This window comes from Acinetobacter sp. Tr-809, from assembly GCF_011753255.1.
Lineage (GTDB): Bacteria > Pseudomonadota > Gammaproteobacteria > Pseudomonadales > Moraxellaceae > Acinetobacter.
The window spans coordinates 1-57,671 of the sequence record NZ_VWVZ01000008.1 but is presented as its reverse complement, the minus strand read 5'-3'; the positions used below and the strand labels follow the sequence as shown (position 1 = coordinate 57,671).

Below are 57,671 nucleotides of genomic sequence, written 5' to 3'. Positions count from 1 at the left end.
CCTGGTCCGACCAATGCTTTGCTTGCCAGTGCAACACATCAACACGGTGTACCTAAGACCATGACTTTTATCCCGATTGAATGGTTGGGGTATATGTATGGTATTAGTTTATGGGCGCTTTTCATTCATTTATTTGATCCGATTTGGCCAGCAATTGGGGCGATTCTGCATACGCTCAGTTTACTCTATGTGCTTTGGATGGCATTCCATCTGTGGAAAGGCTCACATTTACAAAAGCTTGATCAACATCATCAGCATATCCGTAAAAGACAGCTATTTTTATCGACTTTAAAGAACCCTAAAACGGTATTGTTGGCATCTGGTATTTTTCCAAGTGAAACCTGGAATTCAATGGAACAGGCTGCTTTAGTGTTTGCTATCTTTAGCTTAATTCTAATTCCTGTCAGTATTTTCTGGATGTTGTTTGGACGTGCTTTATTGGCGGGGAGTCTAGTTGGGCTCAAAGCCGATCATTTGTATAAAGGATCGGCAATGTTATTACTAATTTGTATGCTACCAATGATCTTTCGTCTGTTTTAAACGAAGATTCAATTTATTATGCCTTAACACCTTTCATTTTCTGGCGAATAAAACCAATCACACCTGGTAAGATACTGATAATAATGATACCGAAAATTAAATGGGTAAAATTATCTTTCACGATTGGCATATTTCCGAATAAATAGCCAAGGGTAATGAACGATGCGATCCAGCAGAATGCACCTACCACGTTATAGGTCAAGAAGTACTTATAGTTCATGCTGCCAGCACCTGCTACGAATGGTGCAAAGGTACGTGCAAAAGGAACAAAACGGGCGAAAATAATCGTCTTACCGCCGTGGCGCTGAAAGAACTGTTGGGTTTTAAGCAGGTGCTGTTTATTAATGAATCGTGAATTGGTTTCAAAAACACGTGGACCCACATAACGGCCAATATGATAGTTTAAGGTATCGCCAAGTACTGCTGCGATAAACAATAAAACGCCAAGTACCCATGGATCCATTGCCCCAGTGGACGCGGCTAATGCACCTGCAGCAAATAACAAGCTATCACCTGGTAAAAATGGCATCACCACCAAACCAGTTTCAACAAAAATAATTAAGAATAAAATGGCATAAATCCATACGCCATAATTGGTAATGAATTCTAAAAGGTGTTCGTCAACGTGCAGAATAAAATCAATGAGTTCCATGAAGGTGTTAACACTATGAATGTGGACTAAATCCTAGCAGTGCATCTGTAGAATGTCAGTATAAAAAGCAAATTAATTGGTAACTTTCCAGAATAGGTTTATTGTTGCAAATAAGGAACGATATGTTAACTAAATTGGTGTTTATTGCAAAATTAAAGATACATAAACTGTCTACATGTTAAAAAACAAACACACTGTGGAATCAATTATGTTTAATCCGAATGTTGTTGTAAAAAATATCGTAACTCAGTCTGGTGTATCAAACGTTGTAATTTTAGTTGCACGTTTATTAATGGCTTATATCTTTCTTGTTGCTGGGTGGGGCAAGATCGTTGGTTATGCGGGTACTGCTGGTTATATGGAATCAATGGGTGTTCCGGGTGTTCTATTACCATTGGTGATTCTGGTGGAATTTGGTGGTGGTTTGGCGCTGTTATTTGGTTTCCAAACACGCTTTGCATCTTTGGGTTTAGGGCTTTTTAGTATTATTACAGCCTTTATCTTCCATGCTGGGGCGGAGGATGCCATTAACTTTATGAAAAACTTTGCAATGGCTGGAGGTTTCTTCGCGTTAATGCTCTATGGTGCCGGTCGTTTTAGTCTAGACCATGTAATTGAAAAATAATTCATTGTGGAAAATTACCCCGCTCTAAGTAGCGGGGTTAAGCGTATGTGTCCATTACATTGATTACGCTTGATTACAAACTGAAGCCGACATCAGTACTTATTTCTGTTTAGATCAAAAGACTTGAGAATAAAATAGGACATGAAATGAAAAAAATCATCGCAAGTTGTGGAATTGTGATCTTAACGGGATTATCAACACTGACATGGGCAGGTAAAGATGACCATGTGATTGTACAAGAGGCTGCAAAGAATGTGGTTACGGTCAGTCAAGTTGCCAAACTGAAAGATGAAACGGGCGTGACGCTGACAGGACAAATCACGAAACATTTACAAAGTGATCATTATGAGTTCAAAGATCAAAGTGGCACGATAGGTATTGAAATTGATGATGATATTTGGCGTCAAGCTGGGCTAAAAGTCGGTGATCATGTGCGTTTAGTCGGTGAAGTAGATACGCATCGTTATAAACCGACAGATATTGAAGTGATTAAAATTGAAAAGCATGCGCATAAATAATGCCATTAAAAAAAAAGGAAGCTTAAGCTTCCTTTTTTCATCATTGAAATGATTAGAGCATAAAGTGAATTTGCATTTCCCCAACCAGAAAACCGAGTACAGCACCGACAATAATCAATGACCACTCATCTTCTTTAAAGGCTGGACGCAGCATGCCTTCAAACTCTTCAGGGCTGAGTTTCTGCATGCGCTCAACTAATGTATTACGCACATTCATTGCATCTTCTGCATAAGATTCAACGTAGCGCATGGTATCTGGAAGTTGTTTTAAAATACGTTCTGCAACTTCGGCTTTCAGGTTTTGGTATTTCTCACCGCCAATGGCATAGACCACTAATGGGCGGACAATACCTGCTTGTAAATCAATTTCTTGTTTGACTTGACGGCTGACCAACTCGATGACTTTATCCGAATGTGTGCCTGAAAAAAGTTCTTCCATCATGTTGCGTGAGGTGAGTAACTGTTTCGAGATCAGGGCTGCATAATCAGCCGCAACTTCGTTCTGACGTTTAATGAATAAACCTTGCCATGTGTAGCCCATAATCTTTTTCGGATACAACGGGCGGAACATCATTTGTAAGGCCATCCAGTCACTAAAGAAACCGACAAAGCCGCCAAACATTGGTAGCATCCAAGGATATTTACCTTGAGTGACGATCCAGCATAGCATTTGCACAACACCAATCGCAAAGCCAAAAACAAAGCCGACATTACTAAAAAATTTGAATTCTTGTTTGCCGACTTTCTTAAAAATTTCGTTGAGGAGGCGTTTATCTTTGAGTAGGTTGTTGACGACCATATGTTTGATGTCGAAGTACTTGGTCACATCCTTCTGTACTTCACTCATAATGTGTTCAACAATTTCTGGCGCTTTCGCCTGCACTCGTTTAATCAGTTTTTGTCGTGCAAACTCAGGCATGCCTTCCCATAAACCCGGCTGATATTGCTGTGCAACTTCTCGGGTAATGTCTTCAGCTGCTGCCATCAACGGCTTTTCAATTTCTTGAGCAATACGTTTCGGGTCGAGGCGAGCAAAAATTTCTTCAGGTTTGATGAGTTTAGAGGTCATCAATTCCACCGCAGTGGTGGCCATTTTCTCTGCTTTGCGAGGAACAATCCCTTGCCATCCAAGTGGCAGACCAAATAATCGCAATCCTTTAAATTCAAGTGGTGAAAACATCATTTGAATGGCAATGACTTTGGTCACATAACCAATAAAGCCACTAATAAACGGGATTGAGATGTATAACCAGAAATTCTGTTGAAAATCCGCAATCATTTCTTGAAACATTATTTTATTGGTCCTTCAAGTCCTAATTGTTGCTCGTGGTCGGGCAAGCGCTAGATGATGATAGTGAAATATTTTGGATAGTGGTGATGTGCCAATATCTTTAAATTTTTTAGTTACCCTTTATTTTTCCTTCGAATAAGGTCATCACAATCGTATAAAAAGGCAACGAGATTGTCGAATGAATACCTTTCCATGGTAATACATATTTCGACTCATCATCTTAGCACCAATTTTTGTTTTGTGTTGAGCAGAATAAGCAAGAATTGTTGATTTAACTCTCTTTATTGGCAGCATGGTTGTGAAATTTTAGTTTAAATATCAGTGCTTATTTCCCAGTCCAACTAAAAAATAAGATAGATGATGAATTGCGGTGCGTCAAAGCGTGAAAAATGTTAGAATGTGGCGCTTAATTCATTTGCCTTTAAGATGAACCATGACGACCAATACTCAAATTACTGAAGATCGTATCCTTATTCTGGATTTCGGCTCTCAATATAGCCAGCTCATTGCACGTCGTGTACGTGAAGCGGGTGTCTATTCTGAAATGTATGCATTCGATATGTCTGAAGAAGACATTCGTGCGTTTAATCCGAACGGGATTATTTTGTCAGGTGGACCTGAGAGCGTACATGAAGAAGGAAGCCCACGCGCGCCACAAGTTGTATTTGAATTAGGCGTGCCAGTGTTGGGTATTTGCTATGGTTTACAAACCATGTCTGAACAACTTGGCGGTAAAGTAGAGCCAGGTAAAGTACATGAGTTTGGTTATGCAGAAGTAGACATTCTAGTACGTGATAATTTGATTGGTAACTTGCAAGATCGCGAGAACCAACTGCACGTATGGATGAGTCATGGTGATAAAGTCAGTGCGATTCCAGAAGGTTTCCAAGTGACTGCAAGCACACCAAGCTGCCCATTTGCTGCAGTGAGTGATGAGACGCGTCGTTTCTATGGCGTACAGTTCCATCCAGAAGTGACTCACACAGCTAAAGGTGCTGAATTACTTTCGAATTTTGTACATAAGATTTGCGGTTGTCGCGGTCTTTGGACGCCTGAACACATTATCGACCTACGTGTAGAGCAATTGCGTGCACAAATTGGTGATGAAAAAGTGCTGTTAGGTTTGTCTGGTGGTGTTGATTCATCTGTTGTTGCTGCGTTATTGCATAAAGCAATTGGCGACCAGTTAACGTGCGTATTTGTAGACAATGGTTTACTTCGTTTAAACGAAGGTGATCAAGTGATGCAAATGTTTGCAGAAAACATGGGTATTCGTGTGATCCGTGCGGATGCTGAACAACGTTTCTTGTCTGCATTGGCCGGTGAAGTTGATCCTGAGAAAAAACGTAAAATCATTGGTCGTGAATTTATTGAAGTATTTGCAGAAGAAGCACGTAAACTTGATGGCGTGAAATTCTTGGCACAGGGTACAATTTATCCAGACGTGATTGAATCTGCTGCAAGCAAACAAGGTAAGGCACACGTGATTAAATCACACCACAATGTGGGTGGTTTACCTGATGATTTAGAATTTGAATTGGTTGAGCCGTTACGTGATTTGTTTAAAGACGAAGTGCGTAAATTGGGTACAACGATTGGCTTACCACATAGCATGATTTACCGTCATCCATTCCCAGGTCCAGGTTTGGGCGTGCGTATCTTGGGTGAAGTGAAAAAAGAATATGCTGATATTCTTCGCCTTGCTGACGATATCTTTATGCAAGAACTGCGTGACAGCGGTTGGTACGACAAAACAGCTCAAGCGTTTGCGGTATTCCAACCTGTAAAATCAGTGGGTGTTGTTGGTGATGGCCGCCGTTATGCATGGGTGATTGCCCTGCGTGCCGTGGAAACCGTTGACTTTATGACAGCACGTTTTGCGCACTTACCATATGATTTGGTTGATAAAATTTCAACCCGTATCATGAACGAAATTAAAGATGTTTCACGCGTTGTCTACGATGTGTCATCTAAACCACCAGCAACGATTGAGTGGGAATGATTAAATGAAACAGTTGCAACTTTTAGAACAGCTGCAACAAATTCGTTTCATCGACTTGTTTGCAGGGATAGGTGGTTTTCATCTAGCCCTTGCAAATCAAGGTGCGAAATGTGTTTTTGCATCTGAAATTAATGAAAATGCTGTTAAAACATATTTAGCAAATCATCATATAAAACCAGAAGAAATGTATGGGGATATTACTTTAGTTGATCCAGAAGATATTCCTGATCATGAAATTCTTTGTGCGGGTTTTCCTTGCCAACCTTTTAGTCAGGCAGGTCAAAAAAAAGGATTTGATGATGTTCGAGGAACACTTTTTTTTAATATTCTAAAAATTTTAGAAGTTAAACAGCCGAAAGCGTATTTTCTTGAGAATGTTCGTGGATTATTAAAGCATGACAATGGACGTACTTTTAGTATTATTAAGGAAAAATTAGAAAGTCTGGGCTATACATTTCAGAGTTTTATTGTTAAATCAAGTGATTATGGTTTACCTCAGCATCGACCACGTTTATTTATGATTGGTTTTAAAGATGGGGTAACTCAAATTGAGGAACCAGAGAAAAAAGCTTTAAAATTCACGATGAGTGATGTGCTTGGTGGTAATTGTGAAAAGGATATTGGTTTTACCTTGCGTGTTGGGGGGCGAGGATCTATTTATGGTGATAGGCGAAATTGGGAATTTTACAAGGTAGATGGTGAAATTAAGCGTATAACCTCACAAGAAGGTAAGCTAATGCAAGGATTTCCTCAAGACTTTAAATTTCCTGTATCTGAAGTTGAAGCGATGAAGCAATTAGGAAACTCCGTTTCAGTGGATGCTATAGAGGCGTTTTATAAAAAAATTAAGGAAAAAATTAGTGCAGAACATTACACATTTGATTGAGCAATATAAAGTTGTTGCTAGTGGAAAAGTTTTAGAAGCTTATAAATTTGTTCTGGAAAGAACAGAAAGTCTTGAAGGGCTTTTACCCAGTCAACAAGTATCTAAGCTCTGGAATGTTTATTGTCAACACTATTCACAACGTGAAAATAATTTAAATGGAAAGTTATTTGAAGCAATTTTAGCTACAATAATGTTGAAAAATGGGGTATCTCCTATTTTTGTTCAAGCCAAAGTTGTCTTTGTCCCAAATGTAAACTTTGATTTTATTGTATATAGTAAAGAGTTTGGCCCGATTTCCATATCTGCAAAAACCTCTTTAAGGGAGCGATATAAGCAGGCTGATTTGGAATCAGTTTCTCTAAAATATGTACATCGTAAGGCTAGGTGCTTTTTAGTAACGATGGATAAAGAAGAGGCCACACGCTTAGAAAGAAAACGTATTAATGGTGATTTATTGGGTATCGATGAAATTGTTTTGGGTAATGAAAGTAGTTTTGATGCGATGGTTGAGTTTTTATCACAACTAAATTTAGAAGAGCCTGCCCCAGTACAAATCATATCGGCTCTAAAAATCTTGAGATAATTATAGGATTAAAAGAACTGTAAGAGCGCTTAGGCGCTCTTTTTTATTACTTAACTTTTTCTAAAAATCTATCCAAAAAATAAATAATTCATTCAATATCAGAATTTTAAAATTTAAAGATATATCTTTACTTGCCATAAGATTAATTAAGATATATCTTAATATACATAAAGTAAGCAATATGAGAAAAATAAAGATGAAACACATAACAGATCATCACGAACATGAACGTGATATCCAGCATCGAGAACATCACCGTTCAGGCCGCCGCGGTCGTTTATTTGAATCAGGTCGTATGAAACTACTGGTGTTACATTTGATCCAGCAGAGTCCTAAACATGGTTATGAAATCATTAAAGAAATTAGTGATCTTGTAGGTGATGGTTATACCCCAAGTGCAGGAACAATCTATCCAACACTGACTGCATTGGAAGAAATGAATCTTATCAATTTACTCGATGTGGAACGTAAGCAATATCAGGTGACTGAATATGGCGAAGCTTACTTAAAAGAGCAGCAAGACATGCTGGCAGCATTACTACAAAAGCTGCGATTGAGACGCGAAATTCACAATAACGATCAGTTGATTGATATTCACCGTGCAATGGAAAACTTAAAAACAGCACTGCGTTTAAAACTGAATATCGCGGATTTACAACAAGAGCAAATCCATCAAATTGCTGAAAAAATTGATCAAGCAGCCATTGCGATTGGACGTTTATAGGTTGGAGGTAAAGGTGCTAGAGCTACAACAGAAAATCAAACAGGCAGGGCTACGAGTCACGCATCCGCGTATGGCGGTATTGTCCATATTGGCGCAACAGACAGATGATCTTACGGTAAAGCAGATTTATCAACGACTTAATGTGCAACAACAGCAGCTAAGTCTGGCTACAGTCTATCGAGTGGTTAGTGATCTCGTGGTCGCAGGTCTAATTGCCAGTTATCAATTTCATCGTGCCGAGACAAAATTTAACCTTCCGAATTTGTCTAAGATCCAACTACTACAAATTCGCTGTGCCGATTTAACCACAGCAAAACAAGCACAATTTTTACAGTCTTTGAAGGTTGTGTTTAATCAATATCAAATTGACTTGATGCAGGTCGAAATTAAAGAAAGTGCTTAAAAAAGCATGTGGAGAATGTTATGAAACAACACCAATATCATGTCACCGTACAGCATTTAAAGGATGCGAAAGGGCAAGTCTCGACCTATACCGAGCGTTTAGAATTTTATACAGGCAACCATGACGATATTTTTGAGATCGTTGAACGTTTGAAGAAAGCGGAATTTTTTGATGATCAAACCACTAAATCTTTTGCAGTTGGTTTAAAGCTGTTTAGTGAAGTGATGTTGGAAAATAAAGATCATCCTTTATTTGAGGAGTTTCTTCCACAATTTGGTCAATTTATGAAAAATCTAAAGCAGCAGGTAAAGAAATAGTGGCGAATATCAACGATATGGAATTGATATCTAGAAAACGGTCTATGAAAAAACTACCTGCAAAATATGCAGCGTGGGTGTTACCCTTAATTTTATCCTTTTTTATGAGTGGTACTTTGTCATTCGCCAATATGTGGATGAGCATTGGCTTCATACCAGAGTTTTTAAGTAAATGGTCAGCAACATGGATGTTCTCTTGGTTGATTGCTTATCCATTGGTCATGTTTCTATTACCCATTGTACGTCGTTTAACAGGTTTGATCGTTGATATGAAAACGCATTGATGAACTTCGGGCATTTTCTATTTAGGAGATCTGTAAAAAGGGGAGAGATTGTCTCATTGATAACACTCTGTGTATTACTAAAAGACTATATTGCTGAATGATTGTATTGATAAGATCAAGCTATCAACTCATTGCAATAGCATAGGTAAAAGAGAGTCATATCATGAGCAATAATAACGATTACGATATTTCTGATTCAAAAGACTGCGAAACATATATCAATCAATTTATTCAAGAATTTACTATTCGTTCAGCAGAAATTGGTAAGGGGACCGTGATTAAACGAGCCTTGCCGAGCCGACAAAAACGCTTGGTCGGGGCGTGGTGTTTCCTTGATCATGCTGGGCCTGTCAGTTTCCCCGCGGGTGATGGTCTAGATGTGGGACCCCATCCACACATTGGTTTGCAGACATTTACATGGATGATTGAAGGCACCATGATGCATACTGATAGTTTGGGTTCAAAGCAATTAATTCGCCCAAAGCAGGTTAATTTGATGACAGCAGGTCATGGGATTTCACACACTGAAGTGGCGCCAGATACTGAAACAAAAATGCATGCTGCACAGCTTTGGATTGCTTTGCCAGATGATAAGCGCAATATGGAGCCTAAGTTTGAGCACTATCCAGAATTACCGATCGTGAATAAAGATCAGGTTGAATTTACGGTATTGGTTGGGGATTTCCTCGATACAACCTCACCTGTGCAAGTGCATACACCTTTGGTGGGGGTGGATTTAACCGCGCAAGCGAACACTAAAACCCGTATTCCGCTTAACCCTAAGTTTGAATATGCTTTCATGGCGTTGGAAGGTACGGCTCGTGTGAATGGGCATGAATTGACGGCCGATAATATGGTGGTGTTAGAAACAGGTCTAACTGAGATTGAAGTCGAGTTAACTCAAGGTCATCGTCTATTATTGATAGGTGGTGAACCGTTTGAATCACCGATTTTACTGTGGTGGAATTTTGTCGGTCGTACCATGGAAGATCTAAAGCAGGCGCGTGAAGACTGGATTAATCATGATGCACGTTTTGGAGAGATTCCAGATTACCAAGGCAAACGCTTAGAAGCACCTGTTTTACCTGATCAAATGAGGGCATCGAAATGAGTATTATCGCGAGTGCAGCAGTCCAAACTTTGCCAGAACCTTGGAAAGGGACGGTGAATAGTGGTACGCATCAATTTCTCACCGATAAGCCAGAGCAGTTTGGTGGACACGATACAGGTCCAGCACCTTATGATTTCCTCACTGCGAGTCTGGCATCCTGTACCATGATCACTTTGCGGATGTATGCGCAGCATAAGGAAATAGATTTGGGTGAGTTTTCGGTTGAAGTGGATTTCCATACCAATCGTGAACAGCAGGAACGAATCGAGCGTCGTGTAATATTTAAACAACCTGTTTCACAAGACTTACAAGAAAAACTTCTCAATGTCTGTAGCAAAACACCTGTTACTAAAACTTTGTTACGTAGTTTAGACATTCAGACCATGATTCTTTAAGACTAAAGTGCTATTGTGCTTGGGCAAAACATAATTCTAAGCGTGACTATGAGAGGGATTAAAACCATAGTTACGCAGCAAAAAAGCAGGCACAAAAATGATTACCTTACATTACCTACAATGCTCACGCTCGTTCCGTATCTTGTGGGCATTAGAAGAACTTGGTGTGGATTGCCAAGTTGAGTATTATCAAAGGTCAGCCAATTACGCAGCCCCAGAAAGCCTTAAACAGATTCATCCACTTGGTAAAGCACCCATTTTAGTAGATGGAGAAGATGTAATTGTAGAGTCCGCCGTGATTCTGGATTACCTTCAGCAACAATATGATCTACAACATAAATTTAAACCACAGCACTCCAGCGATCAACGTCAGTATTCGTACTGGATGCATTATGCCGAAGGCTCATTGATGCCTTTGCTCGTCATGACCCTGGTGATGAACAGTGTCAGCAAACATGTGCCTTGGGTGATTCGTCCTATTGCTGAAAAAATTAGTGATGGTGTTAAAGCAGGCTTTGTACGCCCGCGTGTTAAAGAACACATTTTGTATCTTGAGGATTATCTGTCAAAACATGATTATTTTGCAGGTGATTTTTCTTTCGCTGACATTCAAATGGCCTTTCCACTGATTGCGATTCAGAACCGCTTACATGGTAAGTATCCAAATATTCAGGCTTTTGTACAACGTGTTCAGCAGCGTCCAGCTTTTCAACGTGCTGAACAAGGAACTCTACATTCTCAATGCGCATAAATCTTTAAGCATAAAAAAGGGAACTGATTGTTCCCTTTTTTATTGTGACTCTATTTTTAGCGTTTAATTACAATTGAATCAATGCCGCTATGTTGTAAGGTCTGTTGAGCAGCAAGCGCAGACTCTTGACTATCATAAGGTCCAGAGAAAACACGATACCAAGTCTGACCATTTTCAACGCTTTTCACCACATCTGCAGATAAACCATTCAGGATGATTTCTGCACGACGTGCATCAGCACTGTCTGGGTCGGGATAGCTACGTACTTGTAAAATATAGGTCGCATGTGCTGGTGCTACAGCTTGTTCACTTGGGGTGATGCCACTTGGATCTTCTGTGGTTGTGGTTTCAGGTTTTGGTGACTCGATAATCACAACATTGCCCTGAGGTTTAGACTCTGGCACGGCTTGTTCAGGAATTGGGGTTACCTGCTGTTGTGGAAGTAAGTCATAAAAACGGTAGTCTTTATTAGTATTTTCTTCTTCATAATGCTCAGACGTCACTTGGTTTTTTGCAGGTACCGGTTGCCAAGGTTGCCAAAGCATCAACATTACAGCAGCACACAGGATCGCGAGAACTGCGACAAGCATTCCCAACCACTTTGGAATGAGTGGTTTTTTAGGCTTGTTTGGTCGTTCAGATACACCACGTTGCGTTTTTCCAAACACCAGAAATTCCTCTTGATCCTATTAGGTTATTTGTAACTTGAATCTGCTTAAAAACAAAGCATTATGTTTAAAAATAATGCTTTGTTTACCATATTGTCAAACAATCATGGCTTAAGTTTACATGTATTTAAGCTTTGATTTACTGATTGTCGTTTATCTCAGGCATAGCCTTCGGTCTTGCGACGATGTGTGAAGCTTTCGCTTCACTTTTTTACAGTCCACCTCAAGCATAGCTTTCGGTCTTGCGACGATGAAAAGAGGGCTTGCTTACATCGCCACCTCAGGCATAGCCTTCGGTCTTGCGACGATGTGCAAAGCGTTGCTTTGCTGTTTACATCGTCTCAGGAGCGGATACACCGAGTAATTCTAAGCCATTACGCAAAACTTGCTGTACGTTGATTGAAAGCAATAAACGTGCTTGTGTAAGTGCGACATCATCACCCAAAACTTTATGCTCATTGTACCAAGCATGGAAGAGGGCAGCTAACTCTTTAAGATAGTTACCAATTTGGTGTGGTTCATAGGCATTTGCTGCACGTACTAAAATATCTGGATATGCAGCAAGCTTAGACAGGATTTCTGTTTCAGCATCAAGCTCTAAGCGATTAGCTTGTTCACGTGCTGATGCAATATCAAAACTAATCTCTGTAGATGCTGCTTTTTCTAACATACGGCAAATACGCGCATGGGCATATTGAATGTAATACACTGCATTGTCTTTGCTTTGTGAAACAGCAAGGTCTAAGTCAAAGTCGATATGTTGTTCAGACTTACGCATCACATAGTAGAAACGTGCCGCATCATTACCGACTTCTTTACGTAGATCGCGTAAAGTCACGAATTGACCCGAACGAGATGACATTTGCACCATCTCGCCACCACGCCACAAGCTGACAAACTGAACCAAAAGCACAGTCAGTTTCTTCGAGTCGTAACCCATAGCATCAATCGCGGCTTTGACACGTGAGATATAACCGTGGTGGTCAGAACCCCAAATATCAATCAGGTCGGTATAGCCGCGTTGTAGTTTATTCAAGTGATAAGCAATGTCAGAAGCAAAGTAAGTGGTTTGACCATTACGACGTTTCACCACACGGTCTTTTTCATCACCAAATTCAGTTGATTTGAACCAGATGTTGCCCTCTTTTTCATAGAGGTAACCACGCTGGTCTAATGTTTCGAGTGCTTCATCAATTTTGTCAGTCAATGAGTCTTCGCTGAACCATTTGTCAAAGGTCACACCAAAGTCAGCCAAATCATCTTTAATGTCATCTAAGATGGCATGTAACGCTGCTTGATGGAAAACACGATAGTCCGCACCCAAGTGTTGTTGCGAGTTTGCGATCAAACCATCGATGTGTTTTTCTTTATCGCCAGAAAGTACAACTTTGTTGCCTTCTGCATCGAGTTCTTCAGCGTATTGAACATCTTCTGGTACATCTTTATAGATATCAGCAACGGCACGAACATGTGCATTGCCATCTTTATCAATAATTTCTTGTGCGATTTCTTTAACGTAGTCGCCTTGGTAGGCATTTTTAGGGAAGACTAGCGTTTGACCAGTTAATTCTAAATAACGTAAATAAGTCGAAGTCGCCAGAATGTCCATTTGACGACCTGCATCATTGACATAGTATTCGCGATCAACTTTGGCACCCGTTGCTTCTAATAGATTCGCAACGGTCATGCCGTAGGCTGCACCACGACCATGTCCGACATGCAGACTAGAGGTTGGGTTGGCAGAGACAAATTCGACTTGGATTTTTTTAGCTGCATTAGCTTGGCTACGACCATAGTCATTTTTTTGTGCTTGGATTTGATCAAGCACTGCATAGCGTTGGTCTGCATTTAAAAAGAAGTTAATAAAACCCGGACCTGCAATTTCTGCTTTGGTAATGTCAGCCACTTCAGGAAGGGCTGACAAGATTTTTTCAGCAAGATCACGTGGTTTCATGCCAGCGGCTTTCGAACCGATCATGGCGATATTTGAAGCAAAGTCTCCGTGACTTCGGTCTTTGGTACGGGTTAAATGGCTCGTGTTGGTCCAATCTGAAGGAAGTACACCTTGTTGTTGCAGGGTTTGTACCGCATGATCGAGAGCTGCTTGTATTGCCGTATTCATAGTTACCGAAAATAAATGTCGCGGAAAAACGAACAATATAGCAAAATTTATTGGCTTAGGGGGAGTGGGATTGATCTGGAATTAACATATTCCAATAAAACTTTTTGAATCCGATATTTTAATGTGTCTATTTAAGATGCTATACCATTGATAGATATAGCATCTTGGTCTTTTAGTCTTCTAAAACCCGTTCTAATAATTCATCACTAGGCGCAAAATAATAAGCACCATCAATAGCGGTGGTGAAATGCAATAAGCGGTCATGAATGCCATCACCTGTGGTGCCGAACATGCGTTTTAGCATTTCATCAATAATGCTGAGGTTGTTGGTATAAGCGACGAAGAATAAGCCTTGCTCACCTTTACCATCGCCATAAGGCAAGCTATGACGCAAAATTTCCATTTCTTCGCCTTCTTCATCTTCCACTACGGTACGAGCCACATGTGAATTTTGTGGTTTCACATCGTCATCAAGTTCAATCGACTCAAGTTTGGTACGGCCAAACACATGTTCTTGCGCATCGACTTTCAGCATTTGCCATTTTGTCAGATCGTGAATATAACGCTGCGCAAAGATAAAGCTGCCATCGGCAAAGGCACCTGCTGTTTCTGGCAGCAATGCTGCTTCTGCACGGTCATCTGGAAATTGCGGATTCTCTGTTCCATCAATAAAGCCTGTCATATCACGGCCATCAAAGAAGCGGAAGCAAGCACGCTCATCTAGGACTTCGACTTTGTCTTGAATGCCGCTAAAAAAAGCTTGGCTCATGGCAAAACAAATATCTGCACGGGCGCTGGCAAGATGAATAAATACATCAGCTGGCACCACAGGCATATTAAACGCACCCTGTTGCGGATCGAGCTGTTTAAAACCTTCTGGTGTTTGTGAATTGAGTTGTGCCCAAAGTTCGGGACCAAAAGCAATGGCTGTTTTAATCTGGTCATTCGGATGTTGCGTGATCAAGCGGTCACGTGTCGAAAGTAGCGCTTCAATCTGTTGTTTTAATTCGGCAAGGCTTAAATCTTTTAAACGTAAAACAATAAAGCGGGCATGGTCAGAAGGTAATGGAAGAATGACAGATTGCGCAGTCACTAAAATCTCCTTATTTATTTTTAAGGGGCAAAAGGATAATTGTGCCTGATGTTACTTGTGCTGAGTAGTTTATTCGTGAAATTTTATTGCCTAAAATAGCATCACGATATGTTGATAAAACGTTATAATTCATCTTTTATTGTTCAACGCTGTTGTTATGTCTGTGCAGGTTTGGTTTGCTTTTATGTTGGCGTGCTGGGTGATTAGTATTTCCCCAGGCGCTGGTGCGATTGCCTCAATGTCGAGTGGGCTTAACTATGGTTTCAGACATGGTTATTGGAATGCAATTGGCTTGCAAGTCGCGCTGCTGATACAAATTTTGATTGTGGCAGCAGGTGTTGGCGTGCTGTTTGCGACAACGCCCTGGGCCTTTCAGGTGGTGAAATGGTTTGGGGTGATCTATTTGTTGTACTTGGCGTATGCGCAGTGGAAAGCACCCATTCAGGCGATTGAGATTCAGCACGAACAAAATGATAAATCTGCTTGGGTGTTGGTGTTTAAAGGCTTTGTGGTGAATATGAGTAATCCTAAAGCGATTGTATTTTTACTGGCTGTTCTGCCGCAATTCTTGGATTTGACTCAACCGCAGTGGCCACAATATCTAATTATGGCGACCACCATGGTGACCATCGATCTTATTGTGATGGCTGCATATACTGGACTAGCATCGAAAGTATTAAGGCTGCTTCGTTCCCCAAAACAGCAAAAATATTTAAATCGTGGTTTTGCGGTGATGTTTAGTTGTGCAGCACTGTTATTAAGTGCTATTCAGCAATCCACCTAAACCTTGTTAGGCCGATTGAGATTGGTTTTTGAATTTCTGTGCGATAAAAATGGCTGCAAAACAAAGCGCCATACACAGCACAATGCTTAGACCTGTTGAAATATTTAAGGCGGCACTTGACCATAGACCGACGGTGACACCGAATTGCGCCAAAACAAAGGCCCAAACCACCATTTGTTTGGGAGAGTGCGCCAACAATCGTGCACTTAATGCAGGGATCACCAATAAAGCACCCATGAGTAATGAACCAACAGCACGTAAAGCCAGTACCGTAAATAGTGCCAATAACAGCATAAAGATCAGGCGTTGCCAATTGGCACTGACCCCTTCACTCATGGCGATATCAGGATCAATCGCAATCTGAATCTGCGCTGACCAAGCACGATACAGTACGATCAAGGCTGCCATGATGACCAAGGCAAACATCGGTAAATCAGCCCATTCAATACTGAGTAAATCGCCGAATAAATAGCTGAGCAATTCAGGACGTAAACTTGGCACTTGCTGAATCAGGAGCAGACCAGAACAGAGGAGAGTGGCGGAGCTTAAAGCGAGTAATGCATCATTGGGCAAACGTGAATCATGCAGTACCCATAACAACGCAACCAGTAACAGAGCCAGACAGGCAACCCCCAGCCAGAAGGGCAAATTCAGAATACCTGCAACCGCGACACCCAGTAAGGTGCCATGTGCCATGGTATCGGCAAAAAAAGACATTCTGCGCCACAGCATCAGGCAACCCAGTGGGGCGGTCAGGAAAACCAGTAATGATCCCATGATCCAAGCAGGTAGGAGAAGTTGTAACCATTCCATCATGGCTTAGACCTTTGGCTCTGGGTGAATGTGTGGACGAGGATCGTGCGAACATGGTTCGGCATGATCACTATGACCACAGTGGTTATGATGATGTTGATAGAACATCCGTTGGGTGCCAAAAATGGCTTGGTATTCGGGATGCTGTTGAATACTTTCAGGCAAACCGCTGCAACAGATATGTTTGTTGAGGCAGACCACACGATGCGTACCTTGCATCACCCATTGCAAATCATGCGATACCATCAGAACGGCACAGCCATAACGTTCGGGTAAGCTGCGTACATATTCATACAGTTCAGCTTCGGATTGAATATCCAGACCTTGCATCGGTTCATCCAAGACCAGAATATCAGGCTGACGTAATAAAGCACGCGCCAGTAAAACCCGTTGCCGTTCACCACCTGACAGTTGCTGTACTTTGGATGACTGTAATTTCTGAATGCCAGTGTCGCGAATAATCTCTTCACGTAAAGCCTTTTCGCAAACTTCTAGATCAAGCAGATCTTGTACACGTAAGGGTAGACTGGCAGAAGGATTAAATTTCTGCGGGACATAGGCCAGTTTTAATTTTTTTGCAAAGCGCACCTTGCCTTTATTGGGTGGCATGATGCCGAGCAGCACTTTGATCAGTGTTGATTTGCCTGCGCCATTGGGACCAATCAGCGTCACAATCTCTTTTGCTTGCAAGGCAAAATCGACATTTCTCAAAATATCTCGTTCGTCACGTCGAACTGAGATTTTCTCCAGCTGAATCAGTGGAGTGCTTATTGGCGTGTGCTGCACTGATGACATTTTCCAGAAATTTCAATAATGCTGTGTTGCGCTAAAAACTGGTCTGAGGACGCAAGTTGATCTAGCTGTTGAATCAAGCCTTGTGCAGATGCTTCTTTGACAGAATGACATTCCGTGCAAATCAGAAAAGCGGCTTGATGTCCTTCACGAGGATGACAACAAGGAATATAGGCATTAATAGAGGTTAATCTGTGAATTAAACCTTTTTCTAATAAAAAATCTAAAGTGCGGTATACCGTAGGAGGGGCAGCAGGGCGGTCTGCTTGACCCTTTATTTTGGCCAATAAATCATAGGCACCCATCGGTGCCGATGCATTTAAAATGAGTTCAAGCACTTCTTTACGCAAAGGTGTCAGACGAGCGCCAGTCGCAGTACATAGTAGTTCTGCTTCAGCAAGTCGCGCTTTAATATCGTGATGACCGTGAACACCATGTAAAGCATTGTCATGTTCATGTGAACAAGAACTCATAGATTGACCTCATTGTTTTTGTAGAACCTATTGATCTTTTACAGCGTCATAAAGGCTTATGACCTTCCAATAGACTCGCTATCATAACACGCAATTTAGAATAACTATCTATATATAGTTAAAGCCGAGTCTGTTCAGGTGGTGAATCTCAAAAAATAGACATAGGCATTTTTTAACTTTTGTTATATTATAACATGCTTCGCTTTTTGAGTAATGCTGTGATGTCTCGCCTAATTGTTTTTGTCTTGTTTTCGATGTTAAGCACATGGGGCTGGACACAAAGCTTGGTGGTTTCAACACATCCTATTTATCTGATTGCCAAACAAGTAACAGAAGGGGTTGAAGAGCCTGTTTTGTTATTGAAAGATCAAAGTGGTCATGATGTACAACTTACGCCAGCACATCGTAAAGCAGTTCAAGATGCTTCCTTGGTGATTTGGCTAGGTAAGTCACATGAGGCGCCGTTGGAAAAAATGTTGAATCAGAATCGTAAAGCGATTGCTTTATTAGATTCAGGGATTTTAACCACCTTGCCGCAACGTAATCTACGTGGTGTATCCATGGCGAATACAGTGGATAGCCATGTTTGGTTAGATCCAAATAATGCAGTGCGTATTGCATTTTTTATTGCAACTTTACGCGCACAGCAATATCCAGAAAATAAAGCCAAATATATGGCCAATGCGAAAGAATTCTCACAGCAAATGCTGCAGGCCTCACAACAATATGAAAGCTCAAATAAAGCTAAAAACTATTGGTCTTATCATGATGCCTACCAGTACCTAGAACGTGCTTTGAACGTGAAATTTGCAGGCGCTTTGACGGATGACCCGCATATTGCACCAACTGCTGCTCAAATTAAGTACTTAAGAGACAATCGTCCGCAAAATAAAATGTGCTTATTGGCCGAAACGACAGCGAGTGCTAGTCAGTACCAAAAAATGAACCCAGTAGTTTTCCAGTCGGTCGATGAAAGCATGCGTGGCGAAGACAATTTTGTAACAGCGTGGCAAAAATTGGCTTCAAAAACCGATAAATGCGTAATAAGTGCACAAAATTGATAAAAAAAATAAAAATCAATTGACTCCATCGTCAGAAAATATGGTAACGAAAAAAGCAGACTTAAGTCGAGAAAAGATTGCATGTTCAGGGGTGTAACTCTATAATGCCTGCGATTCGAAACGATCATGATTAAAACTTGTCAAGCAGTTCTGCTGTAAGTGGGTAAAAAATGAGCCAAACTAGTCGCATGATTGACCGACGATTAGCAAAAGCTTTGGTCTTCTTACAAGCATGTATGATTCCTGTTGCCGCTTTATTGGCATGGGCAATGAAAGATAAAACTGCTGCTTTGAGTGCTGCGCTTGGGGCTTTGGTATGTTGGTTGGCACATTGTTATTTTGCTTGGCAGTCGTTTAGAACGGCAGGCGCAAGAGCATCAAAACAAGTCATGCTGAATATGTACCGAGGAATGCTCGGTAAGTTTGCGATTGTGATCGTGGGTTTTATATTAATTTTGAGCAATGTTAAACCGCTGTCACCGGTTGCATTGTTTTGTGGATTTATTCTCGTACAAGCGATGTCGTGGGTCGCGCCATTTTGGGTGGCACGTCTACAAAAACGAGGGTAAGGCACATTTTGAGATTTTTGGAAGTAGAGGCGGGATCTTTGCCATCCGCTTGATTCGTTTCTACTTCTTTTTAATGATTGACATTGACCAGGTGTGATTTATGGCTGCTGAAGAACATGCCCTGACTTCGACCGAGTATATCAAGCATCACTTGACCAATATGACCTATGGCAAAATGCCTGATGGTACATGGAAATTGGCTGAGACTGCTGAAGAAGCTCATTCGATGGGGTTCACTGCAATTCACTTGGATTCAATGGGTTGGTCTATCGGACTTGGTGTGATTTTCTGTTTGTTGTTTTGGACAGTTGCGAGAGCTGCGAATGCAGGTGTTCCAACTAAATTCCAATCAGCAATTGAAATGATTATCGAGTTTGTGGACTCAAGTGTTCGTGATACTTTCCACGGCAAATCACGCTTAATTGCACCCTTGGCATTAACCATTTTCGTGTGGATTTTCCTCATGAACGCAATGGACTTAATCCCTGTTGACTGGATCCCGTATACAGCTCAATTGATTGGTGCAAACGTATTTGGCATGGACCCTCACCACGTTTACTTCAAGGTTGTTCCATCTACTGACCCGAACATTACCCTTGGTATGTCGTTGTCTGTATTTGTTTTAATCTTGTTCTATAGTATTCGCGAGAAAGGGATCGGCGGTTTCGTCGGTGAATTGGCACTTAACCCATTCAACCCAAGTAACCCAGTTGCAAAAGCGTTATTGATTCCAGTGAACTTAATTTTGGAATTAGTAACTTTCCTTGCTCGTCCAGTTTCGTTGGCTCTACGACTGTTCGGTAACATGTATGCGGGTGAGTTGATCTTCATCTTGATCGCATTATTGCCGTTCTGGATCCAGTGGGCGTTATCTGTGCCTTGGGCTATTTTCCACATTCTTGTAATCACGCTGCAAGCATTTATCTTTATGATGCTGACCATCGTTTACTTGAGCATGGCAAGCGAAAAGCATTAATGGTATTGCCTAACTATCACCTGATCGTTAGGCTTAAATTTTAGTTTAATTTGGTAATAACCTAACCTCTGAGGAATTTTTCATGGAACTCACTTTAGGTCTAGTTGCAATTGCATCTGCTATCTTGATCGCTTTCGGTGCTTTAGGTACTGCGATTGGTTTTGGTCTTTTAGGCGGTCGCTTCTTAGAAGCTGTTGCTCGTCAACCAGAATTGGCTCCACAACTTCAAACTCGTATGTTCTTAATTGCGGGTCTTCTTGATGCTGTGCCTATGATCGGTGTTGGTATTGGCTTGTTCTTCATCTTCGCTAATCCATTTGTAGGTTAATAGCTTAATTCCTAAATCCACATATTGAGGAATAGCGAAATGAATATCAACCTCACATTGATTGGCCAAGCAATTGCATTTGCGATCTTTGTCGCATTCTGCATGAAGTTTGTTTGGCCTCCACTAATCAATGCGATTAGTGAGCGTCAGCGTAAAATCGCTGATGGCTTAAACGCTGCTGAAAAAGCAAAAGCTGACCTTGCTGATGCGCAAGCACAAGTAAAGGCAGAATTAGACGCAGCAAAAGCACAAGCGGCTCAATTGATCGAACAAGCGAACCGTCGTTCAGCACAATTGATCGAAGAAGCGCGTACCCAAGCATCTGCTGAAGGTGAGCGTATTCGTCAACAGGCGAAAGAAACTGTTGATCAAGACATCAATTCTGCTCGCGAAGAATTACGTCAACAAGTTGCTGCTTTGGCAGTTGCTGGTGCAGAAAAAATTCTGAACCAACAAGTTGACGCAGAAGCTCATAATGCCATGCTGAATCAGCTGGCTGCTAAACTTTAAGCGAGGCGAATATGGCTGAACTCTTGACGTTAGCACGCCCGTACGCCAAAGCAGCATTTGCTTATGCATCTGAGCAGAATGCAACTGACGCTTGGTCAAATGCGTTACAACTGCTCAGTGCTGCGGTGCAAGATGAAGCATTTTCCGCTTATTTAAATCGCCCTGAGCTGACTCCTGCGGAACAAGTAGGTCTTTTTGCCAAGGTTTTAGGTGAAGATCAAACTCAATCAGTGTCTAACTTTTTGACATTGCTTGCAGATAATGATCGTTTAGTTTTATTGCCTGAAATCGCAGCAGAATACGAACTACTTAAATCGCAGAACAACAACACATTGGAAGTAGAAATTGAATCTGCTTTTCCAATGGATGCGACACAAGAGCATATTTTAGCTCATGCGCTTGAAAAACGTTTTAACAGAACAGTTCATGTCACTGTTAACGTTAATCCAGCGTTGATCGCAGGTGTTGTGATTCGTGCAGGCGACCAAGTGATAGATGACTCTGCGCTTAACAAGCTTGAAAAAATGCGGACTCGTCTTCTTGCGTAATAGCAAAAAGACTGAACTTAAAAAAGATTGAGGAATAGCGCAATGCAACAACTGAATCCATCCGAGATCAGTGCGCTCATTAAACAGCGTATCGGCGATCTGGACACCAGCGCGACCGCGAAGAATGAAGGTACCATCGTCATGGTATCTGACGGTATCGTGCGCATTCACGGTCTTGCAGATGCAATGTACGGTGAAATGATCGAATTCGACGGCGGCTTATTTGGTATGGCACTGAACCTAGAACAGGATTCAGTGGGTGCCGTTGTTTTAGGTAACTACCTAAGCCTTCAAGAAGGTCAAAAAGCTCGTTGCACAGGTCGTGTATTAGAAGTTCCGGTTGGTCCTGAACTTCTTGGCCGTGTCGTAGACGCTTTGGGTAACCCAATTGATGGTAAAGGCCCAATTGATGCAAAATTAACTGATGCTGTTGAAAAAGTAGCACCAGGTGTAATTTGGCGTCAGTCTGTCGACGAACCTGTTCAAACTGGTTATAAATCAGTTGATACCATGATCCCTGTAGGTCGTGGTCAGCGTGAGTTGATTATTGGTGACCGTCAAACTGGTAAAACAGCAATGGCGATCGATGCGATCATCGCTCAGAAAAACTCTGGCATTAAATGTGTATACGTTGCGATTGGTCAAAAACAATCAACAATTGCAAACGTTGTACGTAAGCTAGAAGAAACTGGCGCTATGGCGTATACAACTGTTGTCGCAGCTGCGGCCGCTGATCCTGCAGCAATGCAGTATTTAGCTCCGTACTCAGGCTGTACAATGGGCGAATACTTCCGTGATCGTGGTGAAGACGCGTTAATCATTTATGATGATTTGTCTAAGCAAGCTGTTGCTTACCGTCAAATTTCATTACTTTTACGTCGTCCACCAGGTCGTGAAGCGTATCCAGGTGACGTATTCTATCTTCACTCGCGTCTTCTTGAACGTGCTTCGCGCGTTTCAGCTGATTATGTTGAGAAATTCACGAACGGTGCAGTAACTGGTCAAACTGGTTCTTTAACTGCGTTACCGATCATTGAAACTCAAGCTGGTGACGTATCTGCATTCGTACCAACCAACGTAATTTCGATTACTGACGGTCAGATCTTCTTAGAAACATCATTATTCAACGCAGGTATTCGTCCTGCTGTGAACGCGGGTATCTCGGTATCACGTGTTGGTGGTTCTGCTCAGACGAAGATCATCAAAAAATTGTCTGGTGGTATCCGTACCGCTCTAGCGCAATACCGTGAATTGGCTGCGTTTGCTCAGTTCGCTTCTGATCTTGACGAAGCAACGCGTAAGCAACTTGAGCATGGTCAACGTGTAACTGAGTTAATGAAGCAAAAACAATATGCTCCATACTCAATTGCTGACCAAGCTGTTTCTGTATATGCATCTAACGAAGGCTACATGGCTGACGTTGAAGTGAAGAAAATCGTAGACTTTGATGCTGCGTTAATCTCTTACTTCCGTTCTGAACATGCTGCGTTAATGCAACAGATCGATGAAACTGGTGATTACAACAAAGACATCGAAGCAGCATTCAAAGCAGGTATTGAGAGCTTCAAAGCGACTCAAACTTACTAAGTTAATCTTTAGTTAAGTTTGGTTCACGGATCAACCTTCGGAAGCTCGCAAGAGCTTTCGAATACTAGGTTAAGCGTATGGCAAATTTAAAAGAAATTCGCGCCAAAGTAGCTAGTATCAAGAGCACGCAAAAGATTACTCGCGCGATGCAAATGGTAGCTGCTTCGAAAATGCGTCGTGCGCAAGAGCGCATGGCTCAGGGCCGTCCGTATGCCGATAATATGCGCCGTGTAATTGCTCACTTGGTACAAGCAAACCCTGAATATAAACACCGTTATATGGTTGAACGCCCAGTTAAGCGCGTTGGCTATATCGTAGTGTCTTCAGATCGTGGTTTGGCAGGTGGCTTGAACATTAACTTGTTCAAGAAAGTTGTGCAGCATGTCAAAGCACAGCAAGAGCAGTCAATTGAAGTTGAATTTGCTTTGATTGGTCAAAAAGCGGTTTCGTTTTTTAAGAATTACGGCGGTAAAGTGCTTGGTGCAACGACCCAACTTGGCGATGCGCCGAGTTTGGAACAGTTAACTGGCTCAGTACAGGTTATGCTTGATGCATTTGATAAGGGCGAATTAGATCGTATCTACCTCGTATCAAATGGTTTCGTCAATGCAATGACTCAGCAGCCTAAAGTTGAACAACTTGTTCCTTTAGCACCGGCAGAAGAAGGCGATGACCTCAACCGTACTTATGGTTGGGACTATCTCTACGAACCAGAAGCAGAAGAATTGTTAAATGGTTTGTTGGTTCGCTATATCGAGTCTATGGTTTATCAAGGTGTGATTGAAAACGTTGCATGTGAGCAGTCAGCTCGTATGGTCGCGATGAAAGCAGCGACAGACAACGCAGGACAATTGATTAAAGACCTACAACTCATTTACAACAAGCTGCGTCAAGCCGCGATTACTCAGGAAATTTCCGAGATCGTTGGCGGTGCCGCTGCCGTTTAACATTATTAAGTTTGAATTGAGGAGACAGCAATGAGTAGCGGTCGTATCATTCAGATCATCGGCGCGGTTATCGACGTCGAGTTTGAGCGCAATAGCGTTCCTAAGATCTATGACGCTCTCCAAGTTGACGGTACTGAAACTACATTAGAAGTTCAGCAACAGCTTGGCGATGGTGTTGTTCGTACCATCGCAATGGGTTCTACAGAAGGTCTTAAACGTGGCCTAAATGTAACCAGCACAAATGCACCGATTTCTGTTCCAGTAGGTCCAGCGACACTTGGTCGTATTATGGACGTATTGGGTCGCCCAATTGATGAAGCAGGTCCTGTAGCGACTGAAGAGCGTTTGCCGATTCACCGTCAAGCACCTTCTTATGCTGAACAAGCGGCTTCTACAGATCTTTTAGAAACAGGTATTAAAGTCATTGACTTACTTTGCCCGTTTGCGAAAGGTGGTAAAGTTGGTCTGTTCGGTGGTGCCGGTGTTGGTAAAACCGTTAACATGATGGAGTTGATCAACAACATCGCGAAAGCTCACTCAGGTTTATCTGTGTTTGCTGGTGTTGGTGAGCGTACTCGTGAAGGTAACGACTTCTATCACGAAATGAAAGATTCTAACGTTCTTGACAAAGTAGCAATGGTCTACGGTCAGATGAACGAGCCACCAGGTAACCGTTTACGCGTAGCGTTAACTGGTTTGACCATGGCTGAATATTTCCGTGATCAAAAAGACGAAAACGGTAAAGGTCGTGACGTATTATTATTCGTCGACAACATCTACCGTTATACACTTGCGGGTACTGAAGTATCAGCATTGTTAGGTCGTATGCCATCTGCAGTAGGTTACCAACCAACACTTGCAGAGGAAATGGGTGTTCTTCAAGAGCGTATTACGTCGACTAAATCTGGTTCGATCACATCGATCCAAGCAGTATACGTACCTGCCGATGACTTAACAGATCCATCGCCTGCAACAACGTTTGCTCACTTAGATGCTACAGTTGTATTGAGCCGTGACATCGCATCTTCTGGTATTTATCCAGCGATCGATCCACTTGACTCAACTTCACGTCAGTTAGATCCATTGGTTGTTGGTGCTGAGCATTATGAAATTGCACGTTCTGTACAGAACGTATTGCAACGTTATAAAGAGCTTAAAGACATCATCGCAATCTTGGGTATGGACGAGTTAGCTGAAGAAGATAAATTGGTTGTTTACCGCGCGCGTAAAATCCAACGTTTCTTCTCTCAACCGTTCCACGTAGCTGAAGTATTTACTGGTGCACCTGGTAAATTAGTACCACTTAAAGAAACGATTCGTGGCTTTAAAGGTCTATTAGCTGGTGAATACGACCACATCCCAGAACAAGCGTTCTATATGGTTGGTGGTATTGACGAAGTGATTGCTAAAGCCGAGAAACTTTAATTAGCAACTCTAATTTAAGGAGATTCTCATGGCGACTATGCAATGTGACGTTGTAAGTGTTAAAGAGTCGATTTACTCTGGGCAAGTTACGATGTTAATCGCAAAAGGTGCGGGCGGTGAGCTTGGTATTTTACCAGGGCATGCGCCACTCGTAACTTTACTCCAACCGGGCCCGATTCGTGTTCAGTTGGAAAATGGTACAGAAGAAATCGTGTATGTATCAGGCGGTGTGTTAGAAGTTCAACCTCATGTTGTGACCGTGCTTGCAGATACTGCAATCCGTGCTGACAACTTAGATGAAGCTGCAATTATGGAAGCTCGTAAACAAGCTGAAGCATTGTTAGCCAATCAAAAGAGTGACTTAGACTCAGCTGCGGCATTGGCATCTCTTTCAGAGATCTCAGGCCAGCTTGAAACGATTCGTAAAATCAAAAATCGCGCACTTTAATTATTGCCGATTTGGGATTGAAAAAAGCCACCGTCAGGTGGCTTTTTTTATGGCAATAAAAGTTTAAATTGTATTTAAATGATTCTTATTATCATGTAGATTTGTTGTGCTTATTTATATTATTGTAAAATCAAAGGAAGCTTAAAATGCAATTTAAACTGATTCTTCCACTTATTATTTCAACTATGTTTGTCGGCTGTGCTTCTGTTCCAAAAGCCAATCCACAACTTTCACAGCAAGCAAAACAGTTATCCAATCCTGCTGAGGGAAATGCTGCGATTTATGTTTATCGCTCAAATAGCGTGGTTGGTGGGGCAATTAAGAAAGATGTCTGGGTGGATGGAGAGTGCTTGGGGGAGACCGCACGTGGCACATTTTTCTTAAAAGAAGTTGTTGGTAATCAAGAGTATACGATTTCTACTGAATCTGAATTTTCGCCAAACCATTTAGTCCTTAAGACCGAAGCTGGCAAGCGCTATTTTATCCAGCAATTTATTAAACCAGGCGTATTTGTCGGTGGGGCAAATTTAAAACAAGTCGATACGACAACAGGTGAAAAGGCTGTGGCTGAATATCAACTCGCACAGTCTGGTAAATGCAGTAAGCCAACAATCACACTTGATAAGAAATAAGAGAAAGCCACCGAAAGGTGGCTTTTTTTATATAAAGAATAAATAGAGCATCAAGTCTGAATCATTGCGACAAGGACCAATAATATTAACTTGTGGTCTGTTCTGATTCAGCCTTATTTCCTAGCACTAAAGTCGCCAGTTTTACCATATCCATTTGAATCGTATTAAACTGCTTTTCTATCTTGGCAAAATCAATTTTTGAAAGATCGGTTTGACCATGTAATAACGGCATATTGAGTAATTGTTGATTTGCACTTAATAAACTTTGGCGAATTTGATCTACTTCAGTACTTTTTAAATTAAGTGCCAGTAAGGCATCATGTAAACCATTCAACTCTTGGTTTAAAGCAGCTGTTGTCTTTTGCAGGCTTTGAACATTTTTATCTTGAATCGCCTGTTCAAGGTTGCTTTGTGATTGCTTAAGTAGCGTGACGTAGTCATCCGTCTCGATTTGCAACTTGGCAATATCACGGGCGATGTTCAACATATTGCCACGACTTAAGGGTTGGCTGTCTTGAGTGACTGTTGTTGCACTTTCTTCATTTTCAGAAGCTGTGTCTGCCTGTTCAAACGTAGTTGTTTTTTCAGCTTGCTCATTATCTTGGGGAGCTTGGTCACAGCTAGTGAGCGTTAATGCCGCCGCAAGTGTAGATACAGAGAGAATGGCTTTGAGAGATAGATTTTCCATCATGGCTGAACGACACCAGATTATAAGAAGATGGTCACTATAATGAGAAAGTGTGGAGAAAGAAGTGATTTTTGCAATTCAGCAACAGTTTGATCAACGCAGAGGGATGAAGGGCTTTCTAAGTTTGAATATAAAAGAACAGATCAACTGCTCTTTTATATTTATTTCTTCACTTTATTTTGCTAATTCTGCTTCAATTGCGCTGACAATGCGTTCATCATCCGCAGTAATATCTGGTGCAAAACGAGCTACAATTTCACCGTTCTTATTTACTAAGAATTTCTCAAAATTCCATAACACTTCTGGTGGGTTGTTTGGCGTTAAACCATAATCGACTAAGTCTTTCCACCATGGACCTTCACCTTGACGTTCTGGAATCGCTTGGGTCAGGGTTTGATATAAGGCATGTTTGTCCTCACCTGCAACCGAGATTTTTGCGAAAAGCGGGAAGTGCACGTCATAGTTCAGTGAGCAGAACTGCTGGATTTCATCATTTGATCCTGGCTCTTGTTCCAAGAAATTATTCGCAGGGAAACCAAGAATTTCTAAACCTTGATCTTTTTTAGCTTGATACAGTTTTTCCAGACCTTCGTATTGTGGTGTTAAACCACATTTTGATGCAACGTTGACAATCAAAAGGACTTTGCCTTGATATTGATCTAGATCGACTTCTTGACCTTTAATGTCTTTAACTGGAATGTGATAAACCGATTGGCTCATGGAATACGTCCTAATTTGTTGTTGTGACAATACCCGTTTGTTTTAACTGCTATTGCAGTAGAGTGCAATGCTCTTGATATGAATCCATACAAATAATTAGAAAAACCAAGCCTTTATTTTAGAGGGAGGCATTTTTAAGTTGAATGGGGGTTTGTCCCGTATAGCGCTTAAAGAACTCAATAAAGCTGGAACTGTGGTGATAACCCAAAGCAAAGGCCAACTGTTTAATAGTCATACCTTGGCGGATTTGGTTGATGGCAAAAATAATCTTGGCGCGATTACGCCATTCTGACAGCGACAGTTGTAACTCTTGTTGACTCAGGCGTAAAACATGCCGCTCGCTCACCGTAAAGTTCTGCAAGACCTGCTGTAGACTGCTATTGAATAATTCAGGATCAGACAGCTTCTCTAGGATTGGCGATAAAATGGGATGACTGCTTTGGGGTAAGTAATGTGAATAAGCAGGCGCTTGTTTGAGCTGATCGAACAGCACTTGTAGCAGGTGTTCGAGATATTCAGGGGGAGCAGCTTGTTTTTGTTGCTCTAAGATTTGTAGTACCAATGCCCGAAAGAAAGGTTCGATACTAAAACAGCGACAAGTATTTCCTAAAAAATCGCCAAACTTCGGATGCAGGCGTATGCAAATATAATGAATCTCATGCTCAACAGGAAGCGATTGATGTTCGGTTCGTGAGGGTAACCATAATCCGTAACTCGGTGGTGATAGGTAGTATTTGCCTTCAATATCAAACTCTAAAGTTCCATTCAAACTGAAATTGAAATCACCCCAAAGTGAAGAATGAGGTGTGACAATATCATCTTTTTGATATAGAAATTCGTGTACTTCTATACCGTGCAAAAAGGGAAATTGTTCAGCAACATCATGCTTCATTTGAGGGTCTCATTTTAGTTTTCGTAAGTCACTTTAGGATTGTTTAGACCTTTGGCTAAAGTAAAGATGCTAATCAAGGCCAAAGCAACAAAACTGATTACACCATAAATTAAGATATTTTCATTGAAATGATCAACCACATAACCACCGAGCAGTGAACCTGTGGCAATCATGACTTGGAACATGCCCACGAACAGAGGCATCCCTTTTTCCACGGCATGAGGGGCATGCACAAACATCCAGATATTGGCTGAGGTAGGGAAGGCACCGAAGGCAAAACCCCATAAGGCGGTCAGGACAATGGCACCAAACTCATGAACTGCAAAGATTGGGAAGCCAAAGAAGACGATTGCAAAACAGATCCCGACAAAGGCAAGGGTATAACGCACATTTAAATTGCCGCTATAGCCAGCAAAGGCATTACCAAAAATACCTGCAATACCATAAAGCAGAAGCAATGAGCTAATGGTGGTTCCGTTAAAACCTGCAATATTTTTAAAGAAGGGTGCCAAGTAACTATAAGCACAGAAGTGAGCAAGACCAATCAGTAACACGATCAACATACCGCTACGTGCTTTGGGGGTACGCAATAATGCAGGTAGATCACGTAAATGAATGGCAGACTCAGGTTTCAGTTTAGGCAAGAAAATCACTTGTAGAACCAAAACCAGCAGTCCAATCACCGCAGTAATGCCGAATGCACTTCGCCAACCATAGAATTCGCTCAGCCATGTCCCGATTGGAACACCTAGGACAGTTGCAAAAGTAACACCTGCCATCACAATTGCAGTGGCTTTGGCGATAGGTAAATGGGGTGGTGCAAGCTTACCGCTGAGCGCGATTGCGGTTGCCCAGAAGCCACCAATTGAAATTCCGAGTACCAAGCGGCTGAGCAATAGCACATTGAAGTTATCGGCAAACGCCGTAATGGTATTGGCAATCACCATAATTGCAGTCAGTAAGATCAATACATAACGGCGATCAAGCTGTTTGACCCAAATGGGTAATAGCGGTGCAGCAATTGCAGCCATTACACCAGGCAAGGTAATGATTAAACCTGCAGTCCCGACGGAAATATTTAAGTCCGCTGCAACACTATTCAGTACGCCTACAGGCAAGAATTCGCTGGTCACCAATGCAAAAGCACCAATCGCGACAGCTAAAATTGCATACCAACTACCTTGCGTGGTTTCGATGGGTCGTGCATCTGAGGAAGTGGATTGTTCCATATGAATTTCCTTATTTGTCAGTAAGATGACAAAAGGTTTATGAATAAATTAAGTTTTTATAACGATCGATATAAAATAAAATAGTAGATAAATGCAAGGTCGTCAATTAATTTAATAGTGATCGTTATAAAAATATTTGTTAGGCTTATGAGGAATTTGAATGGTTAGGACAATTGTGACTGAAGTGGAAAGCAATCAATAGGGTCGCCTTAACGGGTTATGTAGAGGCGAACAGTTATGATGTGGATAGAAGACATAGCTAGAACAGCTGGGTGCATTCAGTATGATCTCTGCATCTATTCCTGCTTTTGATAATGGATTTTAGGGTTGTTTAGACCCCGTGCCAACGTAAAAATCAATACCAAAGAACAGAGGATCAATGGCAGCATGGCGAAAAATAAGACCGTACCATTAAAATAATCAACGATAATGCCGCCAAACATACTGCCCAACGCAATCAAAATTAAAAAGGTCAATGTCACCATTGGCATGCCTTTTTCAACGGCTTCAGGTGCATGAGTAAACATCCAGATGTTGACTGCGGTTGGGATAATCCCATAAGCGAAGCCCCATAAAGCAGTCAATATGATTGCAGAGACGACATGTGCACCAGACAACGGCAGGCACAGAAAGGCAAAGAAGAAGGTGATACCACTGACGGCAAAGGTATAACGGATATTCTTCTGACCGAGATAGCCCGCAAAAATATTGCCAAAAATTCCTGCGATCCCATAGACCAGTAGTAAGCGACTAATCAGACCATCAGAGAAGTCCAATTGATGCTTAAAAAAGGCAGAAAAATAGCTATAAGCCGCAAAATGTGCAAAACCCATAAAAATAAAGATGATCAAGCCTTTACGTGCAGCAGGATGTTGCAACAGGATCGGGAGTTCTTTCCAACGTAGCGAAGAAGCGGGTTTGAGTTGAGGCAGATACAGATACTGGAAGATAAATAAGAGTACCCCCATCAATGAAATTGCGGTGAAAGAGGTCTGCCAACCATTATACTGAGCCAACCATGTGCCCATTGGCACCCCCAATACACTGGCCAAGGTCACTCCGAAAGCCACCCAAGCCGTTGCTTTGGCAATGGGTAAATGGGGCGGTGCAAGGCGACCACTTAAAGCAACCGCAGTGGCCCAGAATCCGCCAACAGCAATACCCAGAATGATACGTCCGACTAACAGCAGGATAAAGTTAGGCGCAAATGCGGTGAGGAGATTGGCGACAATCATTAGCAGGGTAAGCATCAGTAACAACGTACGCCGATCCAGTGTCTTTGCTGAAATTGGAATTAGCACTGCAGCAAACATACCGACGATTGCGGTCAATGAAACGGTTAGACCTGCTGTTCCAACCGAGACTTGAAAGTCCCGTGCGATGTCATTTAGTACACCAATCGCAAGAAACTCACCTGTGACTAAGGCAAAAGCGCTGAAGGTAACAGAGAGCAGTGCGAGCCAGTTCCCTTGTGAAGGGTTTGACTCCAGCGAGCTGATGTCGGTTGCAGATGGATTTTCCATAAAAATTCCCTTTATTGTTAGTCGGATAACAATAAAATTGAAAAATAGTAATTTTTTATAACGATCGATATAAAATAAAATAGTTGATTAATGTTGCTGCGTCAATTAATTTGATAGTGATCGTTATGAAAATACCTGTGACTGTTATGACAAATGCACCTGATCCCCTGCCAACACCATGCGATGACAGCTTGAAAAAAAAGCGCGGTCGTCCAAAGTGCTTTGACGAGCAACAGGCTTTGGAAAAGGCCATGTTGCTATTTTGGGAGCATGGTTATGAAGCCACATCGATCAGTGATTTGACACAAGCGCTAGAGCTGACTGCACCGAGCTTATATAGTAGCTTTGGTGATAAAGCTGGGCTGTTTTATAAATGCATTGATTATTATTTGGCACATGAAGCTTGTCCGATAGTTCCTATTTTTTTAGAAGCCAAAACTGCCAAAGTTGCATTTGAGCTTTATTTATATGACAACGTCAAACGGTTGGCTCAACCGAATAAACCTGCAGGTTGTATGTTGGTTGTTGCGACCATGAGTTGTTCCGACAATGCGCAGGCGGTGCAACACAATATTCTGGAAAAACGTTTGCAGACCAAGCAAAAACTGTTTGAGCGTTTAGAGCAGGGAGTTGCCAATGGGGATTTGCCAGCAACAGCGCCTTTACAGGAAATGACAGATTTCTATGCAACAGTTGTGCAAGGGCTGACGATTCAAGCACGAGATGGGGCGACGGTTGAGCAACTACATAAGGTGGTTGAACACGCGATGCGCGCATGGGAGCTGTTCTAAGCCACGATGTCGTGACTGCGATATAAATGTCTGAAATACGATATTTCAATTATTTTGGACATCTTCCACAATACTCTCATTGCTGAGATATGGTGAGAAAATGATGGGTCAGTTAAGTAAGTACCAAAAATGGGCCTTCGTATTGCCCTTGATTGCAGTTTTGATTTGGTCGTTGAATATTGCTGTAACACGCTATGTGGCGGACTATATTTCGCCTGTAAGTATTAGTTTTTATCGCTGGTTTGTTGCCTTTATTATTTTGACACCGTTTATGTTGCCGAAAGTATGGCGACAACGCGCTGTAATTCGCCCATTGATTCCTAAATTAGCCGTACTCAGTGCTTTTGGTATGGTGTTGTACCAAGGTTTATCTTATACCGCTGCTCACTATACCACTGCGACCAATATGGGCATTGTGAATGCCTTTGTCCCGATCTTTACCATCTTTATCTCTTATTTTATTTTAAAAGATGCACCCAATCGTTTTGCCATTTTTGGCAGTCTCTTGTCTTTTGCGGGTTTGATTTATGTGATGAGTCAAGGTCACCTGTCAAACCTATTTGATCAAGGCGGGCACTGGGGCGATGCGGTCATGGTATTGGCTGTAGGTTTCTATGCATTTTATGGCGTGTTCTTGAAAAAATGGCAGCTACAGCTTCCTTTGTTAAGCAGCTTGTATGTGCAAATTGGTTTTGCGTTGGTATATCACATCCCATTCTTGCTCTGGTTTGGCCTAGATGGGATTAATGCACAGAATGCAGCGAGTGTTCTCTATGCAGGTATGTTCCCTTCATTAATTGCACCGTTATTATGGATGGTCGCTGTACAGGCGATTGGCCCAAATCGTACCAGTATTTTCATGAATTTAATGCCGGTATTCACTGCGATTATTGCCAGTTTCTGGTTGTCAGAGCATTGGACGATTTATCATACCATTGGTGGTCTGATGATCCTGATGGGGATCATTATGGCGCAGAAGAAAACGGTTAAAGCATCGGCTCCACTGGTTGAGTCTGCATCCTAAATGTGAAAATTGGTGGTGCGTTTGTTTAAAATATCAACAAACGCACCAAAAATATTTTTTGATGACTGTGCTTTCTATATGATTTGCAAATATATTTTTTAGATTTACTAAATTTATGATCAAAAAAAAGCTGAATAAAAATATAAATATAATTTTATTGAAAATACGGAAGTGACAAAATTGGTACGCTTTTCACACTTTTTGTTAGATAAATAATATATTTGTATAAATGGGACGATTCCCCCATAATACCAACCACAGCATGATGATTCATTTTAGAATGAATAAGTTGCTTACCAAATTTGCGAACCCTCTGGATGTGATTATACACATCCTTTTTATGCTCAGTTATCCCTATATAACTGAGCTTTTTTTTGTCCGCTATTCACCTAATTAGGCACGAACAACTTCACCTGTCAGTGCATTCAAAATGCGACTTGGCTCTCGGCTCAAGCCTAAATCACCTTCGAGATAATTTAATGAAGTGCTGAAGTAGTGTTGTGCTTCTTCTAAGCTTTGTGCGGGGGAGAGGCCAGCAGGGTTGGCGCTGGTAGAGACAATAAAGCCACCAAATTGCTGGCATAGCTCCATGCATAGAGGATGGGTAGTCACACGAACTGCGACCAAAGGATGCTGCCCTTTGATCCATGTTGGAATACTTTGATCAGCAGGCAGCAGCCAGGTTGTGGCACGTTCTGTCTCAAGGCGATTCGACCAGCTTGCAATCACTTGTGCTCGGATTTCTGCATTTAAAGTTGGTAGCAAATGCTCAACTTGGTCTAAATGCCCTGCCAATAAAATCACGCCTTTTTCAACGGGACGATGTTTGAGTTCTAAAATGTCTTGAAACGCTTGCTCATTGAATGGATCACAACCCAATCCCCAAACTGCTTCTGTCGGATAAGCCAGAACTTGTCCTTGCTTTAAAAGTTGAGCTGCTTCAGAAATCGAGGAAGTAATCATGGGAAGTATGTGAAAACAGGAGAGAGTATGACTAGTTTAATGCATTGGGCGACAACGTAAATAGCGTCCTGCTTGTTGCATGCATAAACCGAGTAATTCTAACTCCATTAATTGTGCTGTCAGTTTTGCAATGGGGACCGGATGGCGTTGAATCAACTGATCCAGATCTTGTCCGACCCAATCTAAAACTTGATAAAGCGCAATCAGATGATTGGGTAACGTTGCAGGGGCTATGGGTGCTACTTCAGTAGGATGTTGCTGGGTTTGCCATTGCGTTGGTAATGCAAGATCTTCGATGATTTGCTCGGGATGATCGACCAACGTCGCACCTTCGCGAATCAGTTGATGACAGCCTTGATGATGCTCACTGTATATATGCCCAGGAATCGCGAACACCATTTTACCTTGTGTTGCCGCCTCATTCGCGGTGATGAGAGAACCACTTTTGAGTGCGGCTTCTACCACTAAGACGCCGAGGCTAAGACCACTGACAATACGATTACGTCTAGGGAAGTGTTGTTGCAAGGGCATGGTGGTCGGTAGAAACTCGGTGACAATCGCACCTGATTGAACAATTTGTTGTGCCAGTTGGGTATGTTGTGATGGATAAACCGTATCTAGACCTGTACCCGTCACTGCAATGGTGCGCTGATGAGCCAGTCCACCTTGATGTGCGGCCTGATCAATTCCATGTGCGAGACCGCTACTGATATAAAAGCCTTTTTCACTTAAATAATAAGCAAAGTCATAAGCGACCTGCCGTCCATGAGGGCTGGGTTTACGACTGCCCACCATGGCAATTTGAGGTTGTAATAATGCTTGCGCCTGACCTTGCCCAAACAAAATGGGCGGACGATCTACATATGGCAATAGTTGAGTTGGGTAGCCAATATCATCAGGCGTTAAAATAAAATCACTATGTTTATAAACAAGATCAAGCAATTGTTGGAATTGTTGTTGTCCTTGAGGGCTTTGAAATTCGTCTACACGTTTTAAATGATTGGCATGTAAGCCAAGTTGAGACCATTCAGAGAAACGATGTGGCAGCGTCGCTTGCTCACAATTGCCAAAATGTTGCTGAATTTTGGCAAAACTGGAGAGCGAATGTTGAACCAAATACCACACCAGCACAGTGTGATAGTGGTGCGGTGACAGTTGATTCAACATCTGCTTGAGAACTTAGTCGTCGAGACGAGGTGGTCTGATATCTGAGCCAAGCTTAATTGGTAACTCACTTTCGAGTACATAAGCATAGCTGATACGGTCAAAACTCTTAAAGATCATAACACTACCTAGGTATTGCCCTGGGAGTTTTACTTTCTCTTTAGTTTTTGGATCACGTACTGTTTCACCATCTTGATAGATGCTAAAGACTTGCCCTGTTTCAACACCGTCAGCTGTGCCACGATCTACAGTAACAACACCATTTTTGGCTGCTGTACCGATTGATCCCATCACGCGAATAATTTTACCGCCGTCTTTTACCTGATTGGCATCAATTGGATAAAATAAAGTCGGTAGCATGGCATCTTGTTCAGCCATGATACGATCACCACGACGAACTTCACCGTTATAACTATCTGTCAGTTCAACTGTGGTGATGTCATTTTCGTTACGAATCGCAACGGCTGAAGCGACTTGGGTCAATTCAACACCAATGATTTGTTTTTTGCCATTTTGATCTAATGCGGTGTAGGGTTCACCTTCACGGAATACGCCATAGCGTTGACCGTTTTCAAGTCCTTTACCACGTACATAAACACTTTGACCCTTACCTGCCATTACACGATTATCTGCTGTACCTAAGATATAAGGTGTATTGGCAATCGCATCTGCTGGAATAACGAGGGTGCGTTCTAACCATTGTTGGATATGTGCTAAAGGAATTACGGGAACACTATTGTTCAACGCTTCAACACGAACCTGTGGACGTAAGTTTGAAGTATTACCTGTATAGCGACGAATAATACCGTCACAACCATCACCTTCATCTTTACCGATTAAAGGTTTACCGTTCAAACTACAAAGTAGTAAGCGATCCCCTGGATAAATCCAGTGCGGATTTTTCACATGTTTATTACTTGCCCAAATTTCGGGCCAGCGCCAAGGCTTACTTAAAAACTTACCCGAAATATCCCAAAGCGTATCGCCTTTTTTCACCACATAGACATGCGGTGCACCGACTTTGACTGAAGGTGGACTGACATTTGGGCTGGCTGCGTGGGCAAAATTAATGCTCATGCCTAATCCCGCACAAATTGCAGCGGCAATCAGTTGTTTTTTTAACCCCAAGGCATGAAATGAGTGTATGCCGTTTAAAACCTTTTTCATTATCATAATTCCTAAAAATTATGTGTGTAGTTGCGTTATAATAACGACTTTACACACAATTTTTTTGATCAAGTATTCCCTTTAGTTGGTTTTTTGATCAATGGCATAAGTGAGGACGACTGTATGGCCTTATTACCTATTCTAAGTTTTCCTGATCCCCGCCTTCGTACCATCGCCAAACCAGTCGAAGAAGTCACTGATGATATTCGTCAGCTTGCAGCAGATATGTTTGAAACCATGTACGAGGCACCGGGTATAGGTTTAGCGGCAACTCAGGTTGATCATCATATTCAGCTTATTGTTATGGACATCTCTGAAGAGAAAAACCAACCGATGGTGTTCATTAACCCCAAAGTCATTCCACTGACCGAAGATACTCAGCCTTATGAAGAAGGCTGTCTCTCTGTGCCTCAAATATACGATAAAGTTGAGCGTCCGTCACGTGTAAAAATCGAGGCAATTAACCTTGAAGGTCAAGCATTTGTGTTAGAAGCTGACGAACTTCTCGCTGTTTGTATCCAACATGAAATGGATCACTTAAATGGCAAACTTTTTGTCGATTATTTATCGCCATTAAAGCGTCAGCGTGCACGTGAAAAAGTGGAAAAAGTAGTTCGCCAACGTGAAAAAGAAAAAGTAAGCGTCAAACGTTAAGCGATAAACACTGTTAAAGATGCTTTCTTTGTTTCGTTGTGGTTTGTTACTCGCATTCACCGCGGTCTGTTTACAGATTGCGGTTTTCTTGCAGCCGCTACTTCCGAAGCAATATCAAATCGCGCCTGTATGTGAAACCATTACCAAGGCATTGCTTTTGCCTCAAGCGGAAACAGCGCAAAGTCACTCGGCACATAGTACACATCATCACAGCCATCAGCTTGAGCACGCTCAAGTCTCGATGCCGCAGCATGATCATCATGATCCCAATCATCAATGTCAGTACTGTACGGTCTATGCCAATTTAGTATTGCCACCTGAATTGGGTGTAAAAGAAGTTCTGGTCCGCATCCACATCCGTTTAGTTGCTTATCAACAAGCTTTCAAGCATGTTTACTTTGCACTGCAACGGCTGTTCTTATTGCCACAAGGGCGGGCTCCGCCACTCTCTGCATAACTTAAAAACTTCATTTTCGTTAGGGTTTTCAGAACTCTAGCGCTGTTTTATTTATGTTTTGAAGAGAGACCGATCATGGCTCAACCTAAATTTTTATTACAACCCCTCACGGTTGCGATTCTTGCTGCCTCAAATACCGCAATGGTCTGGGCAAATCCAGTTGTACAAGAAGATCATTCACATGCTCATGTTTCACTGGCGCCAATTGTTGTGACTGCACAACAACCGAATGAGAATAATGGTTTGGTGGTGCAAGCTGATCCTAAACAGCCGATTCAACCTGTACCTGCAACAGATGGGGCAGATTATTTACAGAGTATTATGGGTTTTAATGCCATTAAAAATGGCGGTACTAATGGTGATGTCACGTTCCGAGGCATGTTTGGTTCACGCATTAAAATGTTGGTGGATGGCAGTGAAAACCTTGGCGCTTGTCCATCACGAATGGATGCACCTACCTCATATATTCAACCGGAAAGTTTTGACAAAATTACCGTCATCAAAGGGCCGCAAACAGTTCAATATGCCAATACGGGTTCAGCCGCAACAGTAATTTTTGAACGTGAACCTGAAAAATTAACGCAAGAAAAACCGTATCGTGGACAGGCAAGTGTGGTGATGGGCTCTTATGGGCGTCTTGACCATAATGTTGAAGCCGCTGTTGGTGATGAGACGAAATATGCGCGTTTAAATGCCAATCGTTCGGAAGCGGATAATTATAAAGACGGTGATGATCAATCCGTACATTCGAACTGGAAACGCTGGAATGCTGATTTGGCTTTGGGCTGGAAACCAACGGATGATTCTTGGTTGGAGCTCCGTGCAGGTAAAGGTGATGGTGAAGCTGCCTATGCCGGTCGTGGTATGGACGGTTCACAATTTAAACGTGAAAGCCTAGCTCTACATGCTGAACAGAAGAATCTGACGGATGTGATTAAGAAAGTCGAAGCACAAGTTGACTATAGCTACAACAATCACATCATGGATAATTTCCGTTTACGTACACCACCAATGACAACCATGAAAATGCATGGCATGGAGATGACTGTACCGAATAAAATGGAAATGGAAGTGGCTCGCCGTACCCTAAACACCCGTTTAGCAGTGACGACAGACTGGGACAAGTTCAGTGTGGTGTCTGGGGTCGATACCCAGCATAACAAGCATGGTGGCAACATGATCATGTATGCAATGCCAAGCATGAATTCACCATTCAGCAATGACCTGAAATTCCAGTCTTATGGTGCGTTTAGTGAATGGACCTATAACACCGATGCGAATCAAAAATGGGTCGCGGGTGCGCGTGTTGATCAAGTCAAAATTGATAGTCTGGAAAATGGCAAAAGTCGAAGCGATACCAACCCAAGTGGTTTTATCCGTATCGAAAAAACCTTACCTGAACATGGTTTAAAAACCTATGCAGGCTTAGGTTATGTTGAACGTACCCCAGATTTTTGGGAACTCTATAGTACCTCTACCGATCGTGGTGTGGGTTCAACCGATATGATGGGTAAAACGACTTATCGTATGATTGATAACTTAGATAACCTGAAAAACGAACGTACTGCGCAGTTAGATGTAGGTTTTCAAGCGGAACATGGCGCATGGAATACATGGGCTTCTGCTTATGCGGGTTTAATTAAAGACTTTATCTTGTTGCAATACGGTGGATCAAATCAACGCTATCCTTTGGCGCGTAATGTAGATGCGACCATTGCTGGAGCTGAAGCTGGGGTCGGTTATCAATTTACAGATCACTTGCAAGCGGATGTTTCAACTATGTATGCATGGGGTAAAAACACTTCTGATGGTCGTGCTTTGCCACAAATTGCACCCTTAGAAGGACGTGTGAACCTACGTTATGTAGAAGAAAAATACAGCTTGGGTCTGTTATGGCGTGCTGTTGCTAAGCAAAACCGCGTGAGTTTGAATGAAGGTAATGTGGTTGGCTACGACATGAATCAAAGCAAAGCATTTAATACTTTAGCTTTAAATGGAACTTATAAGCTCACAGATGCGGTTGATGTTTCTGTAGGCGTAGATAATATGCTAGATAAAACCTATACCGAACACCTGAATAAAGCAGGCGCATCTATGTTTGGTTATGGGGCAAGTGAGCAGTTCAATAATATTGGACGCAACTACTGGATGCGTATGAGCATGAAGTTCTAATCAACAAAAAACAAGGTGGCTCAGCCACCTTGTTTTTCCTAAGTTTAAGCCAAACAGTCTTGTTTTGGCATTAAGCTATCGCAATACAATGGATTTAAAGCACATTGCAAGTCATCGATCTGTTCTTGAGTCACATAGCCTTTGGCTTTGAGATATTCTGCAACGCGATCATCACGCAGACTTAAAAATGCTGCATCATAAACGCCTAAATCAACAAATAAAGCAGCGGTTTCTAAGCCATTAAAATGGTCTAAGAACACATCATTTTCATACATTAAGAAAATGTGCGTCAAAGCAGCATTGGCATCGACTTTTAAGCGTTGGGCTAATTGTTCAGGGCGCGTTTTGATAAACAGTAAATCTGAAAGTTCATCGAACTGGGTTTTATCCAGTTGGTTTTCACCGCCTTTGACATGTCCTAACCATGCTTTAAATACCAATACTGCACCACCACGTAACAGCATACTCCAGATTTGATGACGTGTTTCATGATCAAGATGAGATGATTCTGCTTCGAGTGCGTCTAAGAAAGTCTCTTCTTGCTCTGCCAGTTTTTCAAATAAGCCAAGCCCTTGTGGGTGATAGGCAGCAGGTGCAAACACATCAAAATTGAGTTGGTTAAATACATTGAGTGCCAGTGGAACAGCGGCCTGGTAAAGCGTATTCAGTGCGCGTAAATGTGTTTCATCCAGTTTGCTGTGCACAAAGATGGTTTGCCAGTCCAGTTCCGGTAACAGGGCATTCGCACTGTATTGGCGATAAAACTGTTGTGAGCTATGGTCAGTTGAAGGGTGGCTGTTATTCATGATCAATGTCCTTTTTGACAATTTGTAATGAGAAACCCAACAAGCCGAGGTCTAGGTTTCGTTGAACTTGATCAATTTATGCGGTATCGAGAAAACAAGTAGAATACGACTAAAGTTGTAGATGTAATTTTAAGGGTTGAATTTAACAGTAAAAACAAACACTTGTTAAATTGTAAGTAAGTGTACAAACGTTCACTAATGTAAGTGAACGTTTTTGCCATAGCCAATAATGATTTGAGCACTTTGGTCAATTTATCATCGACTAAAGTGCATTGTTTTGATCATTTTGGCCTATGTTGCAAAATATTTTGCTAGTTATTGCATGGGCATGATTTTTAAACCAGATAGCCACGCGCGTAAGCCTGCAGGTTTGAGCGGCTTTTTCAACAACACAATATTCTGCTGTTTTAAGTAGTGCGGGAGCTCTGGGTCAGAATCTGCGGTAATAAGCGCGACTGGAATATGGGGCAGTCGATGTTGCTCAATGAAGTCTAGACCGCGTTGATCATGGTTCAAATGCTGGTCGATCAGCCAGACCTGAATGTCCTCTTGTTCAATCAGTCGTAGTGCTTGCTCAGGTTCTGTTGCAGTAAAAATCTGATAGCCCCATTTGCTCAGTAAAGTACGCATGCCTTCTAAAATGGTTTCGTCATTGTCCAGACACAATACTTTATAGGCGGTATGTTGTAGCGCTGTCACATGCGGTGTTGCCATTTGAATTTTTGGTGCTTCGGCAAGCGGTACTTCAATCATGAAGCAAGAGCCTTTGCCCAATTCTGAATAAACATGCACAGGAAAATCGAGCAGGCTGGTCATACGTTGTACAATGGCAAGGCCTAAGCCCAGACCTTGTTCACCCCAAGGCGAAGTATGTCCACAGCGTTCAAACTCTTGGAATAGTTTTAGGCGTTGTTGTTCATGAATACCTGGTCCTGTGTCCCAAACTCCGATACGAATATGGTTTGGACGCTGTGCCGAACGTAATACACCAACGACTACACGACCTTGAGCGGTATAACGCAATGCATTGCTGACAAAGTTTTGAATAATACGTCGCATCCATTGTGGATCGGTATCGACCCAAAATTTGGTGTCGTGAACTGACAGTTGAATATTGCGCTGTGCAGCAATGGATTTGAACTGTAATTCCAGATCATTTAATAGGTCATGCAGTGCATAAGCTTGCCGCTTTGGCTGAATCGTACCCCCTTCTAAACGGGCAATATCCAGTAGCGCAGAGAGCATGCTTTCTGCACCATACAAGGCACGATCCAGTTGTTGCAAGGTCTGTTGGTCTTCCGTTGAATGCACACTCTGCTCTAATGCGGTACTAAATAAACGGGCAGCATGCATCGGCTGTAATAGATCATGACTGGCCGCGGCAAGGAAGCGGCTTTTCGATTGATTGGCTTTATCTGCTTGTTCTAGCGCGAGTTGTTGCTCGGTCAATGCATTGGCAAGCTGCTGAGTTCGATCACTAACACGTTCTTCCAATACTGCTTCATTTTCACGGAAGGCAGTAATATCGGCAAAAGTGGTCACGAAACCACCGCCTTCAATTGGATTACCACGCATCTGAATGACCAACCCATCTTTGCGAATCCGCTCAAACTCATGTGCGCTACCCACTTTCATCCAGTGCAGTCGTTTACGCACATGTTCCTCAACTGGGCCAGGACCACATTCACCGCGTTCAGCGTTATAGCGAATCAGATCTGCGATCGGACAGCCGACGTAGACCAGATCTTTAGGATAATCAAATAGCTTTAAATATTGGTTGTTCCATGCCACCAGACACATATTTTTATCCACCACACTGACGCCTTGGGTCATATGGTCGATCATGGTCATGAGTAGGTTCTGGTTAAAACGCTGCCATTGTGAAGCTTGGTCGAGAATATTGGCAACTTGCCCGAGTGCCAAGCCATTGTTAATCATGGCAGTAGTGAGCAGTGTACGGGCAGAAGCTGCGCCAATAATCCCTGCCAGATACTGCTCAGTGAAACGCCACCACATACCATTGGCAACGTGATTTTCATTTAACACGACATGGTTTTGTTCACAAAACTGTTGGAAGGCTTGAAGGGTAGGTTTATCACCCGTAACCCGTTTGGCCAGAGCCAATAAGTCACCGACTTTCAGGCGTGCGGCATTCAGGTGTAGATCGCTTAGATCTGTATTGGACTGAGCCGATGGTAGAGGTTTACTTTCATAATAGAAAAAGCTTTCTGCTTGAATTTGCTCTGCCACACTTGGACGATATAGACGAGACACCCAGATATACAGCACCACATTGAGCCCCAGTGACCACAACACACCGTGGGTGAGGGGAGCAAAGGATTCGAATCCAAGCAATGCTTCAGGGCGTAAGCCATTGATATCGAAGGGGCCAAACAATAACAGATGTTGTGCAAATTCTTGATAGTGATCTGGTAGGCTGCGCAATACTGTTGGAAACAGCAGTGTATAGCTCCACATGGCAAAGCCCATGAGTAGGCCGACATAGACGCCTTGGCGACTTGCACCACGCCAATATAGCCCACCAATCAAGGCGGGAGAAAATTGTGCCACCGCACTAAAGGCCAATAAACCAAAGACTGAAAGTTGATTGATATCATTAAAGAAATGGAAGAATAAGAAGCCCAGTAACATCACACTGACGATACTAATGCGACGTGTCAATTTGAGTACGCGAGGTAGGTGCTGATCATGGCGAGAAATGATTTTAAAGCGCCATAATGCGGGCATGATCAGGTCATTACTGAGCATGATCGACAGTGCTACTGAAGCCACCAACAGCATGCCTGTAGATGCAGAGAAACCACCCAAAAAGGCCAATAAGGCCAACCATTCTTGTTGATAGCTTAAAGGTAAGGCCAATACCGCAATATCAGGTGTACCAAGTGATTCAGGTAAAGAGTGTAGCGCCCAACTGGCAATCGGAATAATCGCAATCACAGTAAGAATCAGATAGGCTGCGAACCAGCGTCGTGCACCACGAATATGCTTTTCATCCCGTAATTCAACCACTGCTACATGAAATTGACGTGGCAAGCAAATCATGGCTAAGCCTGCAAGTAGGGTTTGAATCCAAAAAGTTTCAGGCACCCCCAGTTGTTGTAGGTCATGAAAATGCTGACTGACATCGCTGCTGACCTGTTTGATATTGTCGGGTGACTGTAATAAGAAAAAAGCAGCAACACAGAGCAAAGCAAACAGTTTAACAAAGGACTCAAACGCCACTGCCAGCATTAAACCACCGTGCTGTTCGGTATGCGCAATATGGCGAGTGCCAAAAATCATTGCCAAAATCGCCAGCACTGCGGTTAGCACTAACACACTATTGGTAGTGGTATGGATATGCGCATTTTGCTCGAGAATGATGGATGCACTGAGGGCAATGGCACGCAATTGCAAAGCCAAATAAGGCACGATTGCAATCACGGCAAGGATGGTCACCAGTGCTGCTAAGCTGCCGCTTTTGCCATAACGCGCTGCGACAAAATCGGCAATCGAAGAAATCGCATGATGTTGACGTATTCGACCTAAGCGTTTCCAGATGTCATAACCAAACCAGATGAACAGCAAGGGACCGAGATAAATCGGTAGAAAAATAACCCCCTGACGTACCGCAGCACCTGTCGCACCGTAAAAGGTCCATGATGAGCAATAGACGCCTAAAGTTAAACTAAACAGTAGCATGCGGCCGCGAGTGCTTAAACGGCTGGCATGTTTTTCACCAAAAAAAGCGCAGCCGAATAACAGCACAATATACAGGGCAAGCACACCAAGAATAAGCCAACTGTTCATATTGCTCACGTGATCAAATTCCATTTTTTATCATACCCGAAGTGCGGGTATAGCAAGGAGTAGAGATTGTCATTTAGAGACCAAAGTCTAAGTTACGAGTCAAGCATAATCTTGTTACTTTGGATAATGAAAAATCCCATGTGAAAAAGGGGTCCACGGTTGGACACAAAAATAAGGAGTCAATTATGGATGATTCACAGGTAGATCGAATTCTACGAAATCCAAAGTTTCAAGAGATGGTCAGCAAAAAGCGCACATTAAGTTGGACATTAACAGCAATCATGCTGTTTATCTACGTTGGGTTTATGCTTTTGGTTGGCTATAACAAAGAATTTTTAGCAAGTTCATTTAGCGGTGGTGTGACCACATGGGGAATTCCCCTTGGTTTAGGCATTATCGTATTGTCATTTATCTTATGCGGTGTGTATTCCTATATTGCCAATACGAAACTTGACCAACTGAATGAAGCAGCCCTCAAGGAAGTTGAGGCCATTGCACATGAAAAAGGGATGCACTGAGATGAAAGGGACATCATTCAAAGCGATACTGTTCACGCTGCTAAGTTTTTGCTGCTCAAGTATTGCATTCGCGGGTCCAGACCTAGGTGCTGCTGAACAGCAGGCGACCAACTGGCACGCAATCATTATGTTTATGATCTTTGTCGGTTTTACATTGTTCATTACCAAATGGGCGGCAAAGCAAACTCAATCTGCACAAGACTTTTATACGGCAGGTGGTGGAATCAGTGGTTTCCAAAATGGTTTGGCGATTGCGGGTGACTATATGTCAGCGGCATCATTTTTGGGTATTTCAGCATTAGTTTTTAGTTCAGGTTTTGATGGCTTACTTTACTCACTTGGTTTCATGGTGGGTTGGCCAATTGTACTTTTCCTTGTTGCGGAACGCTTACGTAACTTGGGTAAATATAACCTGTCAGACGTGGTGTCATTCCGTTTGGAAGAAAAGCCAGTCCGTACCTTGGCAGCTTTCAGCTCATTGGTCGTGGTTGCGTTCTACCTGATTGCACAGATGGTAGGTGCAGGTCAGTTGATCAAATTGCTATTTGGCTTGAACTACAACATCGCAGTTGTGATCGTCGGTCTATTGATGATGGCTTATGTGATCTTCGGTGGTATGTTGGCAACGACTTGGGTACAGATCATCAAAGCGGTGATGTTACTCAGTGGTGCGACTTTCATGGCCTTTATGGTAATGAAAGCAGTTGGCTTTAGCTTCACTAATATGTTTAACCAAGCCATTGGTGTGTATAGCCAAGCGCATAGTATGAGCTGGGAGGAAGCATCAAAAATCATGGGGCCAGGCAAACTCGCGGCAAATCCAATTGATGCGTTATCACTTGGTCTTGCGTTGATGTTTGGTACGGCAGGTTTACCTCATATTCTTATGCGTTTCTTTACCGTAAAAGATGCGAAAGAAGCACGTAAATCAGTTGTGGTTGCAACAGGCTTTATTGGTTACTTCTATCTGCTCACCTTCATTATCGGTTTCGGTGCAATCCTATTTGTTGCGAACAACCCACAGTTCCTTGATGTTGCAAAAGCAGCAGTGACAGGAAAATTAGAGTTGGTTGGTGGTAACAACATGGCTGCTGTGCATTTGAGTGATGCAGTTGGTGGTGACTTGTTCATGGGCTTCATTTCAGCGGTCGCATTCGCAACAATTCTTGCGGTGGTAGCTGGGTTGACTTTGTCAGGTGCTTCAGCGATTTCACATGACTTGTATGCCAACGTGTTCAAGAAAGGCAAAACTACCCCTGAATCTGAATTGAAGATGTCAAAAATTGCAACTTTAGGTTTAGCAATCTTTGCCATGATCTTGGGTATCTTGTTTGAGAAGCAAAACGTTGCTTTTATGGTGGGTCTAGCATTCTCAGTTGCATGTTGTGCAAACTTCCCAATTCTCGTGTTATCAATGTTCTGGAAAGGTTTGACCACACGTGGTGCAGTGATTGGTGGCGTTGTTGGTTTGGTTGGTGCGGTAAGCCTGATCATTCTATCTAAAGCAGTTTGGGTGGATACCTTGGCAATTTCTGAAACTGCGCCAAACCCATTCAATGGTCCAGCATTATTTGCAATGCCTTTATCATTCCTTTGCTGCTGGTTCTTCTCTGTAACTGATAAATCAGCGCGTGCAGAGAAAGAACGTAAAGCCTTTGATGCTCAGTTTGTTCGTTCAATGACAGGTATTGGTGCTTCTGGCGCGTCAGATCACTAATCAAAACCAAGCATAAAGTAAAAGCCCTCATTGATTGAGGGCTTTTTTATGGCTTATTGATGCATACTGGCCAGTTGCTGCCCTTGATTGCGGTATAAAGACAAGCCAATGCGTTGTACCTGCCGTCCATTTTGTTCAAGGAAGCTGTTTAATTTTGGAATATGTTTAGCGCCTGTATATAAAGCTAAATTACGACCAATCAGATAATACGCAAACCAAGATGCCGATTGAGGGGCCAAACCGAGCTTCCGCATTTTCTTACGGCCAATAAAAAATTGAGTAATCTCTAGATGTTGCTTATAGGCCAGTTTTTGTTGGAAAGAACGTAGATAGCGATATTTTCGCTCAAAGGGTTCTTTGGAAAGACTGGAACCCAATGAAACGCTGCTGGCATCAGATTGAGGATGTGCGAAGTGCATCCAGTAAATCAGTTTCCAACCATCGGCTTCATGATCGACTAACCATTTTTCTTCAACGCCCATTAGCCAGCCTGCGTATTTCCAAAAATGTAGAAAGCTGTCGACTTCTTGTTTACTCGGAAAAATGCCTAAAGCCCGTATCCCAAGCAATACCACACCACTAAAAGCGATATTGGTCATCGCCTGATCATATTGATTGATCGGAATTCCCCAAGTGTCGGCATCCCATTTTTCTGATTTTTGCAGTTGATGACGCACGAGTGAATGAATAAAACGTACAAAAATGGTGGAGGTGAAACCTTTGCTAAAACGTTCAAAACCATTTTGTTCGGTAATATCGACCCACCATTTGGTGGTTTCAGCCAAACGTGTACCTGCCTGTTTTTTTAATGCGCCTGTCAGTACCAAGGGTTGGTTAAAACCAGGGTACATATAGCCAGTCATTAGGGATAAATCTCGGAGGATCAGTCCGTTATTGATTCCCAAACGATAGGTAAATTTCAGTGCAGCATCAATTTTGTTTTGATCATACCAAGCAGGTTTTTGTTCAACGAATTGGAAGAAGGTAGTGAGTTCAGGAATTTCATGTGGCAGTTTATCGAGGCCTTGATATAGGGCAGTTTCAAAGTATTTACGATGTTGTTTCGGATTCTGAAGCACCCATAGCAGCAGTTGATCCATGAGTGCATCACCGCTTTGCAGGGCGGTATTCAGTGCCTGATACTCTGCATAACTTGGCTGAACCTGTTGATGGGTCATATAACTCAGAATTCTGGTTTTGATATTGGATTGACTCATGTCTTCAAACGCGGCCAAGCGTTTGGGTTTAACAATGTTTTGCATTGCATAAAGCCTCTGATTGTTATTTAATCAAAGCTTAATATGAATAATTGTTCGCATTCAATTCGCATTCTAGACGAGTCTGTTTATGAGAAAACGACCACAGCAGCAACGTGCCAAAATGATTGTCGAAAGCATTTTGGAAGGGGCGCAGAAATGTATTTCTGAATATGGGGTGTTACAGGTGACTACACCTAAAATCTCTGAAAAATCAGGCGTCAGTGTTGGATCGATTTATCAGTATTTTGAAAATAAAGAACAAATCATCGCAGAACTATTATTGCGTAAAAGTGAAAGCTTGGGGCAAGCGGTAAAACAGTTGGTGATGCTACAACAGCAAAGCTCTATTCAAGACATCATCACATTAAGTATTGCTTTTGGCTTTGAATCTTTGAAATCCGATCAAGGTTTTTTTATCGAAATCTTAAAAAACTGGCATGCCTATAGTGACTCGGAAGCGGCACAAGTTTTAGAGCAGCATTTTTTAGAAGTCGGCATGTATTTATTCGGACGTTATTATCCGAACTGGGATTTTGAGACCTTAAAACATAAGTCTTTTGTGATTATTAACAGTACCTTATTTACCATGATGCGTTATGCCAGTAAAAATACTTTTCTCATTGAAGAACAACGACTGCAACAAGAACTCTCGAAAATGATTGTTTCTTTTTTAGATGCAGTATGATGCACTCAACAAAAATGAAAACCATAACAAGATTCAGGAAAACAACATGCAAACCTTAAAACAATTTTGGCAAGGCTTTCGTTTACTTCCATCTGCATGGTTATTGCTGGTTCAATTGGCTTTGTTAATTTTGGCGATGCTCACTTATGGCGATAGCGAATTTCGTGCCTTAACTTGGTCATTGGGCGTATTGGCCTTACTGATCATCGCTAAAGTGATTCGTCAAACCCCTGTATTTACCTTTTGGGGACTGGTTTTTGTCAGTGGTGCTTTTTTATTTTCGATCCTGATTTTTATTGGCTATAGCAATTTGATGATTCAGATCATCGCACATAGTTTTGAAGCGTTGGCTTATTTCTATGCAGCATATGGTTTGTTGCGCTATATGTTTGCGGATCGTTATCTCACCAAAGATGAATTGTTTGCGGCAGGGGCGGTATTTACCCTCATCGCTTGGGCATTTGCCTTTCTATATAGTATCTGTCAGTTGTTGCTACCGAACAGTTTTCAAAATTCAAATCAACCGCAGGCATTACAACATTGGTTGGATCTTTTATTTCTCAGTTTCAGCCTACAGTCGGCAACAGGTTTATCTGATTTGATCCCGATTAGCCCAGCTGCAAGAGTACTGGCAATGTTGCAAATGTTTGGTGGGGTGATGTATCTGGCTGTAGTGGTATCTCGCTTGATTGCATTGCAATATATTAGTCATCAGCCTAAAAATAATTAATTTGATGCATATGTTGAGATTGTCGGTACAGCGGTCTCTTGTTGCAGCCATTCGATGAATTTCAGCATGATAGGGTTGTCTGGCTGTTCGGCATATACAAAATAATAGCAACGTGAACCAGTCAATTTATGTGATGACACGATGATGAGTTCGCCTTGGTTCAATTCTTTTTCAATCAGCATTTGCGGAATTAATGCCACACCTAGATGATGTGTGGCAGCAACAGCCAACATGGAAAAAAGCTCATGACGCTGGCCTTCCATGGCATATGGCGCATTGTAATTTAGACTCTCAAACCATTCCTTCCAAATTGCTGGGCGAGTGGTTTGCTGTAATAGTGGGAGCTTCGAGAGTTGTTCAGCACTTAGATCAAGGGTGGCAGGTGGGTCGTATTCAATCGATGCTGGATAAAATTTCTTGATCAAGGCTGGCGAGCAAACGGCAACAACCTCCTCAGGCATTAAAAAATGTGCTGTGGTGCCAGGCCAGTTTTCCACTTGAGCAGGTGTGCCTGCATAAATTGCGGCATCAAAAATTTGTTCACTAAACAGAAAAGGCTTGGTACTGGTTTCAAGGTGAATGGTAATTTCAGGGTAGCTTTCATTAAAATGATGCAAACGTGGCAATAACCAACGTGTTGCAAAGGTTGGAACCACGCCCAGTTTGAGTGTACCGCCCAGTCCTTGATGCGACATTAGATCAAGGGTGCTGTGCTCCAGTCCCAACAGATGTGTCTTGATATTCTTGAGGTATTGCTCACCAGCACTTGTGAGCTCTACGCCATGCCTTACTCTGTGAAACAATTGCAGATTGAGAAATTCTTCTAATTGTTGAATCTGCCTAGAAATCGCACTTTGTGTCATGCTGAGTTCCTGTGCTGCATGGGTATAGGTTTTATGTTTGGCAGCCGCTTCAAAGCAAATTAGTGACTGTAATGAGGGAATCATACGTCGCATAACAGCATCCTTGAATTAATTGCGAAAAAGAGTGATGACCTGAAGATCGTTCAAATTTTTACCTTATCCTGAACCCTCTTTTTAGCAGAACAGCAGCAGTGATTTCAATTGAGCTATGCGTTTTCTGCATAGCTGTATGAAAAAACATCGTTTGCTTCACTGTGCAATCTGGCCTAGCATCAACAGCAGAACTTATATCAAGATCGATTAAAAGGAAGATAAAAAGTCATGGCAAATCAAGGAAAGCGTGTCTCTTTTAACTGGCAAGATCCATTTTTACTTGAACAGCAACTCAGCTCAGAAGAGCGCATGATTCGTGACAGTGCTCAGGCCTACTGTCAAGATAAGCTCATGCCACGTGTATTGGAACAATTTCGCCATGAAAAAACTGATCCAGCTATTTTTCGGGAAATGGGTGAGCTAGGACTGTTGGGTCCAACCATTTCAGAGCAATATGGTGGTGCAGGACTGAATTATGTCAGTTATGGCTTGATTGCCCGCGAAATTGAACGAGTCGATTCAGGCTATCGTTCGATGGCCAGCGTACAAAGCTCATTGGTAATGGTACCGATTGATGAATTTGGTACCGAAGCACAAAAACAGAAATACCTCCCTAAACTGGCAACAGGTGAATACATCGGTTGTTTCGGTTTAACTGAGCCTGATCATGGTTCAGACCCTGGTAGTATGTTGTGCCGCGCTAAAAAAGTTGCAGGCGGTTATCGCCTTAGTGGTAGCAAAATGTGGATTACCAATAGTCCAATCGCAGATATATTTGTAGTCTGGGCCAAAGAAGTTTCTGAGACAGGCAATGTCGGGGAAATTCGCGGTTTTATTTTGGAAAAAGGCTGGGAAGGACTGTCTGCGCCTGCAATACACGGCAAGGTCGGACTTCGTGCATCGATTACCGGTGAAATCGTGATGGATCAGGTCTTTGTGCCAGAAGAAAATGCGTTCCCTGAAGTGCGCGGTCTGAAAGGACCATTTACTTGCCTGAACAGTGCTCGTTATGGTATTGCATGGGGAGCAATGGGCGCTGCGGAATTCTGTTGGCATACCGCGCATCAATACACCATGGATCGTAAACAGTTTGGTCGACCTTTGGCCGCCAATCAGCTGATTCAGAAAAAGCTGGCGGATATGCAAACCGAAATTGCTTTGGGCCTGCAAATCGCATTACGTTTTGGACAAATGAAAGATGCAGGTATTGCTTCAGTAGAGGGGACTTCGCTGATCAAACGCAATAACTGTGGTAAAGCGCTGGAAATTGCCCGTTTGGCGCGTGACATGATGGGCGGTAATGGGATTAGTGATGAGTTTGGCGTGGCACGGCATCTAGTCAATCTGGAAGTGGTGAATACCTATGAAGGCACCCATGATGTACATGCCTTGATTCTCGGGCGTGCGCAAACAGGTATCGCTGCATTTTCTAACTAAAGTTTCATCACCTAGTTGAATTGAAAGATACGCTTTCGGGCGTATCTTAGGGCAAATTCACGCCTAAAAAAATTGACCTATACCAATTAAAATCGTCAAGGATTCATCAAGCGCATTTTAGGTGAAAAATGACACTTTGCTAAAAACAATAAATAGCACTGTAGCAAAGTATTCATCACATTAATGATTGATGAAAGACCAGACCCATTTGAGAAAATGAGGTGTCAAATGAACAATGATGTTCAAGCGGTAGCAAGTCCTAATATGAGCAAATGGCCATCCAATTTGGGAACCTATGAGCGGATTACTCCACACACATGGAAATTTGCCTTGTTGTTTGCCTACTTCGCCATGGTGGTGGATGGTGTCGATATTATGTTGCTGTCCTATAGTCTGACCAGCTTAAAAACGGAATTTGGATTATCTACCTTTCAGGCGGGTGCACTTGGTAGTGCATCTTTAGCTGGGATGGGGATTGGCGGTATTTTGGGTGGTTGGGCCTGTGATAAATTTGGGCGGGTCAGAACCATTGCCCACTCCGTGACTTTCTTTTCAGTTGCGACCTGTTTGTTGGGCTTTACCCAAAGCTTTGAACAATTTATGTCACTACGTTTTATCGGAGCATTAGGGATAGGTGCCCTGTATATGGCTTGCAATACCTTAATGGCTGAATATGTTCCAACTTCTTATCGCACCACAGTACTGGGCACTTTACAAACGGGTCAAACCGTTGGCTATATCGTCGCAACCTTACTTGCAGGTGCCATCATTCCAGAACATGGCTGGCGTATTCTATTCTTCATTACCGTGATTCCTGCAGTAATTAATATCATTTTGCAGCGCTTTGTGCCTGAACCTAAATCTTGGCAGCTCTCAAAAATTAAAAGCTTGTCCCCTCAAATGCAGGACGTTGTTACGCCCCAAGAACAACCGAAAAGCCAAAGTATTTATAAGCAAATTTTTGCCAATCTAAAGCATCGGAAAATGTTCCTGTTGTGGATGAGTACAGCCTTCTTTTTGCAGTTCGGTTATTACGGTATTAACAACTGGATGCCAAGTTATCTGGAAACTGAAGTGAATATGAACTTTAAGTCGCTCACCAGTTATATGGTTGGTTCTTATACTGCAATGATTTTAGGAAAGATTCTGGCTGGTTATTTGGCGGATAAATTCAATCGCCGTGCCATTTTTGTGTTTGGAACTTTGGCCAGTGCAATCTTTTTACCAATCATTATTTTCTTTAATACGCCTGACAATATTCTGTATTTATTAATTACCTTTGGCTTTCTTTATGGGATTCCATATGGCGTCAATGCAACCTATATGGCGGAATCTTTTTCAACTGATGTGCGTGGCACTGCGATTGGTGGGGCTTATAACATCGGTCGTGTGGGTGCAGCAATCGCACCAGCAACCATCGGTTTTTTAGCTTCTGGCGGAACCTTTACCATGGCATTTATTATCATGGGAGCAGCCTATTTTATTGCAGGGGTGTTACCAGGGTTATTTATTCGTGATCGTCAATACGATCCACAAAAAGCATAATCAGGAGGGATCATTATGGGTGCATTGACAGGTTTGCGTGTACTAGATCTAAGTCGGGTTTTGGCAGGGCCTTGGTGCAGTCAGATTCTGGCTGATTTAGGGGCTGAAGTCATTAAGATTGAACGTCCTAAAACGGGTGATGATACTCGTATGTGGGGACCACCATGGATGAAAGACGATACGGGACAAAGCACACGAGAGGCGGGATATTATCAATCTGCGAATCGGAATAAATATTCGGTTGCGATTGATATAGCGTCAAATGAAGGCCAGACTTTGCTCAGGGAGATGGTCAAAGACAGTGATGTCCTGATTGAAAATTATAAAGTCGGTTCATTGCGTAAATATGGGCTGGACTATGCCAGTTTAAGCGAAATCAATCCGGGGCTGGTCTATTGCTCAATTACGGGTTTTGGGCAAACGGGACCACGTGCATCTGAACCTGGTTATGATTTTGTCATTCAGGGTATGGCGGGATTGATGAGTATTACGGGTGAACGTGATGATTTAGCAGGTGGTGGCCCACAAAAAGTTGGGGTTGCCGTTACCGATTTGCAAACAGGTTTGTATGCCACGATTGCGATTCAGGCTGCACTTTGGTCGCGTCAAACCACGGGGAAAGGACAGCATATTGATTTGTCTTTGCTCGATGTACAGGTCGCAGGTTTAGCCAATCATGGGATGAACTACTTGATTACAGGGCAGGCACCGAAGCGCTGGGGCAATGCACATGCCAATATTGTGCCTTATCAAACTTTTAAGGCAAAAGATAAGGACTTTATTATTGCTTGTGGTAATGATGCCCAGTTTAAAGCCCTGTGTCAGGCTATCGGTCAAGCTGAATGGGCTGAGCATCCCAAGTTTAGATTCAATCAGGATCGACTTGCACATCGTGGAGAGTTGACCACTTTAATGGATCAGCATTTTCTTAGCCAAGCTGCACAATATTGGGTAGAACGGATTCATGCAGTCAAAGTGCCTGTCGGCATGATCAATAATGTGGATGAGGCATTACAAGAACCCCAAGTACAAGTACGGGAAATGGTGGTCGAGATCCCACATCCCCAATATCGTCATTTTAAAATGATTGCGTCACCGTTGAAGTTGTCTGCAACACCTGTGGAATACCGTCTTGCACCACCACGTTTGGGAGAGCATACCCATCAAATTTTGGCAAAATATTGCTCAGCAGAAAACTTAGTACATTTAACTGAACTCGGTGTCATCGGGCATTTGTAAAAATGCCTGAAATTTATTTTTAACGTTTAGATTGCTTTAAATCTGTATTTGATAAAAGAGTGCAGTGGTTAAACATTATCTTTGTTACAGCATTACAACTGCTTTATTTTTCACATTTTTTATAATTAGTCTCGAGTTTTACATGCTTTAAGCTCGCTTTTAATCACATTGTGAATGTCTTCTTTGGCCATTATGGCCTGTCCATTATCATTAGAATAACGTGGGGGAATTATGCCTTCCAAGCCATCTTCGCATTTTGCGAATGTCAATCCAAACGTGTTTTTAAGCACGGTAATTATTATTGCGATTTTTCTGGCAATCGTCATTATCGCACCGAGTTCATTTGAATTTTTGACTCAACAATTAAAGCAGTGGATCACAGACTCATTTAGCTGGTTCTATGTATTGTCTGTTGCGGTCTTCCTGATTCTATTGATTTATATTGCCTGTTCGGCCAGTGGAAAAATCAAATTAGGGCCTGATCATAGTCAGCCTGAATATAGCAATGGCTCATGGTTTGCCATGCTATTTACTGCAGGAATGGGGATCGGATTAATGTTCTTTGGTGTGGCGGAGCCAGTGATGCACTATGTCACCCCACCAAGTGGTGACCCTGAGAGTGTAGCCTCTGCACAGCAAGCTTTACGCATTACTTTTTTCCATTGGGGTCTACATGCGTGGGCAATTTACGCCGTGGTTGGATTGGCTTTAGCCTATTTTGCTTATCGTCATAATCTGCCTTTAAAAACGCGTTCAGCTTTATATCCGATTATAGGAAAGAAGATTTATGGTCCTTGGGGCGATGGTATTGATACCTTTGCCACCATTGGTACGGTCTTTGGGGTAGCAACCTCTCTGGGTTTTGGTGTTACTCAGATTAATTCTGGCTTACATTATTTATTTGGGGTGGAGCAAAGTAGTCAAGTCCAAGTGGGTTTGATTGTCTTTGTAAGTATTCTCGCTTCAATGTCAGTATTTCTCGGTTTGGATAAAGGCGTAAAACGTCTTTCTGAGCTGAATCTGGTCTTGGCTTTGGTACTTTTAGCCTTTGTATTTATTGCGGGCCCAAGTATCTATCTACTACAAACGACCATTCAGAACATGGGTTCGTATATGTCGAACCTATTTGGTATGACCTTTAATCTCTATGCTTATCAACCGAATGGCTGGATTGGTGGTTGGACCATTATGTATTGGGCATGGTGGATTTCATGGTCGCCATTTGTTGGGATGTTTATTGCACGTGTATCGCGTGGCCGAACCATCCGTGAATTTATTGTCGGTGTATTACTCATCCCGACTGGTTTTACCATTATCTGGATGGGCTTTTTAGGGAATGCTGCACTGTTCAATATTATGCAAGAGCATAATGTGAGTTTGATTCATGCCGTACAAAGTGATTCATCTGTTGCGTTATTTGAATTTTTGAATCATTTGCCTTTTTCAGGGGGGATGAGTTTACTCGCGACAGTATTGGTGATGTTATTCTTCGTCACATCTGCCGACTCTGGGGCATTGGTAACGGACTACCTGACTGCTAAAACCGAAAATTCACCGACATGGCAAAGACTATTTTGGACGGTATTAATGGCAGCATTGGCTATTATTCTATTGTTGGTCGGTGGTCTATCTGCATTGCAATCCTCCATCATTATGAGCGCATTGCCTTTTACTTTTATTATGTTGCTAATGAGTTGGGGCTTATTGAAAGCCTTGAAACTTGATGTGACCAAGATGAAAGCGATTCAGGAAGCACGAATTACACCGCGAGCGATTAATAACCCAAGAAGTTGGCAGCAACGTTTGGGGCTGATCATGCATTATCCGCATACAGAGGAAGAAGTTCAGCAATACATCGATACGCAAGTTCGAAAGGCTTTTGAAAGCATTCAACGTGAATTTAAACGCCGTCATTTAGAAGTGGATATTCGTGAGATAGAAAATGGCTTGCAACTGCATGTCGATCATCATCATGAAATTAACTTTACGTATAAAGTGGTTTCTCATGCCACTGTCCCACCTAGCTTTATGTTAGGGCGTGCAGATGAAGATGAGGCCAATTACTTTCAGGCAGAAGTGTTCTTAAGAGAAGGTGGTCAAAATTATGATGTGATGGATTGGACCCAGGAAGATTTAATCCAAGATATTATTGATCAATATGAACGCCATCTTTATTTCTTGAATATTGTGAGAGGCACAAGTTCTTAATCAAAAATTCTGACTGCAATATTGAAAACAACGGTTTTGAGCTTATCAAAGCCGTTGTTTTTATTTGGATGATTGTATTTTAAGCATGAAGAGGATGCTGGAAAGACTTTTTAGTGAAGTGAGGAGGCTAAAATAAAAGCTAAATATAAAGATTAAGTTGTTTTTCCGCTGATAATTAAAACAAATTTAATAAAAAATGATTAAATTACAGTGACTTACTTTATTTAAATTCACTTTTAAGATAATTAATAAATTTTAAATTATATAAATCAGTGAATTAGATAAGTTAAAGTTTAAAAATAAAACAACCGAATAATTTAATTTTTAAAAGTGCTTGCACCTGCCCTGAAATGCTGTAGAATGCACATCCATCGGCGGTGATGCAGATAAAAACTTGTTGAGAAACAAGGATTTGGCTAGAAAGGTTGGATTCTTGGTTTGATTGATAAGTTTGCTAAA

At 42.2% G+C, this 57,671-nt stretch carries 58 protein-coding genes (1 of these 58 running past the window's edge); 38 read left to right on the top strand and 20 right to left on the bottom strand.

Annotated elements, in window-relative coordinates; translation table 11 throughout:
- Nucleotides 1-540, top strand: the 3' portion of a protein-coding gene (locus F3J02_RS16330; protein ID WP_167251120.1) for a LysE family translocator. It extends 51 nt beyond the left edge of the window; the window shows 540 of its 591 coding nt (coding positions 52-591); its start codon lies off the left edge, out of view; it ends in the stop codon at nt 538-540.
- Nucleotides 541-556: 16 nt separating this feature from the next.
- Here the strand turns inward: F3J02_RS16330 and F3J02_RS16325 are convergent, their stop codons facing one another.
- Nucleotides 557-1,192 carry a DedA family protein gene (locus F3J02_RS16325; protein WP_167250973.1) on the bottom strand — a complete coding sequence of 212 codons (636 nt, stop codon included), beginning with the start codon at nt 1,190-1,192 and terminating at the stop codon, nt 557-559.
- A 208-nt stretch (nt 1,193-1,400) separates the two neighbouring features.
- On the opposite strand from F3J02_RS16325, the gene F3J02_RS16320 reads away from it, so the two are divergent.
- Nucleotides 1,401-1,817 (top strand): DoxX family protein, encoded by a 417-nt coding sequence (locus F3J02_RS16320; protein ID WP_167250971.1) that lies wholly within the window; start codon nt 1,401-1,403, stop codon nt 1,815-1,817.
- 146 nt (nt 1,818-1,963) lie between these two features.
- Nucleotides 1,964-2,335 (top strand): NirD/YgiW/YdeI family stress tolerance protein, encoded by a 372-nt coding sequence (locus F3J02_RS16315; RefSeq protein WP_167250969.1) that lies wholly within the window; start codon nt 1,964-1,966, stop codon nt 2,333-2,335.
- 52 nt (nt 2,336-2,387) lie between these two features.
- On the opposite strand, the gene F3J02_RS16310 is transcribed toward F3J02_RS16315, so the two are convergent.
- Nucleotides 2,388-3,614 (bottom strand): DUF445 family protein, encoded by a 1,227-nt coding sequence (locus F3J02_RS16310; RefSeq protein ID WP_171067187.1) that lies wholly within the window; start codon nt 3,612-3,614, stop codon nt 2,388-2,390.
- 445 nt (nt 3,615-4,059) lie between these two features.
- Here F3J02_RS16310 and guaA point away from each other — a divergent pair, with 445 nt between their 5' ends.
- From guaA to F3J02_RS16260, 10 genes are all read left to right on the top strand, one after another.
- A complete protein-coding gene (gene guaA, locus F3J02_RS16305) occupies nt 4,060-5,628 on the top strand; it encodes a glutamine-hydrolyzing GMP synthase (protein WP_167250967.1) in 1,569 nt (522 codons plus the stop codon).
- Nucleotides 5,629-5,632: 4 nt separating this feature from the next.
- Nucleotides 5,633-6,514: a DNA cytosine methyltransferase gene (locus tag F3J02_RS16300; protein ID WP_065344144.1), complete on the top strand. Its 882-nt coding sequence runs from the start codon at nt 5,633-5,635 to the stop codon at nt 6,512-6,514.
- The gene (locus F3J02_RS16295) at nt 6,489-7,097 is read left to right on the top strand and encodes a hypothetical protein (RefSeq protein ID WP_167250965.1); all 609 of its coding nucleotides are present in this window, start codon (nt 6,489-6,491) and stop codon (nt 7,095-7,097) included. Before F3J02_RS16300 ends, F3J02_RS16295 begins: the two co-directional genes overlap by 26 nt.
- 196 nt (nt 7,098-7,293) lie before the next feature.
- Nucleotides 7,294-7,821: a PadR family transcriptional regulator gene (locus F3J02_RS16290; protein WP_167250963.1), complete on the top strand. Its 528-nt coding sequence runs from the start codon at nt 7,294-7,296 to the stop codon at nt 7,819-7,821.
- Between the two features lie 13 nt (nt 7,822-7,834).
- Entirely contained in the window at nt 7,835-8,224 is a 390-nt protein-coding gene (locus F3J02_RS16285) for a Fur family transcriptional regulator (protein ID WP_167250961.1), read from the top strand.
- Between the two features lie 20 nt (nt 8,225-8,244).
- Complete coding sequence (locus F3J02_RS16280) at nt 8,245-8,541, top strand: DUF3861 domain-containing protein (RefSeq protein ID WP_167250959.1); 297 nt, start codon at nt 8,245-8,247, stop codon at nt 8,539-8,541.
- A 44-nt stretch (nt 8,542-8,585) separates the two neighbouring features.
- Nucleotides 8,586-8,825, top strand: coding sequence for a DUF2798 domain-containing protein (locus F3J02_RS16275; RefSeq protein ID WP_167250957.1), 240 nt, complete (start codon nt 8,586-8,588; stop codon nt 8,823-8,825).
- A gap of 163 nt (nt 8,826-8,988) precedes the next feature.
- Nucleotides 8,989-9,936 (top strand): pirin family protein, encoded by a 948-nt coding sequence (locus F3J02_RS16270; RefSeq protein ID WP_167250955.1) that lies wholly within the window; start codon nt 8,989-8,991, stop codon nt 9,934-9,936.
- The gene (locus tag F3J02_RS16265; RefSeq protein WP_167250953.1) at nt 9,933-10,331 is read left to right on the top strand and encodes an OsmC family protein; all 399 of its coding nucleotides are present in this window, start codon (nt 9,933-9,935) and stop codon (nt 10,329-10,331) included. Before F3J02_RS16270 ends, F3J02_RS16265 begins: the two co-directional genes overlap by 4 nt.
- Before the next feature lie 97 nt (nt 10,332-10,428).
- Complete coding sequence (locus F3J02_RS16260) at nt 10,429-11,082, top strand: glutathione S-transferase family protein (protein ID WP_167250951.1); 654 nt, start codon at nt 10,429-10,431, stop codon at nt 11,080-11,082.
- Nucleotides 11,083-11,138: 56 nt separating this feature from the next.
- Here F3J02_RS16260 and F3J02_RS16255 read toward each other — a convergent pair whose 3' ends face one another.
- The 3 genes from F3J02_RS16255 to F3J02_RS16245 all read right to left on the bottom strand — a co-directional run bounded on the left by F3J02_RS16255 (nt 11,139) and on the right by F3J02_RS16245 (nt 14,965).
- Nucleotides 11,139-11,750 carry an SPOR domain-containing protein gene (locus F3J02_RS16255; protein ID WP_167250949.1) on the bottom strand — a complete coding sequence of 204 codons (612 nt, stop codon included), beginning with the start codon at nt 11,748-11,750 and terminating at the stop codon, nt 11,139-11,141.
- 331 nt (nt 11,751-12,081) lie between these two features.
- Nucleotides 12,082-13,872: an arginine--tRNA ligase gene (argS, locus tag F3J02_RS16250; RefSeq protein ID WP_167250947.1), complete on the bottom strand. Its 1,791-nt coding sequence runs from the start codon at nt 13,870-13,872 to the stop codon at nt 12,082-12,084.
- Nucleotides 13,873-14,044: 172 nt separating this feature from the next.
- The gene (locus tag F3J02_RS16245; protein ID WP_167250945.1) at nt 14,045-14,965 is read right to left on the bottom strand and encodes a Dyp-type peroxidase; all 921 of its coding nucleotides are present in this window, start codon (nt 14,963-14,965) and stop codon (nt 14,045-14,047) included.
- A gap of 157 nt (nt 14,966-15,122) precedes the next feature.
- Here F3J02_RS16245 and F3J02_RS16240 point away from each other — a divergent pair, with 157 nt between their 5' ends.
- Nucleotides 15,123-15,749 (top strand): LysE family transporter, encoded by a 627-nt coding sequence (locus tag F3J02_RS16240; protein ID WP_167250943.1) that lies wholly within the window; start codon nt 15,123-15,125, stop codon nt 15,747-15,749.
- 6 nt (nt 15,750-15,755) lie between these two features.
- On the opposite strand, the gene znuB is transcribed toward F3J02_RS16240, so the two are convergent.
- From znuB to F3J02_RS16225, 3 genes are read right to left on the bottom strand one after another with little or no spacing between them, the layout of a single operon-like run.
- Nucleotides 15,756-16,565 carry a zinc ABC transporter permease subunit ZnuB gene (gene znuB, locus F3J02_RS16235; RefSeq protein WP_167250941.1) on the bottom strand — a complete coding sequence of 270 codons (810 nt, stop codon included), beginning with the start codon at nt 16,563-16,565 and terminating at the stop codon, nt 15,756-15,758.
- A gap of 3 nt (nt 16,566-16,568) precedes the next feature.
- A complete protein-coding gene (gene znuC, locus F3J02_RS16230) occupies nt 16,569-17,357 on the bottom strand; it encodes a zinc ABC transporter ATP-binding protein ZnuC (protein ID WP_167250939.1) in 789 nt (262 codons plus the stop codon).
- On the bottom strand, nt 17,330-17,827 hold the full coding sequence (locus F3J02_RS16225) for a transcriptional repressor (protein ID WP_167250937.1): 498 nt from the start codon (nt 17,825-17,827) through the stop codon (nt 17,330-17,332). Before F3J02_RS16225 ends, znuC begins: the two co-directional genes overlap by 28 nt.
- 221 nt (nt 17,828-18,048) lie before the next feature.
- Here F3J02_RS16225 and F3J02_RS16220 point away from each other — a divergent pair, with 221 nt between their 5' ends.
- From F3J02_RS16220 to F3J02_RS16170, 11 genes are all read left to right on the top strand, one after another.
- Entirely contained in the window at nt 18,049-18,888 is an 840-nt protein-coding gene (locus F3J02_RS16220; protein ID WP_167250935.1) for a metal ABC transporter substrate-binding protein, read from the top strand.
- A 170-nt stretch (nt 18,889-19,058) separates the two neighbouring features.
- Nucleotides 19,059-19,457 carry an ATP synthase subunit I gene (locus F3J02_RS16215; protein WP_167250933.1) on the top strand — a complete coding sequence of 133 codons (399 nt, stop codon included), beginning with the start codon at nt 19,059-19,061 and terminating at the stop codon, nt 19,455-19,457.
- Between the two features lie 100 nt (nt 19,458-19,557).
- Nucleotides 19,558-20,433, top strand: coding sequence for a F0F1 ATP synthase subunit A (gene atpB / locus F3J02_RS16210; protein WP_016542587.1), 876 nt, complete (start codon nt 19,558-19,560; stop codon nt 20,431-20,433).
- Nucleotides 20,434-20,515: 82 nt separating this feature from the next.
- Nucleotides 20,516-20,761: a F0F1 ATP synthase subunit C gene (gene atpE / locus F3J02_RS16205; protein WP_000424060.1), complete on the top strand. Its 246-nt coding sequence runs from the start codon at nt 20,516-20,518 to the stop codon at nt 20,759-20,761.
- A 39-nt stretch (nt 20,762-20,800) separates the two neighbouring features.
- Entirely contained in the window at nt 20,801-21,271 is a 471-nt protein-coding gene (locus F3J02_RS16200) for a F0F1 ATP synthase subunit B (RefSeq protein WP_004801977.1), read from the top strand.
- Nucleotides 21,272-21,282: 11 nt separating this feature from the next.
- On the top strand, nt 21,283-21,819 hold the full coding sequence (locus F3J02_RS16195) for a F0F1 ATP synthase subunit delta (protein WP_167250931.1): 537 nt from the start codon (nt 21,283-21,285) through the stop codon (nt 21,817-21,819).
- Between the two features lie 42 nt (nt 21,820-21,861).
- Nucleotides 21,862-23,406 carry a F0F1 ATP synthase subunit alpha gene (atpA, locus tag F3J02_RS16190; RefSeq protein WP_004656522.1) on the top strand — a complete coding sequence of 515 codons (1,545 nt, stop codon included), beginning with the start codon at nt 21,862-21,864 and terminating at the stop codon, nt 23,404-23,406.
- A 77-nt stretch (nt 23,407-23,483) separates the two neighbouring features.
- Entirely contained in the window at nt 23,484-24,353 is an 870-nt protein-coding gene (atpG, locus tag F3J02_RS16185; RefSeq protein ID WP_167250929.1) for a F0F1 ATP synthase subunit gamma, read from the top strand.
- A 30-nt stretch (nt 24,354-24,383) separates the two neighbouring features.
- Nucleotides 24,384-25,778 carry a F0F1 ATP synthase subunit beta gene (gene atpD, locus F3J02_RS16180; RefSeq protein ID WP_004656517.1) on the top strand — a complete coding sequence of 465 codons (1,395 nt, stop codon included), beginning with the start codon at nt 24,384-24,386 and terminating at the stop codon, nt 25,776-25,778.
- 28 nt (nt 25,779-25,806) lie between these two features.
- The gene (locus tag F3J02_RS16175; protein WP_004773226.1) at nt 25,807-26,226 is read left to right on the top strand and encodes a F0F1 ATP synthase subunit epsilon; all 420 of its coding nucleotides are present in this window, start codon (nt 25,807-25,809) and stop codon (nt 26,224-26,226) included.
- Nucleotides 26,227-26,372: 146 nt separating this feature from the next.
- Nucleotides 26,373-26,858 carry a DUF2846 domain-containing protein gene (locus F3J02_RS16170; RefSeq protein WP_167250927.1) on the top strand — a complete coding sequence of 162 codons (486 nt, stop codon included), beginning with the start codon at nt 26,373-26,375 and terminating at the stop codon, nt 26,856-26,858.
- An 85-nt stretch (nt 26,859-26,943) separates the two neighbouring features.
- Here the strand turns inward: F3J02_RS16170 and F3J02_RS16165 are convergent, their stop codons facing one another.
- The 5 genes from F3J02_RS16165 to F3J02_RS16145 all read right to left on the bottom strand — a co-directional run bounded on the left by F3J02_RS16165 (nt 26,944) and on the right by F3J02_RS16145 (nt 31,910).
- A complete protein-coding gene (locus F3J02_RS16165; RefSeq protein WP_167250925.1) occupies nt 26,944-27,549 on the bottom strand; it encodes a hypothetical protein in 606 nt (201 codons plus the stop codon).
- A gap of 171 nt (nt 27,550-27,720) precedes the next feature.
- Nucleotides 27,721-28,266: a glutathione peroxidase gene (locus F3J02_RS16160; RefSeq protein WP_004801991.1), complete on the bottom strand. Its 546-nt coding sequence runs from the start codon at nt 28,264-28,266 to the stop codon at nt 27,721-27,723.
- Nucleotides 28,267-28,384: 118 nt separating this feature from the next.
- On the bottom strand, nt 28,385-29,158 hold the full coding sequence (locus tag F3J02_RS16155; protein WP_167250923.1) for an AraC family transcriptional regulator: 774 nt from the start codon (nt 29,156-29,158) through the stop codon (nt 28,385-28,387).
- A gap of 14 nt (nt 29,159-29,172) precedes the next feature.
- Entirely contained in the window at nt 29,173-30,387 is a 1,215-nt protein-coding gene (locus F3J02_RS16150) for an MFS transporter (protein ID WP_004801995.1), read from the bottom strand.
- Nucleotides 30,388-30,683: 296 nt separating this feature from the next.
- Nucleotides 30,684-31,910 carry an MFS transporter gene (locus F3J02_RS16145; protein WP_167250921.1) on the bottom strand — a complete coding sequence of 409 codons (1,227 nt, stop codon included), beginning with the start codon at nt 31,908-31,910 and terminating at the stop codon, nt 30,684-30,686.
- A 137-nt stretch (nt 31,911-32,047) separates the two neighbouring features.
- Between F3J02_RS16145 and F3J02_RS16140 the strand changes: the two genes are divergently transcribed.
- Both F3J02_RS16140 and F3J02_RS16135 read left to right on the top strand, forming a co-directional pair.
- Nucleotides 32,048-32,701, top strand: coding sequence for a TetR/AcrR family transcriptional regulator (locus F3J02_RS16140; RefSeq protein ID WP_373885796.1), 654 nt, complete (start codon nt 32,048-32,050; stop codon nt 32,699-32,701).
- A 103-nt stretch (nt 32,702-32,804) separates the two neighbouring features.
- Nucleotides 32,805-33,725: a DMT family transporter gene (locus F3J02_RS16135; protein WP_167251118.1), complete on the top strand. Its 921-nt coding sequence runs from the start codon at nt 32,805-32,807 to the stop codon at nt 33,723-33,725.
- Between the two features lie 393 nt (nt 33,726-34,118).
- On the opposite strand, the gene F3J02_RS16130 is transcribed toward F3J02_RS16135, so the two are convergent.
- The 3 genes from F3J02_RS16130 to F3J02_RS16120 are packed head-to-tail and all read right to left on the bottom strand — an operon-like array spanning nt 34,119 to nt 37,019.
- Nucleotides 34,119-34,688, bottom strand: coding sequence for an L-threonylcarbamoyladenylate synthase (locus F3J02_RS16130; protein ID WP_167250919.1), 570 nt, complete (start codon nt 34,686-34,688; stop codon nt 34,119-34,121).
- A gap of 36 nt (nt 34,689-34,724) precedes the next feature.
- Complete coding sequence (gene dprA, locus F3J02_RS16125) at nt 34,725-35,855, bottom strand: DNA-processing protein DprA (protein ID WP_167250917.1); 1,131 nt, start codon at nt 35,853-35,855, stop codon at nt 34,725-34,727.
- A 12-nt stretch (nt 35,856-35,867) separates the two neighbouring features.
- Nucleotides 35,868-37,019, bottom strand: coding sequence for a LysM peptidoglycan-binding domain-containing protein (locus F3J02_RS16120; protein WP_167250915.1), 1,152 nt, complete (start codon nt 37,017-37,019; stop codon nt 35,868-35,870).
- 123 nt (nt 37,020-37,142) lie between these two features.
- Between F3J02_RS16120 and def the strand changes: the two genes are divergently transcribed.
- The 3 genes from def (at nt 37,143) to F3J02_RS16105 (ending at nt 40,302) form a co-directional block, all read left to right on the top strand.
- Nucleotides 37,143-37,673 carry a peptide deformylase gene (gene def / locus F3J02_RS16115; protein ID WP_004802009.1) on the top strand — a complete coding sequence of 177 codons (531 nt, stop codon included), beginning with the start codon at nt 37,143-37,145 and terminating at the stop codon, nt 37,671-37,673.
- Nucleotides 37,674-37,692: 19 nt separating this feature from the next.
- The gene (locus F3J02_RS16110; protein ID WP_167250913.1) at nt 37,693-38,130 is read left to right on the top strand and encodes a DUF2946 family protein; all 438 of its coding nucleotides are present in this window, start codon (nt 37,693-37,695) and stop codon (nt 38,128-38,130) included.
- 75 nt (nt 38,131-38,205) lie between these two features.
- On the top strand, nt 38,206-40,302 hold the full coding sequence (locus tag F3J02_RS16105; protein ID WP_167250911.1) for a TonB-dependent copper receptor: 2,097 nt from the start codon (nt 38,206-38,208) through the stop codon (nt 40,300-40,302).
- A 44-nt stretch (nt 40,303-40,346) separates the two neighbouring features.
- Here F3J02_RS16105 and F3J02_RS16100 read toward each other — a convergent pair whose 3' ends face one another.
- A complete protein-coding gene (locus F3J02_RS16100) occupies nt 40,347-41,108 on the bottom strand; it encodes a hypothetical protein (RefSeq protein WP_167250909.1) in 762 nt (253 codons plus the stop codon).
- 315 nt (nt 41,109-41,423) lie between these two features.
- Entirely contained in the window at nt 41,424-44,918 is a 3,495-nt protein-coding gene (locus F3J02_RS16095; RefSeq protein ID WP_167250907.1) for a PAS domain-containing hybrid sensor histidine kinase/response regulator, read from the bottom strand.
- Between the two features lie 185 nt (nt 44,919-45,103).
- Between F3J02_RS16095 and F3J02_RS16090 the strand changes: the two genes are divergently transcribed.
- Nucleotides 45,104-45,436, top strand: coding sequence for a DUF485 domain-containing protein (locus F3J02_RS16090; protein WP_004656466.1), 333 nt, complete (start codon nt 45,104-45,106; stop codon nt 45,434-45,436).
- A gap of 1 nt (nt 45,437) precedes the next feature.
- A complete protein-coding gene (locus F3J02_RS16085) occupies nt 45,438-47,153 on the top strand; it encodes a cation acetate symporter (protein WP_167250905.1) in 1,716 nt (571 codons plus the stop codon).
- 53 nt (nt 47,154-47,206) lie between these two features.
- Here F3J02_RS16085 and F3J02_RS16080 read toward each other — a convergent pair whose 3' ends face one another.
- The gene (locus F3J02_RS16080; RefSeq protein WP_167250903.1) at nt 47,207-48,415 is read right to left on the bottom strand and encodes an oxygenase MpaB family protein; all 1,209 of its coding nucleotides are present in this window, start codon (nt 48,413-48,415) and stop codon (nt 47,207-47,209) included.
- 85 nt (nt 48,416-48,500) lie between these two features.
- On the opposite strand from F3J02_RS16080, the gene F3J02_RS16075 reads away from it, so the two are divergent.
- Nucleotides 48,501-49,097, top strand: coding sequence for a TetR/AcrR family transcriptional regulator (locus F3J02_RS16075; RefSeq protein WP_167250901.1), 597 nt, complete (start codon nt 48,501-48,503; stop codon nt 49,095-49,097).
- A gap of 46 nt (nt 49,098-49,143) precedes the next feature.
- On the top strand, nt 49,144-49,827 hold the full coding sequence (locus tag F3J02_RS16070) for an ion channel (RefSeq protein WP_167250899.1): 684 nt from the start codon (nt 49,144-49,146) through the stop codon (nt 49,825-49,827).
- Here F3J02_RS16070 and F3J02_RS16065 read toward each other — a convergent pair.
- On the bottom strand, nt 49,824-50,783 hold the full coding sequence (locus tag F3J02_RS16065; RefSeq protein WP_167250897.1) for a LysR family transcriptional regulator: 960 nt from the start codon (nt 50,781-50,783) through the stop codon (nt 49,824-49,826). The two genes, F3J02_RS16070 and F3J02_RS16065, sit on opposite strands and share 4 nt — an antisense overlap.
- Nucleotides 50,784-51,011: 228 nt before the next feature.
- On the opposite strand from F3J02_RS16065, the gene F3J02_RS16060 reads away from it, so the two are divergent.
- The 4 genes from F3J02_RS16060 (at nt 51,012) to F3J02_RS16045 (ending at nt 57,212) form a co-directional block, all read left to right on the top strand.
- On the top strand, nt 51,012-52,220 hold the full coding sequence (locus F3J02_RS16060) for an acyl-CoA dehydrogenase (RefSeq protein WP_167250895.1): 1,209 nt from the start codon (nt 51,012-51,014) through the stop codon (nt 52,218-52,220).
- A 228-nt stretch (nt 52,221-52,448) separates the two neighbouring features.
- Complete coding sequence (locus F3J02_RS16055) at nt 52,449-53,765, top strand: MFS transporter (RefSeq protein ID WP_167250893.1); 1,317 nt, start codon at nt 52,449-52,451, stop codon at nt 53,763-53,765.
- A 15-nt stretch (nt 53,766-53,780) separates the two neighbouring features.
- Nucleotides 53,781-55,004 carry a CaiB/BaiF CoA transferase family protein gene (locus F3J02_RS16050; protein WP_167250891.1) on the top strand — a complete coding sequence of 408 codons (1,224 nt, stop codon included), beginning with the start codon at nt 53,781-53,783 and terminating at the stop codon, nt 55,002-55,004.
- A gap of 231 nt (nt 55,005-55,235) precedes the next feature.
- Nucleotides 55,236-57,212 (top strand): BCCT family transporter, encoded by a 1,977-nt coding sequence (locus F3J02_RS16045; protein WP_167250889.1) that lies wholly within the window; start codon nt 55,236-55,238, stop codon nt 57,210-57,212.
- Nucleotides 57,213-57,671: the final 459 nt, after the last annotated feature.

Excerpts from the sequence above, each read along its gene's own strand:
- F3J02_RS16220 (WP_167250935.1), top strand. The coding sequence starts at position 18,049 with ATGTCTCGCCTAATTGTTTTTGTCTTGTTTTCGATGTTAAGCACATGG.
- F3J02_RS16070 (WP_167250899.1), top strand. The coding sequence starts at position 49,144 with ATGCAAACCTTAAAACAATTTTGGCAAGGCTTTCGTTTACTTCCATCT.
- F3J02_RS16280 (WP_167250959.1), top strand. The coding sequence starts at position 8,245 with ATGAAACAACACCAATATCATGTCACCGTACAGCATTTAAAGGATGCG.
- F3J02_RS16150 (WP_004801995.1), bottom strand. The coding sequence starts at position 30,387 with ATGGAACAATCCACTTCCTCAGATGCACGACCCATCGAAACCACGCAA.
- argS (WP_167250947.1), bottom strand. The coding sequence starts at position 13,872 with ATGAATACGGCAATACAAGCAGCTCTCGATCATGCGGTACAAACCCTG.
- F3J02_RS16100 (WP_167250909.1), bottom strand. The coding sequence starts at position 41,108 with ATGAATAACAGCCACCCTTCAACTGACCATAGCTCACAACAGTTTTAT.
- F3J02_RS16120 (WP_167250915.1), bottom strand. The coding sequence starts at position 37,019 with ATGAAAAAGGTTTTAAACGGCATACACTCATTTCATGCCTTGGGGTTA.
- F3J02_RS16050 (WP_167250891.1), top strand. The coding sequence starts at position 53,781 with ATGGGTGCATTGACAGGTTTGCGTGTACTAGATCTAAGTCGGGTTTTG.
- znuC (WP_167250939.1), bottom strand. The coding sequence starts at position 17,357 with ATGTCATCAGTGCAGCACACGCCAATAAGCACTCCACTGATTCAGCTG.
- F3J02_RS16060 (WP_167250895.1), top strand. The coding sequence starts at position 51,012 with ATGGCAAATCAAGGAAAGCGTGTCTCTTTTAACTGGCAAGATCCATTT.
- atpE (WP_000424060.1), top strand. The coding sequence starts at position 20,516 with ATGGAACTCACTTTAGGTCTAGTTGCAATTGCATCTGCTATCTTGATC.
- F3J02_RS16105 (WP_167250911.1), top strand. The coding sequence starts at position 38,206 with ATGGCTCAACCTAAATTTTTATTACAACCCCTCACGGTTGCGATTCTT.
- F3J02_RS16145 (WP_167250921.1), bottom strand. The coding sequence starts at position 31,910 with ATGGAAAATCCATCTGCAACCGACATCAGCTCGCTGGAGTCAAACCCT.
- F3J02_RS16170 (WP_167250927.1), top strand. The coding sequence starts at position 26,373 with ATGCAATTTAAACTGATTCTTCCACTTATTATTTCAACTATGTTTGTC.
- F3J02_RS16275 (WP_167250957.1), top strand. The coding sequence starts at position 8,586 with ATGAAAAAACTACCTGCAAAATATGCAGCGTGGGTGTTACCCTTAATT.
- F3J02_RS16265 (WP_167250953.1), top strand. The coding sequence starts at position 9,933 with ATGAGTATTATCGCGAGTGCAGCAGTCCAAACTTTGCCAGAACCTTGG.
- F3J02_RS16110 (WP_167250913.1), top strand. The coding sequence starts at position 37,693 with ATGCTTTCTTTGTTTCGTTGTGGTTTGTTACTCGCATTCACCGCGGTC.
- F3J02_RS16065 (WP_167250897.1), bottom strand. The coding sequence starts at position 50,783 with ATGCGACGTATGATTCCCTCATTACAGTCACTAATTTGCTTTGAAGCG.
- F3J02_RS16270 (WP_167250955.1), top strand. The coding sequence starts at position 8,989 with ATGAGCAATAATAACGATTACGATATTTCTGATTCAAAAGACTGCGAA.
- def (WP_004802009.1), top strand. The coding sequence starts at position 37,143 with ATGGCCTTATTACCTATTCTAAGTTTTCCTGATCCCCGCCTTCGTACC.
- F3J02_RS16315 (WP_167250969.1), top strand. The coding sequence starts at position 1,964 with ATGAAAAAAATCATCGCAAGTTGTGGAATTGTGATCTTAACGGGATTA.
- F3J02_RS16240 (WP_167250943.1), top strand. The coding sequence starts at position 15,123 with ATGTCTGTGCAGGTTTGGTTTGCTTTTATGTTGGCGTGCTGGGTGATT.
- F3J02_RS16085 (WP_167250905.1), top strand. The coding sequence starts at position 45,438 with ATGAAAGGGACATCATTCAAAGCGATACTGTTCACGCTGCTAAGTTTT.
- F3J02_RS16155 (WP_167250923.1), bottom strand. The coding sequence starts at position 29,158 with ATGAAGCATGATGTTGCTGAACAATTTCCCTTTTTGCACGGTATAGAA.
- atpA (WP_004656522.1), top strand. The coding sequence starts at position 21,862 with ATGCAACAACTGAATCCATCCGAGATCAGTGCGCTCATTAAACAGCGT.
- F3J02_RS16135 (WP_167251118.1), top strand. The coding sequence starts at position 32,805 with ATGGGTCAGTTAAGTAAGTACCAAAAATGGGCCTTCGTATTGCCCTTG.
- F3J02_RS16055 (WP_167250893.1), top strand. The coding sequence starts at position 52,449 with ATGAACAATGATGTTCAAGCGGTAGCAAGTCCTAATATGAGCAAATGG.
- F3J02_RS16195 (WP_167250931.1), top strand. The coding sequence starts at position 21,283 with ATGGCTGAACTCTTGACGTTAGCACGCCCGTACGCCAAAGCAGCATTT.
- F3J02_RS16080 (WP_167250903.1), bottom strand. The coding sequence starts at position 48,415 with ATGCAAAACATTGTTAAACCCAAACGCTTGGCCGCGTTTGAAGACATG.
- F3J02_RS16095 (WP_167250907.1), bottom strand. The coding sequence starts at position 44,918 with ATGAACAGTTGGCTTATTCTTGGTGTGCTTGCCCTGTATATTGTGCTG.
- F3J02_RS16310 (WP_171067187.1), bottom strand. The coding sequence starts at position 3,614 with ATGATTGCGGATTTTCAACAGAATTTCTGGTTATACATCTCAATCCCG.
- znuB (WP_167250941.1), bottom strand. The coding sequence starts at position 16,565 with ATGATGGAATGGTTACAACTTCTCCTACCTGCTTGGATCATGGGATCA.
- F3J02_RS16045 (WP_167250889.1), top strand. The coding sequence starts at position 55,236 with ATGCCTTCCAAGCCATCTTCGCATTTTGCGAATGTCAATCCAAACGTG.
- atpD (WP_004656517.1), top strand. The coding sequence starts at position 24,384 with ATGAGTAGCGGTCGTATCATTCAGATCATCGGCGCGGTTATCGACGTC.
- F3J02_RS16090 (WP_004656466.1), top strand. The coding sequence starts at position 45,104 with ATGGATGATTCACAGGTAGATCGAATTCTACGAAATCCAAAGTTTCAA.
- F3J02_RS16175 (WP_004773226.1), top strand. The coding sequence starts at position 25,807 with ATGGCGACTATGCAATGTGACGTTGTAAGTGTTAAAGAGTCGATTTAC.
- F3J02_RS16225 (WP_167250937.1), bottom strand. The coding sequence starts at position 17,827 with ATGAGTTCTTGTTCACATGAACATGACAATGCTTTACATGGTGTTCAC.
- F3J02_RS16165 (WP_167250925.1), bottom strand. The coding sequence starts at position 27,549 with ATGATGGAAAATCTATCTCTCAAAGCCATTCTCTCTGTATCTACACTT.
- F3J02_RS16300 (WP_065344144.1), top strand. The coding sequence starts at position 5,633 with ATGAAACAGTTGCAACTTTTAGAACAGCTGCAACAAATTCGTTTCATC.
- atpG (WP_167250929.1), top strand. The coding sequence starts at position 23,484 with ATGGCAAATTTAAAAGAAATTCGCGCCAAAGTAGCTAGTATCAAGAGC.
- F3J02_RS16325 (WP_167250973.1), bottom strand. The coding sequence starts at position 1,192 with ATGGAACTCATTGATTTTATTCTGCACGTTGACGAACACCTTTTAGAA.
- F3J02_RS16130 (WP_167250919.1), bottom strand. The coding sequence starts at position 34,688 with ATGATTACTTCCTCGATTTCTGAAGCAGCTCAACTTTTAAAGCAAGGA.
- F3J02_RS16260 (WP_167250951.1), top strand. The coding sequence starts at position 10,429 with ATGATTACCTTACATTACCTACAATGCTCACGCTCGTTCCGTATCTTG.
- atpB (WP_016542587.1), top strand. The coding sequence starts at position 19,558 with ATGGCTGCTGAAGAACATGCCCTGACTTCGACCGAGTATATCAAGCAT.
- F3J02_RS16075 (WP_167250901.1), top strand. The coding sequence starts at position 48,501 with ATGAGAAAACGACCACAGCAGCAACGTGCCAAAATGATTGTCGAAAGC.
- F3J02_RS16160 (WP_004801991.1), bottom strand. The coding sequence starts at position 28,266 with ATGAGCCAATCGGTTTATCACATTCCAGTTAAAGACATTAAAGGTCAA.
- dprA (WP_167250917.1), bottom strand. The coding sequence starts at position 35,855 with ATGTTGAATCAACTGTCACCGCACCACTATCACACTGTGCTGGTGTGG.
- F3J02_RS16200 (WP_004801977.1), top strand. The coding sequence starts at position 20,801 with ATGAATATCAACCTCACATTGATTGGCCAAGCAATTGCATTTGCGATC.
- F3J02_RS16290 (WP_167250963.1), top strand. The coding sequence starts at position 7,294 with ATGAAACACATAACAGATCATCACGAACATGAACGTGATATCCAGCAT.
- F3J02_RS16215 (WP_167250933.1), top strand. The coding sequence starts at position 19,059 with ATGAGCCAAACTAGTCGCATGATTGACCGACGATTAGCAAAAGCTTTG.
- guaA (WP_167250967.1), top strand. The coding sequence starts at position 4,060 with ATGACGACCAATACTCAAATTACTGAAGATCGTATCCTTATTCTGGAT.
- F3J02_RS16320 (WP_167250971.1), top strand. The coding sequence starts at position 1,401 with ATGTTTAATCCGAATGTTGTTGTAAAAAATATCGTAACTCAGTCTGGT.